General features: G+C 34.1%; 53 protein-coding genes and 1 pseudogene. 13 read left to right on the forward strand and 41 right to left on the reverse strand.

Going from position 1 to position 57671, the window contains the following annotated elements:
- The 18 genes and pseudogenes from AC8GF4_RS05160 to AC8GF4_RS05245 all read right to left on the reverse strand — a co-directional run.
- Nucleotides 1-611: pseudogene (locus AC8GF4_RS05160) on the reverse strand (hypothetical protein); the annotation flags it as partial.
- Between the two features lie 9 nt (nt 612-620).
- Nucleotides 621-1040, reverse strand: a complete 420-nt coding sequence (locus tag AC8GF4_RS05165) for a hypothetical protein (protein WP_506593154.1) — start codon at nt 1038-1040, stop codon at nt 621-623.
- A gap of 2 nt (nt 1041-1042) precedes the next feature.
- Nucleotides 1043-3598, reverse strand: a complete 2556-nt coding sequence (locus AC8GF4_RS05170) for a zincin-like metallopeptidase domain-containing protein (protein WP_506593156.1) — start codon at nt 3596-3598, stop codon at nt 1043-1045.
- A 1-nt stretch (nt 3599) separates the two neighbouring features.
- Nucleotides 3600-4082, reverse strand: a complete 483-nt coding sequence (locus AC8GF4_RS05175; protein WP_064714434.1) for a hypothetical protein — start codon at nt 4080-4082, stop codon at nt 3600-3602.
- A 19-nt stretch (nt 4083-4101) separates the two neighbouring features.
- Nucleotides 4102-4656, reverse strand: coding sequence for a hypothetical protein (locus tag AC8GF4_RS05180; RefSeq protein ID WP_506593158.1), 555 nt, complete (start codon nt 4654-4656; stop codon nt 4102-4104).
- A gap of 2 nt (nt 4657-4658) precedes the next feature.
- Nucleotides 4659-4997 carry a hypothetical protein gene (locus AC8GF4_RS05185; RefSeq protein WP_506593159.1) on the reverse strand — a complete coding sequence of 113 codons (339 nt, stop codon included), beginning with the start codon at nt 4995-4997 and terminating at the stop codon, nt 4659-4661.
- Nucleotides 4994-5623, reverse strand: coding sequence for a glycosyl hydrolase 108 family protein (locus AC8GF4_RS05190; protein ID WP_506593160.1), 630 nt, complete (start codon nt 5621-5623; stop codon nt 4994-4996). The genes AC8GF4_RS05185 and AC8GF4_RS05190 overlap by 4 nt, the downstream gene beginning before the upstream one ends.
- Nucleotides 5624-5725: 102 nt before the next feature.
- Nucleotides 5726-6352 carry a peptidoglycan-binding domain-containing protein gene (locus tag AC8GF4_RS05195; RefSeq protein WP_506593161.1) on the reverse strand — a complete coding sequence of 209 codons (627 nt, stop codon included), beginning with the start codon at nt 6350-6352 and terminating at the stop codon, nt 5726-5728.
- An 8-nt stretch (nt 6353-6360) separates the two neighbouring features.
- A complete protein-coding gene (locus AC8GF4_RS05200) occupies nt 6361-6783 on the reverse strand; it encodes a hypothetical protein (protein WP_506593163.1) in 423 nt (140 codons plus the stop codon).
- Nucleotides 6783-7178: a hypothetical protein gene (locus AC8GF4_RS05205; protein ID WP_506593150.1), complete on the reverse strand. Its 396-nt coding sequence runs from the start codon at nt 7176-7178 to the stop codon at nt 6783-6785. Before AC8GF4_RS05205 ends, AC8GF4_RS05200 begins: the two co-directional genes overlap by 1 nt.
- A 12-nt stretch (nt 7179-7190) precedes the next feature.
- Nucleotides 7191-7394 carry a hypothetical protein gene (locus AC8GF4_RS05210; protein WP_064714427.1) on the reverse strand — a complete coding sequence of 68 codons (204 nt, stop codon included), beginning with the start codon at nt 7392-7394 and terminating at the stop codon, nt 7191-7193.
- Complete coding sequence (locus AC8GF4_RS05215; protein WP_506593164.1) at nt 7382-8149, reverse strand: hypothetical protein; 768 nt, start codon at nt 8147-8149, stop codon at nt 7382-7384. The genes AC8GF4_RS05210 and AC8GF4_RS05215 overlap by 13 nt, the downstream gene beginning before the upstream one ends.
- A complete protein-coding gene (locus AC8GF4_RS05220; RefSeq protein ID WP_506593165.1) occupies nt 8137-8454 on the reverse strand; it encodes a hypothetical protein in 318 nt (105 codons plus the stop codon). The genes AC8GF4_RS05215 and AC8GF4_RS05220 overlap by 13 nt, the downstream gene beginning before the upstream one ends.
- A gap of 10 nt (nt 8455-8464) precedes the next feature.
- Nucleotides 8465-8827 (reverse strand): hypothetical protein, encoded by a 363-nt coding sequence (locus tag AC8GF4_RS05225; RefSeq protein WP_342691464.1) that lies wholly within the window; start codon nt 8825-8827, stop codon nt 8465-8467.
- Between the two features lie 67 nt (nt 8828-8894).
- Entirely contained in the window at nt 8895-9467 is a 573-nt protein-coding gene (locus tag AC8GF4_RS05230; RefSeq protein WP_269223623.1) for a hypothetical protein, read from the reverse strand.
- A gap of 93 nt (nt 9468-9560) precedes the next feature.
- Nucleotides 9561-10133: a hypothetical protein gene (locus tag AC8GF4_RS05235; RefSeq protein ID WP_506593167.1), complete on the reverse strand. Its 573-nt coding sequence runs from the start codon at nt 10131-10133 to the stop codon at nt 9561-9563.
- A 26-nt stretch (nt 10134-10159) separates the two neighbouring features.
- Complete coding sequence (locus AC8GF4_RS05240) at nt 10160-10705, reverse strand: hypothetical protein (protein ID WP_506593168.1); 546 nt, start codon at nt 10703-10705, stop codon at nt 10160-10162.
- A gap of 10 nt (nt 10706-10715) precedes the next feature.
- Nucleotides 10716-11423: a hypothetical protein gene (locus AC8GF4_RS05245; protein ID WP_506593169.1), complete on the reverse strand. Its 708-nt coding sequence runs from the start codon at nt 11421-11423 to the stop codon at nt 10716-10718.
- 466 nt (nt 11424-11889) lie between these two features.
- Here AC8GF4_RS05245 and AC8GF4_RS05250 point away from each other — a divergent pair, with 466 nt between their 5' ends.
- The 7 genes from AC8GF4_RS05250 (at nt 11890) to AC8GF4_RS05280 (ending at nt 22936) form a co-directional block, all read left to right on the forward strand.
- Complete coding sequence (locus AC8GF4_RS05250; RefSeq protein ID WP_506593170.1) at nt 11890-13548, forward strand: site-specific DNA-methyltransferase; 1659 nt, start codon at nt 11890-11892, stop codon at nt 13546-13548.
- A 17-nt stretch (nt 13549-13565) separates the two neighbouring features.
- Nucleotides 13566-14564, forward strand: coding sequence for a virulence RhuM family protein (locus tag AC8GF4_RS05255; RefSeq protein ID WP_506593171.1), 999 nt, complete (start codon nt 13566-13568; stop codon nt 14562-14564).
- Between the two features lie 47 nt (nt 14565-14611).
- Nucleotides 14612-15676: an AAA family ATPase gene (locus tag AC8GF4_RS05260; protein ID WP_506593172.1), complete on the forward strand. Its 1065-nt coding sequence runs from the start codon at nt 14612-14614 to the stop codon at nt 15674-15676.
- A gap of 1 nt (nt 15677) precedes the next feature.
- The gene (locus tag AC8GF4_RS05265) at nt 15678-16328 is read left to right on the forward strand and encodes a DUF4276 family protein (RefSeq protein ID WP_506593173.1); all 651 of its coding nucleotides are present in this window, start codon (nt 15678-15680) and stop codon (nt 16326-16328) included.
- Nucleotides 16329-16476: 148 nt separating this feature from the next.
- Nucleotides 16477-19170, forward strand: coding sequence for a DEAD/DEAH box helicase (locus AC8GF4_RS05270; protein ID WP_506593174.1), 2694 nt, complete (start codon nt 16477-16479; stop codon nt 19168-19170).
- Nucleotides 19171-19281: 111 nt separating this feature from the next.
- Nucleotides 19282-21120, forward strand: a complete 1839-nt coding sequence (locus AC8GF4_RS05275) for an ATP-dependent nuclease (RefSeq protein ID WP_506593175.1) — start codon at nt 19282-19284, stop codon at nt 21118-21120.
- Nucleotides 21113-22936, forward strand: coding sequence for an ATP-dependent helicase (locus tag AC8GF4_RS05280; RefSeq protein ID WP_506593176.1), 1824 nt, complete (start codon nt 21113-21115; stop codon nt 22934-22936). The genes AC8GF4_RS05275 and AC8GF4_RS05280 overlap by 8 nt, the downstream gene beginning before the upstream one ends.
- Nucleotides 22937-23295: 359 nt before the next feature.
- Here the strand turns inward: AC8GF4_RS05280 and AC8GF4_RS05285 are convergent, their stop codons facing one another.
- The 8 genes from AC8GF4_RS05285 to AC8GF4_RS05320 all read right to left on the reverse strand — a co-directional run bounded on the left by AC8GF4_RS05285 (nt 23296) and on the right by AC8GF4_RS05320 (nt 26845).
- Nucleotides 23296-23457: a hypothetical protein gene (locus AC8GF4_RS05285; protein WP_506593177.1), complete on the reverse strand. Its 162-nt coding sequence runs from the start codon at nt 23455-23457 to the stop codon at nt 23296-23298.
- The gene (locus AC8GF4_RS05290) at nt 23447-23755 is read right to left on the reverse strand and encodes a hypothetical protein (protein WP_506593178.1); all 309 of its coding nucleotides are present in this window, start codon (nt 23753-23755) and stop codon (nt 23447-23449) included. The genes AC8GF4_RS05285 and AC8GF4_RS05290 overlap by 11 nt, the downstream gene beginning before the upstream one ends.
- An 11-nt stretch (nt 23756-23766) precedes the next feature.
- Entirely contained in the window at nt 23767-24120 is a 354-nt protein-coding gene (locus AC8GF4_RS05295) for a hypothetical protein (protein ID WP_506593179.1), read from the reverse strand.
- Nucleotides 24117-24341 (reverse strand): hypothetical protein, encoded by a 225-nt coding sequence (locus AC8GF4_RS05300; RefSeq protein ID WP_506593180.1) that lies wholly within the window; start codon nt 24339-24341, stop codon nt 24117-24119. Before AC8GF4_RS05300 ends, AC8GF4_RS05295 begins: the two co-directional genes overlap by 4 nt.
- An 18-nt stretch (nt 24342-24359) precedes the next feature.
- Entirely contained in the window at nt 24360-26111 is a 1752-nt protein-coding gene (locus AC8GF4_RS05305; RefSeq protein ID WP_506593181.1) for a hypothetical protein, read from the reverse strand.
- An 82-nt stretch (nt 26112-26193) separates the two neighbouring features.
- Nucleotides 26194-26406: a hypothetical protein gene (locus AC8GF4_RS05310; protein WP_506593182.1), complete on the reverse strand. Its 213-nt coding sequence runs from the start codon at nt 26404-26406 to the stop codon at nt 26194-26196.
- A gap of 5 nt (nt 26407-26411) precedes the next feature.
- Nucleotides 26412-26669 carry a hypothetical protein gene (locus AC8GF4_RS05315; RefSeq protein WP_506593183.1) on the reverse strand — a complete coding sequence of 86 codons (258 nt, stop codon included), beginning with the start codon at nt 26667-26669 and terminating at the stop codon, nt 26412-26414.
- Nucleotides 26666-26845, reverse strand: coding sequence for a hypothetical protein (locus tag AC8GF4_RS05320; RefSeq protein WP_506593184.1), 180 nt, complete (start codon nt 26843-26845; stop codon nt 26666-26668). Before AC8GF4_RS05320 ends, AC8GF4_RS05315 begins: the two co-directional genes overlap by 4 nt.
- 225 nt (nt 26846-27070) lie before the next feature.
- Between AC8GF4_RS05320 and AC8GF4_RS05325 the strand changes: the two genes are divergently transcribed.
- The 5 genes from AC8GF4_RS05325 to AC8GF4_RS05345 all read left to right on the forward strand — a co-directional run bounded on the left by AC8GF4_RS05325 (nt 27071) and on the right by AC8GF4_RS05345 (nt 32975).
- A complete protein-coding gene (locus AC8GF4_RS05325; protein WP_189318523.1) occupies nt 27071-27418 on the forward strand; it encodes a helix-turn-helix domain-containing protein in 348 nt (115 codons plus the stop codon).
- A 262-nt stretch (nt 27419-27680) separates the two neighbouring features.
- Entirely contained in the window at nt 27681-28937 is a 1257-nt protein-coding gene (locus tag AC8GF4_RS05330) for a hypothetical protein (protein ID WP_506593186.1), read from the forward strand.
- 7 nt (nt 28938-28944) lie between these two features.
- On the forward strand, nt 28945-29958 hold the full coding sequence (locus tag AC8GF4_RS05335; RefSeq protein WP_506593188.1) for a hypothetical protein: 1014 nt from the start codon (nt 28945-28947) through the stop codon (nt 29956-29958).
- 117 nt (nt 29959-30075) lie between these two features.
- Complete coding sequence (locus AC8GF4_RS05340) at nt 30076-31170, forward strand: putative phage abortive infection protein (RefSeq protein ID WP_506593189.1); 1095 nt, start codon at nt 30076-30078, stop codon at nt 31168-31170.
- A gap of 11 nt (nt 31171-31181) precedes the next feature.
- Nucleotides 31182-32975, forward strand: a complete 1794-nt coding sequence (locus AC8GF4_RS05345) for a DUF6119 family protein (RefSeq protein WP_506593190.1) — start codon at nt 31182-31184, stop codon at nt 32973-32975.
- 761 nt (nt 32976-33736) lie between these two features.
- On the opposite strand, the gene AC8GF4_RS05350 is transcribed toward AC8GF4_RS05345, so the two are convergent.
- From AC8GF4_RS05350 to AC8GF4_RS05420, 15 genes are all read right to left on the reverse strand, one after another.
- The gene (locus AC8GF4_RS05350) at nt 33737-34147 is read right to left on the reverse strand and encodes a PDDEXK nuclease domain-containing protein (RefSeq protein WP_506593287.1); all 411 of its coding nucleotides are present in this window, start codon (nt 34145-34147) and stop codon (nt 33737-33739) included.
- A complete protein-coding gene (locus tag AC8GF4_RS05355) occupies nt 34144-34695 on the reverse strand; it encodes a DUF1016 N-terminal domain-containing protein (protein WP_506593191.1) in 552 nt (183 codons plus the stop codon). Before AC8GF4_RS05355 ends, AC8GF4_RS05350 begins: the two co-directional genes overlap by 4 nt.
- A gap of 41 nt (nt 34696-34736) precedes the next feature.
- The gene (locus AC8GF4_RS05360; RefSeq protein ID WP_506593192.1) at nt 34737-35252 is read right to left on the reverse strand and encodes a cupin domain-containing protein; all 516 of its coding nucleotides are present in this window, start codon (nt 35250-35252) and stop codon (nt 34737-34739) included.
- Between the two features lie 80 nt (nt 35253-35332).
- Nucleotides 35333-36007 (reverse strand): copper homeostasis protein CutC, encoded by a 675-nt coding sequence (locus AC8GF4_RS05365; RefSeq protein ID WP_506593193.1) that lies wholly within the window; start codon nt 36005-36007, stop codon nt 35333-35335.
- A gap of 12 nt (nt 36008-36019) precedes the next feature.
- Nucleotides 36020-37021, reverse strand: coding sequence for an isoaspartyl peptidase/L-asparaginase family protein (locus AC8GF4_RS05370; RefSeq protein WP_506593194.1), 1002 nt, complete (start codon nt 37019-37021; stop codon nt 36020-36022).
- 148 nt (nt 37022-37169) lie between these two features.
- Nucleotides 37170-38072 carry an ROK family protein gene (locus tag AC8GF4_RS05375; RefSeq protein ID WP_506593195.1) on the reverse strand — a complete coding sequence of 301 codons (903 nt, stop codon included), beginning with the start codon at nt 38070-38072 and terminating at the stop codon, nt 37170-37172.
- A 133-nt stretch (nt 38073-38205) separates the two neighbouring features.
- Nucleotides 38206-39297, reverse strand: a complete 1092-nt coding sequence (locus AC8GF4_RS05380) for a glycoside hydrolase family 18 protein (protein WP_506593196.1) — start codon at nt 39295-39297, stop codon at nt 38206-38208.
- A 29-nt stretch (nt 39298-39326) separates the two neighbouring features.
- Nucleotides 39327-40790 carry a glycoside hydrolase family 125 protein gene (locus tag AC8GF4_RS05385; RefSeq protein WP_506593197.1) on the reverse strand — a complete coding sequence of 488 codons (1464 nt, stop codon included), beginning with the start codon at nt 40788-40790 and terminating at the stop codon, nt 39327-39329.
- Nucleotides 40791-40796: 6 nt separating this feature from the next.
- Complete coding sequence (locus tag AC8GF4_RS05390) at nt 40797-43106, reverse strand: GH92 family glycosyl hydrolase (protein ID WP_506593289.1); 2310 nt, start codon at nt 43104-43106, stop codon at nt 40797-40799.
- A 32-nt stretch (nt 43107-43138) separates the two neighbouring features.
- A complete protein-coding gene (locus AC8GF4_RS05395; protein WP_506593199.1) occupies nt 43139-43996 on the reverse strand; it encodes an endonuclease/exonuclease/phosphatase family protein in 858 nt (285 codons plus the stop codon).
- A gap of 42 nt (nt 43997-44038) precedes the next feature.
- The gene (locus tag AC8GF4_RS05400; protein WP_506593200.1) at nt 44039-46306 is read right to left on the reverse strand and encodes a GH92 family glycosyl hydrolase; all 2268 of its coding nucleotides are present in this window, start codon (nt 46304-46306) and stop codon (nt 44039-44041) included.
- A 23-nt stretch (nt 46307-46329) separates the two neighbouring features.
- Nucleotides 46330-48336, reverse strand: a complete 2007-nt coding sequence (locus AC8GF4_RS05405) for a beta-mannosidase (protein WP_506593201.1) — start codon at nt 48334-48336, stop codon at nt 46330-46332.
- 402 nt (nt 48337-48738) lie between these two features.
- Nucleotides 48739-50253: a SusD/RagB family nutrient-binding outer membrane lipoprotein gene (locus AC8GF4_RS05410; protein ID WP_506593203.1), complete on the reverse strand. Its 1515-nt coding sequence runs from the start codon at nt 50251-50253 to the stop codon at nt 48739-48741.
- A 16-nt stretch (nt 50254-50269) separates the two neighbouring features.
- On the reverse strand, nt 50270-53359 hold the full coding sequence (locus AC8GF4_RS05415) for a SusC/RagA family TonB-linked outer membrane protein (protein WP_506593204.1): 3090 nt from the start codon (nt 53357-53359) through the stop codon (nt 50270-50272).
- 476 nt (nt 53360-53835) lie between these two features.
- The gene (locus AC8GF4_RS05420; RefSeq protein WP_506593206.1) at nt 53836-54846 is read right to left on the reverse strand and encodes a LacI family DNA-binding transcriptional regulator; all 1011 of its coding nucleotides are present in this window, start codon (nt 54844-54846) and stop codon (nt 53836-53838) included.
- Between the two features lie 356 nt (nt 54847-55202).
- Between AC8GF4_RS05420 and AC8GF4_RS05425 the strand changes: the two genes are divergently transcribed.
- A complete protein-coding gene (locus AC8GF4_RS05425; RefSeq protein ID WP_506593207.1) occupies nt 55203-57323 on the forward strand; it encodes a glycoside hydrolase family 97 protein in 2121 nt (706 codons plus the stop codon).
- Nucleotides 57324-57671 lie beyond the last annotated feature (348 nt).

Raw genomic sequence — 57671 nt, forward strand, 5'->3', positions numbered from 1 at the left:
ATATAATCCATTAATGAATACCCATCATAGTTTGGACTATACCCAGAATTGGGTTCGAATCGATTGGGAATTGGTCCCGAAGTTCCTGTTCCTGGTACTCCTTGTTCTCCCCTTTCTCCTTGAATACCCTGATCGCCTTTTTCGCCTTTAATACCCTGAAGTCCTTGTTCCCCTTTATCTCCTTTTGTGCCTTGAATGCCCTGTTCTCCTTGGACACCCTGAATTCCTTGTTCGCCTTTTTCTCCTTGGATTCCCTGAATACCTTGTTCCCCTTGGATTCCTTGCTCTCCCTGAATGCCCTGTTCTCCAGTTCCACCATCACAACAATTCTCGGTAAAAAAGAATTTCTCGGATAATTCAATTAAAAAAGCATTGAAGTTTTGAGCCATAATCATCGGTTCACACAATTCAGTAGCTACCTGCAAATAATCCATTACAAAAGGATTGTTTCCAAATGAAGCTTCGGATTGGATTTTAAACATAGAAGAAGACGAAGGAACACCAACCACATTTTGTGCCGGACTAAAAGAGGTAATTAGGAAATTGTCTTGTGTGCGAAACAACAAGACATTTCCGTTTTTATCTTTTACAAATTTTACAATTTTGCTCATACTTAGAAATTAAGCCGCTCTTCTAACTTTTCTTTTTCGAACTACTCTCCTTTTTGGTGTTTTTGCTTTAGCAACTCTTTTTACCACACGTTTTTTTACTGGCTTTTTTGGTTGTATCACTTTGACTACTTTACCGCCTTTGATGTATTTGTAGCCTTTTTTTAGTGTACCATCTACTTTCAAGCCAGTGGCCTTTACTACTCTAGTACACACGGTTTTTAAACCTCTCACACTTGGTTTTTTTAATCCTGCTTTCATAATTTCAATTTTAGTTTTAAGTTCTTTTTTACTTTGGTCAGCTAAATCAATTAAGGCTTGCCAAGCTTTCTGTTCCTTTATAGATTTAGCTTCGTTTCTTTTAAATCTAAAGGCATTGGATTGTTTGGTTTCAAATAACAATCTAGCTTCGAGTTGTTTGATCGTTTCCATACTTAATTTACGCTAAATGACAATCGTCTTTTACTAGTGGATACGGTTGGTGCTTCTGTTTCTGTTCCACTTCGCATCAATCGCTTATTGAAAATATTGAACTTCAAGCCGTCCAAAGGTTTGTCTTGATAACGGTTTTTGTCTGCATAGACATAATTCTCTCGGTAATCGGATTTCTTTTCGGTAAATAAAACAATATCCGCATCAAATTGACTTTTGCTACCGCCACGCATTTTTCCATCGGTAGTTTGCTGAAAAATCACTAGAAACAATTTACCATCGTGTTTTTTTCGCAAGTCTTTATCTACCTCAAAACCTTTGTGCATTTCTTGCATTTTAGTAAAGCTATCAATGACAATCACATCGTTTTTGGCAATGAGTTGTTCTAAATCCTGTAGCGATTTCACTTCGGGAGCTTCAATATGATTCAAAGCTTTGGCATTTAAATATTGCTCTGCTTTGTCAAAATATAAATTACTCTCAGGATGCTCTTCGATACTGGCATGACCCACTTTGTAATTTTGTGCCATAGCATTCATAAACTGAAAAGCCATTCTGGTCTTCATCGAGCCTTGTCCGCCTGTTAACGAAATCACTACACTTTCTTTTTTCTTGCGTTCAATTTGACCTAAAAACTGCACCATTTCTGTATTGTCAATCCTAAAATAATTGACGTTTTTAGATTTGTTTGCCATTTTATAAGCCAAAGTGTTTCGGTTAGATTTGTTTCCTTTAACCACTCCAAAAAGCGCATATTGCCCGCCTTCGATTTTTGGTTCCTCTACCGTTTCAATTTTATCAACTGTTGGTTTTGGTTTGGCAACTTTCTTAGTTGTTTTAGTCTTCACCGACATATCAATAATTTTCTTAGGCTTTCTGTTATTACCTTTAATGAGTTCTTTCAAAGCCATAACAAATTGCTTAGTTTCTAAATACACCCAAATTTGGTCTTCCTTTTTACCTGCTTGCATTTCTGCAACTACAAAAATTTTGGTTTTGGTGTTGTAGTTGATTATTAATCCATCTACATTGATTTTTCCAAAACTTCTCGGCTCAAAAACCACTTCGTTACTTTCTTTATATTCCGTGGCTTTAAGTTCAATTTTATGCATCATCAAAAATCCATTTCCAATATCTCTTAAAGAAGCAATTGCATTCGTATCGATTTTTGGTATTGGCTTTTTAACTGTCTTTTTTACTTTGGATTGGGTTGACTTTTTTGATGGTATTACTGATGCTTTTTTTGAGGTTGGCGCTTTTGAAGCGCGCTTGGTTACTGTTTTTCTTACTTCCCCTTTTTTATTCAAAAGTTCTTTTACAAACAAGAAATCACCATTAGCATCGGGTTGCAAAATAAAGTCTGCTGCTTTTTGAGCTTGGCTACTGGCTTTCATCAAGAAACGATTGTCGTTTTCTAAATTTGGTAACAACACATCGTTCCATCCTTTCAAATAGCCTGCATGGTTTTTATTGGTGTAAAACATAATCCCTGCTTGTGCCGATAAAAAAACGGCTCCAAACTCTGCAATCAACTCTTCAAAAGCATATTCAGCCGACCCAAATTCATTGGCTAAATCTCTTTTCAATCGACTAAAGTGTCCTGTACTGTGGCTTAACTCGTGGAAATAGGTTCTATAAAAATCCTCTGAAGTTTTGAATTTTGACAATTCAGGCATACTTAACAAATCCTTTGCTGGAACATAAAAAGCTCTGCTTCCTGTAAATCGAATTTCAGGTTGTGGCTTGGGATAGTTTCTCACTATCGCTTCGGCTACTTCAATTTTCTGATTGTTTCCAGTTTCTATTTCATTGTTCACTACTTTGCCTAACAACGGAAAATTTTCTAAATCAAAATCGATTCCTTCTATATCTTGTCCGTTGAAGACATTGTAGTATTTCAAGAAATAGACTGTCTTTTTATCGCCTTTCTCTAATTTGTTATCTTCAATTACCGAATTCAATCTTTCAATTTCAGCATCGGAATATTCTTTGTCGTAGGTTGAATAATAAATCACACGATACCCATGACTTCCTTTTTTGATTTTCCCGCCTTTCTCTTGAATTTGCTTGAACGTCAAAAAATAAGGATTATCCAACATCCCAAAAAGCGGAGACAACATCACCACATTTACACCTCGATAGGCTTTTTTGGAAATGAAATTATAAGGAACCAAATAGCCTTCTTCTTTCCAAGCTCTTTTGTAATCGCCTTTGTTAGCATCCTTGATTAAATCAATCATGCGCTTGGTCACCATATCATAGATTTCATCGGGAGAAACGGGTTTTCCCAATCCAATATCTTCGGATTCAGGAATAAAATCCAAACCATTCAACAAGCCTGTATGTCCTTGAACATCCACACCATTTAACCCAAAAGCGGATTCGGTATGTTGCAATTCAATTAAAAAAGTATCGGCTGTATAGGCTTGCAACACTTTTCTAATTCGGTTAGAAATAGTGGAATTTTGCTCTTTTTCGGATTTTACTAATAAGCTTTCAAGTGTTTCTCTAGTAATCACTTTCCCGTTTAAGTTGTTGAATTCTTCTGCTAAAGTCATATTATGAAAGTGTATAATCGATTCCTAAAATGCTTACTACGGCTTCTGTTCTAATCTCGTTTATTTTGAAACCATCATTTCGTAAAATGGTGATTGCGGTGGTAATAGCGGTTTGTAAATCTAGTTTTACAGGGATTTCTTTGAGTATGATATTGGAATTGGCTGGAATATTGATCGAGTTAATATTCACTTCGGAACTCCCAAAAAGCATATTTCTTTTGTCATAAAACAAAATGCGTTTTAAGGTCACGGCAACAATATTGGCATCAAAATTCACTTGGGTTGGATTAACCATTTTCAAATCCAAAAGAAACGTCACAAAGGGAACACCATCATTCCATTTGACATCAAACTTTTTGAAAGCCACTGGATACACTTTCACGAATTGAAACTGCTCAATGATTTTCTTGATTTTATTGCCCAATAAAAAATAGCCAACTACTGCCACTATACCCACACCGATGATAATTTTTCGTACACTCATTTTGTGATTATTAAAACAATTACACCCAAACTTTAGCTACTCGCCACACCAAAACACCAAGACTTATACCTCCCAAAATCGCCAAAATCTTAACCCAAATGGGAATGTATTTCACAGGCACTTGAACTTTTTCTTTTTCAATGGCTATGGCGTTTGTGGTTTTGTTACTCGCTGACTTTTCGCTTTGGGTTTGCACCATTTTCTGCCAACCCACGATCACTTTTTTTATGGTATCGTAATAAATACCCATTGCATTATCTCCTGATTTCTTTTTGCTATTGAGCTGCATCAAAAGTTGGTCAAGGGTCATTTGTGTGATGCTATCACATTCGGGTTTTAGGGTTTTCACTTTGAAAACCTGAATAAATAAACTATCTAAAACGGCTTGGTTGACAACCGTTACTTTCAAGCTATCCGCTTTGTAGGTTACCACTCGTTCGATGGTATGTGTTTTTTCTAGGGGTTTTGAAGCGCACCCATTCATTAAAAGGGTAAGCAAGAAAACTAAACCCAAAACCAATAGCGTTTGCAAAAAGGTTTTTAATGGATTCTCGGATTGATAATTTGGATTCATGGTTATCTAAATTTTGCTTTTATGACACTTTTTAGCACATCAAAAAAGCTACTAATTAAGTCTTCAACCTCACTATGAATTAAGGTGGAAAAGGAACCTCCCCAAGCACAAATGACATAGGTTAGAATTTTATTCAAATTCAAATACTGGTCGCAAACAGCATATACCGAGAAAGCCACAAAAAAACTCATAATGCCTTCAGCAAGAAACCAACTCAACGTAGGCCTTTTACCCTTGGAAATGGCATTATACACTTTGGTAAAAACGCCAGCCAAAACCACAATGAGAAAAAGGAAATAATCCTGATATTCTTTGATACTATTTAAGAAGGTACTTTTCATTTTTGGAATGCTTTTTTGTTAGTAAATACGAGCCAATCCCAAGCGTAGCTATAACTAGACTTGGCAGAAGCAGTTGGGTGATTATTCGGTTTGGGCTTTTTTTTTTCGAAAACAAAACGAGACAAACGATTGAGCCATCCTCTTAAATTTACACCGCCCAAGCTTCGGTAATACTTCTCTCGGGATTTTTTTAATTCGAAATGCAAAAACTTTGGATTCGATGCGTTTATGAGCGCAATGGTATCTCTTGAAATCTTGCTGTCTACTTTTATTTTGGCTCCAAATCGGTCTTTCAACACTTGCTTGACAAACATTCGTTTTCCCGAGTTGAAATAATGATCTACAATAAGATTCGCCACCGATTGATTTTCAATTTCATCGGCATTGCAAGCATCCCAGTAATATTTTTTAGCAATCAAAACCGCTGTAGATAAAGGCAGATTTTTCATATCGCTTACCGTTGGCGGGCGTTTGATATACGTTTCATAAACGGGTGCTGATATTCCGTACTTGGTCCCCACCATTTGCCCAAGGGAATTGGTATTGCCTTTACGGTCGGAAATTTTGTTTTGATACCCTCCTTCCGCTTTTAGTAATTCGGGTAGAAATAAATTGAAATTTGCCATTACAATACTACTTTTTGTGGTTCACTGTTTTTATTTCCCATGAGCAACAACAATCCAATGATGGCTACTGCTCCGAGTACAACTTTGGTTTCTGAGTTCATCTTAATATGGTTTTACGGCATTGCCATTCACAAAATAATACACCCCATTACGGTTGATTAAATATTGACCGCCCACTTTTGAAGCGACAAACACGCCGATATGTTCTCCATAATCAAAGCTTCCACCGATAAAAGGCTTGGTTCCTGTATTGAAATAAGTTCCTTCGGCTGTTTTTTGGGCATTGAAAACGCTCACATCATTTTGAATCGCCATTACTTTTTGTCCTTTTTTGGGCAAAACAAAAGCGGTTGGTTGTGCTTTACTGGCTACTTTCTTTTTAGCATATCCATTGAGACTGATTTTGGTCACTCCCTTTTTGGCCAATAGTGCTGCTTTGGTCATATTTCCAAAATCACCATCAATTTTAACGCCCAACAAACGTTGCAATTCTCGCACTTCAAGCCCTTTACTTCCTTTAAACAATAGTTTGTTTTTGTCTAAAACGGCTCCAACTACGGGTTGTTGAATGGTTACTTTTGGGGTTGATGGTGCTACGGGTTCTGGAGTATAAACCATCAAATCCTCTTCGGCTTCTTTTTTCTTTTTCTTCCAATACAGAAAACCTAAAATTCCCGCTCCAACTACTGCTGTTCCTAGTAGTACTTTATTTTCTTTGCTCACTTTCATATTCTACATTATAAATACATTGGAAATTTTTTTCGCAACAAATGATAATCAGCATCATTCAGTTCTTCTCTCAACCAAGTTTTCAAAGGCAATGGAGTTCCGCCAATGGTATTGTACCCCAAATAGCGGTTGTAATTCCTAAGTCCAAACGCTTTACTAATTAATCCGAATTGGGCTTGTGTAACACCTGTTAGTTCCTCAATGATGGTTTGTTCGTCTGTTCCTGTGTAAATGTTCATGGCATTGTACAAGGCTGTGGCTTTTTGACTGGCTGAAAAAACTGGAATCATATTCACATCGCCTTCATCAATATATTTAGTTCCTCCACCTAAAACCGATTGTCCGTTTTTGTTCTTCTTGGTTAGAAAAAAAATCCCTGTTCCAATAACCAAAACCGATACGCCTAGTAGTATTTTCGTTTTATTTGTCATTAGAAAAATCCTTTTATTAAAAATCGCAACTTGGCAATGTCGGTTTCATTGAACTGATCTTGCAACCATTCTACTAAATTCATCTTAACCAACGTGGCACTTCTTCGCTCTCCAAACTCATTGTACACCATAATAAACCCGTTGTGATTCAAACCTGTTAAGTTGTTCTCTACGGTTTTGTAATTGGCTCCAAAACCCAGCAATGCCGTGTAAATGGCTTCGGCTCTTGCTTTGGCTTGGGTTACATTGATATTGCTTGGTTTGTATCTTTTGTCGGCTAGTAACTGTTGGAATCCTTTGAAAATTTTATAGTAGGCAAAGGCAAAAATTCCGCCCAAGAGTGCCACTTTCAAAACGGTCATTCCTGTTGGGCTCAACCTCATTGTACTTTCCATCTTCCTTTTGTTTTATGCCGTTAAAAACCCTTTTATCATCTCAAAATTGGTTTTCAATTGGGTGATGGCTGATTTATTTTTGGATAGTTCCGCCAACTTGGTCAATACTTCTGCATCGAGTTTGGCGAGTTCTTTGATTGCCGATGTCTTTGGTTTTAACTCAAAAGGGGTTTTGGCAACCACTTCGATTTGAATGCTTTGTTTTACGCTTCCCATAAGTGATGTTTTTTTAATAATTCTGCTAATTCATTCGAGAATTCAGCATTAGAATTCAATCCGTTGTTGATGTTATCTAGGACGTTTACCACTGAATCGTCTATGTTTTGCAAAGCCGTTGCAAATTGTTTTTTAGCTGGCGAAGTGAAACTTTCCACTGCATTTCCCAAACCTACAGGCGGTGTACCTTTGACAAAACTCATTAAAGCGGGCAATTGCTGAATGGCTCCTAACAACATTTCTTGATTGCCTTTGCTTTTGTTGATGTCATATTTGGATGCCAAGCGTTCTTCTTTCAGCTCTTCATTTTGCTTTTTGAACTCTTTATTTTCGGCTTTCAAGACTTCATTTTCGGTCAACAATCGTTGGGCATCGCCTTTGGCTACAAATAAATTAATCATGTCCAGTGTTCCTAAACCATACGAATTCTGAAAAAAATCAGTTGGCTGTTGTGGCACATTGGGTGCTTGAGGTGCTGGTATTGGTTCCGAAGTATCTTTTGAAAAATTGACTTCAAAACTTTGACCATCAATTTTGAACGTACTTCCGTTTTTGCGCTTCAAACTCAAACTTAATCGCTTGTGACCGTTGGCAAAAAGGGTTTCAAAAAACTGTTCTGCCGTTCCTTCATCAGCTGTGATTTCAGCATGGGTTTTGTTGCGAAACACAAATGAATTGGTATCTAAATCGAAAACCGAAACTGCCGAATACTGGTCGGTGTTTAATTTTTCTATGAGATGATCTAATTCCTGCATCGTATTAATTTTTTATAGACAATATCTAGTTCTTTTTTGTTCCAACTGAATTTTGAAAATTCACTCGAACCATTGGTATCCGTTGGTGCAAATCGAATGGACAATTCCACTTTTGAAGTTGAACCATCCGAGACTACAATCGTTAATCGCTCCTTACTAGCCAATTCCAAATCATTTATAAATACAGGCACAAATCCATTATTGATTACTTGCAAAGTAGTTACATCATCAATGGTGATGTCCTGATCTTTTTTGAGTTTTAAAAAAACTACTCCTGTTGTAATTATTAGGATGTCTTGTTTCATTTGAGTGGTCTTAACAGCTAGATGGATTTATCTTGTACATCAAAATCAAATGAAAATAGGTGTCTTTATCTACTGATTTTGCCGTCTTTGCTTTGAAAGTGAAGGTTTTGGATTCGGTATCAAAAAGCAAGGGTTTGTAACTATCCTCAAATCCTGCGCCTTCTCTTCGTTTCCAATGATTCACGTGAGTAGGTTTTGAAAACGCTACGCCACTATCATCATAAATTCCAAACTCGGCAAAATTATCAGGGTCGTTGTGGTTGGTATGCAATTCGGCTCCCAGTATAAAACCCACATCTAAAGCCGTGGTAAGCATTGCTTCATTTCCTTCGGTTGGAATCAATAAATTGATTACTTTTTCTCTTACTGCCATAGTGAATAGTGTTGAAAAAAAGCCGTAAACATTACGGATACGGCTTTATAAATTGAACCTTTACGGATTAAACTTGCGCTTGGTGTGCTCTTACTTCAATTCGAATGTTGTACTCTTGGTCAGCCGGAACGGAAACACCTTTTGGGTATTCGATTTCCATTTCAAACTCCATATTCGAACGAATCAAAGGCGAAGTGGATAAACTTCTGAAAGAAGACACAAATCCATCTTGACATAAATCGGTGATTGGCATATCTACCAATTGATTTCTGTCTTGGTTAATTCGGAACTCAGCTCCTAAAAAGGCTTTAGGCAAACTGTTTTGTCCTGTAATGCTCCATGGACTTACCCAAGTTTCATTCTTCAAATCGTCGGAACCCGTGGCTCCCACCAAAACACGCATGCTATCCAAAATGTAGTCACGGCCTGCGTTTAATTTGTTTCCATCAATGTTGGTAATTCCAACTTCTCTTCTAGTGTTGACATCTACTAGATTTACAATACCTGCATTTCCTTTGATCTTCACATTTAAGTAAAGAGTTTTGTCGGTCAATTTTAATTGCCCTACTCTTGGAATTCCACCATTTCTTTTAGCCTTGATTGTCGCTACCGCTGACGCTAATTCTACTCTTCTAGTCATTTGATTGTTTTTTGATTGATGATTGATTGTTTTCCTCACCCCCGACCCCTCTCCAAAGGAAAGGGGAGTCAAGATTTAGTTTGTTTGTTTTTGCTATTGGTATAATTCCGAATACAAATCTTCTTCATCGGAACCGTTAAGACCGCTTTCGTCTTCCATTCCGTAAATATTGGCTTCTGGTCCTTGCAATCCGTGGTCGTACAATTCGTCTTCCAATGCGCCATTAAGACCGTTATTCATTTCAAAAACATTTCCTGCTTCGTCTATGAAAGTGCCGTTCAAGCCGTTTTCATCGTACTGGTAAATTTGACCATCGCCTCCCATGAAAGTACCTTGCAAACCTTCGTCACAAGGACAAGCCAAGCCTACAGCTCCTTTGATAAATCGGGTGGCTTTACTATCGCCTGTAAGTTTGCTACTCAAACTTTTATCGGCTATTTTTTTGATTCCTGTCAAGGCTTGCACCACAGCTGAACCCATCAAAGCACCTTTCAAAAGATTATCTTTTGTGGATGTTCCTCTGACTTTTGTGGCTCCAAAAGCCGAAGCTCCTGCCAAAACGATATTGATAATCGGACTTTCGGATTGGGGTAATAAAGTGCTAACGCCATTTGATACCGCACCTCCAACAACTCCACCACCAATGATTGCTACTTCTTTATTCATCTTACTTTTATTGATTTAATTACGTTTTACTTTTTTGTAGCCATGTAAATTCCTCCGCCCAAAACCAACGCGCCCACTACATAAAGCATGGTGTTGTCTTTTGGTTTTTGCTCAACGGGTTTAATGGGCATTAACTCGCCAACGGGTTCTTTCTCAGTCGTACTGCTTTCACTTACTTCACTTTGATACGAACTCGTATCGGCACTTTGCCTTTGTTCATTCCCCATTTCAGGGGTTGCAAATGAAGCAGGCGTGATCTCGTTTACCGTGGTCAATTGTGGTCTCGGACGGTTCTTAATCGTATCTACCACTTGTTTTCCAATAGGTGTTTTTGACAATTGCACCGCCTTAGTTACGGCCTTGGATTTGGCTACTTTTCGAACCAATCTACCCGTTTTAGAATCCATTAGTTTGGAAGCTACGCCACCGCCAACAGGAATAAAACTCGCTGCTATAGGTGCAGCAAACTTCGCTACCTTGATTGTGTTTTTTAAGCTCACGTCTCGAAGCCTAATTTTTCTCAGGAACTTGGATTTTCCTAATCCTACTCCGCCATCATTTATAATTATCATACTGCATAGTTTAATTTGATTTTCCAAATACAAACGCTCCTCCAATTACCGCCACAATAGCCGATACCACCACCACATTTGAAGAAGGCTTTGCAAAGAAATGCGGTTTCTTTGCAACGGTTTTGCGATTGCCTTTGGGGGCATTCAATCCAAAATGAGGTAAATTAACTTCGGTGTCGTGTGCCATGGTATGTATGGGTTCTCGGTTATTATTCGTCGTTCCGTCAATGATAAAATAGCCTTCGCTTATGTTGCCTGTTTCCTGATTCAAAGGCACAATGACATACACGTGGGTAAATAAATCAGGGCGAAAACTCGGTTGTTTTATTTGTCTTATGTAATGTCTAATCCCTAAATTCACTAGCAAACAACTGGCAAAAATCGAATAGGTTTTGCAATCAACTCCTTCGGTTCGTTGCTTGAATGCACAGGCTGGACTTCTTAAATTTTGCTCCATGCCATCCGCCTTGTACTGAATGTGATGGTACAAAAACCAATAGATTTTGTCGCAGGTTTCTTTTAAAGTCTCCTTTTGCAAAAGCGTTGCAACTTGTTTGGTTTGGTCGTTGTACTTAACTACCATTTCCTTTATCATCCGAACGGTATCAAAAGTATTGCCGTTGCCTAATTTTGTTTTATCACAAGCAACTTTAGGAAACAACGGCTCGTACTCTTGACCGCCTAATAGTTTTCGTTGTAACAAGCTATCAATGTCCATTTTCGTTTCGTTCTTGCATAGCGTATCAGGCTTTCTTTTGTTTCTTGAACTCAAAGATCAAAAGCTTTTATTTAGGAATTGGAGGGTTGGAGAGGATGCAACGGCTTTGCAAAGGATGGGGTAAAGTTGCAAAGGGTTTGCAAAGGGTTTATGAAATTTATTGTTCAAACAACCCTCTTTTACTTCAACTATACTATACTTCATTTAACAGAAATAAGTAATAAAAAAGCTATATTTTATATTTTATATAAATAATCTTATGCACTTTTTTTTGGGTTATACTGCCCACGATATTCAAGTAACTTCCTTTTACAATCAATTGCATTTTTGTATGTTTGTTGATTGGCACTAACATATTTTGCAATTAAGTTATAATTTATGTTAGTGTAAGAAAAAAAATGAATTGTGCCGACACTGTCGACACAATTCAAATGCAAAAAAATCATAACAAAACTAGCGACTCGCAATGCCTACATTAAACTGGATCGGAAAAGAAAAAGTAATCAACCATCACCAAGACGTACCCTACAAAATACTAGAGCCACAATATAGCTTTGCTGATGGTGTACAACAATCTGAACCTAACGAAAGTGGCAACAAAATCATTCATGGTGACAACCTCGAAGCCCTAAAAAGCCTATTGCCAGAATATGAAGGCAAAATAAAATGTATTTATATTGACCCTCCTTACAACACAGGAAACGAAAGTTGGGTGTATAACGATAACGTAAACCATCCTAAAATCAAGAAATGGTTAGGCGAAGTAGTAGGTAAAGACGGAGAAGATTTAACACGCCACGACAAATGGTTGTGTATGATGTACCCAAGATTAAAACTATTACACAAACTATTAGCAAAAGACGGAGCTATTTTTATTAGTATTGACGATAATGAACAAGCATATTTGAAGTTGCTTTGTGATGAGATTTTTGGCGGAAATAATTTTGTAGGGAATATTGCAGTTGTAAATAATTTCAAAGGGAGAAGCGATGATAAATTTGTTGCAACTGCACACGAGAGTTTATTAATTTTTCACAAAGGGAATTTTATTACGAATGGTGTTGTGGTTCCAAATGAATACATAGATGAATATAAACTAAATGATGAAAAAGGTTTTTTTAGATTACAAGGACTAAGAAAAAGAGGATCAGGTGCTTTAAGGGAAGACCGACCTAATATGTTCTACCCTTTTTATTATAATGAAAAAAATAAAACCCTTTCCTTGAATAAGATAACAAATGATGATATTGAGATATTACCAAAATTATCTGATGGAAAAGATGGAAGATGGCGATGGGGTAAAGACACAGCAAATGAAAGGATTGATGAACTTTTATCTCAAAAGGTCAAAACAAGAAATGAATATGATGTATTTCAAAAAGATTATTTAGAAAAAGAAGGAGTAAACAAAAGGATAAAACCAAAATCATTTTGGCACGGTTCAGAATTTTCGAGCGAAGCTGGAACACTGCAATTAAAAAAAATATTTCAAGAAAAAACTTTTGACACTCCTAAATCAGTTGATTTTATAGAATATTGTTTGCAACAAGCAACTGACAAAGACTCATTAATCCTTGACAGTTTTGCGGGTTCAGGAACAACAGCCCATGCAGTCTTGAATTTGAATAAACAAGATGGCGGAAATAGAAAATTCATTTTGATAGAAATGGAAGATTACGCCAATACTATTACTGCCGAAAGAGTGAAACGAGTAATTAATGGCTATGGTGAAGACAAGAAAAAAACAGAAGGCACAGGAGGAAGTTTTGATTATTATGAGTTGGGCGATCCCTTGTTTTTGGAGGAAGAGGTACTTAATGAAGCTGTAGGGTTAGAAAATATTTTAAAATACATTTGGTATTCCGAAACAAGAACATCTTACAACCCAACAGCGCATTCACTTGTAAAAGAAAACTATCGCATAGGTTCAAAAGACCAAACAGATTATTATTTTTATTACATTAAAGATGCGATTACAACGGTAGATTATGATTTTATGGCCAAAATAAAACACAAAGCCAGTCAATATATCATTTATGCAGATAACTGCTTACTCGAAAAAGATTTTATGCTAAAGCATCACATCATTTTCAAAAAAATTCCGAGAGATATAACGAGGTTTTAGACTATACTATTTGAATTATGGAAGAAGGATTAAGTAAATTTATATTATATACCGCACCAAGCGGAGAAATTCGGGTAGATGTTTTATTGAAAAACGAAACCGTTTGGTTGTCTCAAAAGGCAATGTCAATACTTTTCGATTGTTCTGCTGATAATATTTCCTTGCATTTAAAAAATATTTTCGAAATCAATGAGTTGGAAGAAAATTCAGTTACCGAGGTTTTCTCGGCAACTGCATCTGATGGGAAAAATTACAAAACTAAACACTACAATCTCGATGCCATAATTTCGGTGGGTTACCGAGTAAATTCGGTAAAAGCCGTTCAGTTCAGAAAATGGGCGACGCAAACCTTAAAAGAATTTATAATCAAAGGTTTTGTGCTTGATGATAATAGATTGAAACAAGGGCAAACTCTTTTTGGTAAAGATTATTTTAAAGAATTACTACAAAGAGTACGTTCTATCCGTGCGAGCGAAAGAAGAATATACCAACAAGTAACCGATATTTTTGCAGAGTGCTGTATCGATTATGATAAAAATTCAGAAATAACAAAGAACTTTTATGCAATGGTTCAGAATAAATTTCATTTTGCAATCACTGGTAAAACAGCAGCTGAAATAATATCTAAAACAGCAGATAGCAAAAAGGAAAATATGGGATTAACCTCTTGGAAAAACGCACCTGCTGGACGAATACTAAAGTCAGATGTTATTGTTGCTAAGAATTATTTGCAAGAAAAAGAAATCAAGCAATTAGAACGAACTGTTACAAGCTATTTCGATTATATTGAAGGCTTAATAGAAAGAGAGAATACTTTTACAATGCAAGGGTTAGCTAGTAGTGTTAACAAATTCCTTACTTTCAACGACTACAAAGTCTTAGAAGGAAAAGGAAAAATGAAAAAGATTACCGCTGACAAAAAAGCGATAAAAGAATACGATACGTTTAACAAAACTCAAAAAATCATTTCCGATTTCGACAAAGTGGTCAAGGGATTGGGGAAAGGAAAAAAATAGTTTTTGAATGCTTGCATTTTTAAAATAATAATTTCAAATCTAACAAAATGGATTATATAGAAATAAAAGGATACAAATCTATAAAGGATACAAAAATAGAACTCAAACCTATTAATATCCTTATTGGATCAAATGGTGCAGGAAAGAGTAACTTATTGTCTTTTTTTGAATTTCTAAACAACCTTTACGAAGGGAAATTAAAAGAATATGTAGCACTAAATGGAGGTGTTGAAAAAATGCTTCATAAAGGCGAAACAAATAGTATCGAATTATATTCTAAAATTGGTTTTAATAAAAATCATTATTCGTTTAATCTTAAAAAGGGCGACCCTCATTTTATCTTTACTTCCGAAATTTTATGGTATGACAGTCATTATTTTGGGTCTCCAATAGAAATATGTAATTATGATACCGAAGCGGAATTACGATACAATACAAAACCAAGAGCGCAATATATCAGAGAATATTTAGATAGTTTAAAAAAATACCATTTTCACGATACTGGCAAAAATTCTCCTTTCAATTTACCGTCTAATGTACATAAGGACTCTTTTATGCTGTATAACGATGGTAGAAATTTAGCAGCAATTTTGTTCCGAATCAGAGAGGAAAGACCAAAAACATACCGACGTATTAAAATGGTAATTCAAAGAATTGCTCCATACTTTAACGACTTTTTTTTAACTCCAGACAATGAAGGGACTATTCGCTTGTTTTGGCAAGACAAATACAGTTCTTTTATTTATGGTGTAAATGATTTGTCCGATGGTACTATACGTTTTATTGCTTTAGCAGTTTTGTTTATGCAACCCATTCTGCCTAAAACAATTATCATTGATGAACCTGAATTAGGTTTACATCCATGGGCAATTGGTATTTTGTCAGGAATGATACAAGGAGCTGCAAACGACGATTGTCAAATTATAATGGCGACTCAATCTACCGATTTAATTAATAATTTCAATCCCGAAGATGTTTTAACGGTTGACCAAATGCAAGGAAAAACAGAATTTACAAGACTCAGCAGAGAAAATTTATCTTTATGGTTAGAAGATTATGCATTAGGTGATTTATGGAAACGAAATATTATTAATTCAGGACAACCTCAATAGTATGAAGAAAATTTTTATTATTTGCGAGGGTTATTCTGAATTAGCATTTTGTAAAGACATTTTAGAACCTCATTTAAAAAAATTTCAGATAGCCTTATATTATGAATTAACGGCTCAATCCAAGGATGGAGGAATAACGAAATGGGTAAACATAAAAGATCAAATCAATAAAATAAATCAAGAATATCCCGAAGCCACGATTACAACCTTTTTGGATTATTATGGTATAGACAAAAGTCATAAATTTCCAAATTGGGCAGATTCAAAATTAATATCAGATAAGACAGCCCGAATGGAACTCTTAGAAAAAAGCATGGGTTTTGATATTGTAGCCGAGATAAAATTTATCCCTTACATTCAATTACATGAATTTGAGGCACTTGTTTTTTCTGACTACAATGCTTTCGAACTGCTTTATGACGAAGAGGAAGCAGATTTATATGCTCTCAAAAAAATATGTGATGATTATCTAAATCCAGAAGATATAAATGACAGCACTGTTACAGCTCCTTCTAAAAGATTAATTAGGCACATTCGTAGATTTAATAAAAAACAATCGGGTATTGATCTATTGTCTGTTATCGGATTAGAAAGAATCAGAAATAAATGCCTAAGATTTCAAAATTGGATTTCAAAATTAGAAACTATTTAAAGTGGTCGAATTCGACCACTTTAGAAAACAAAAAGTTATAAAAAGCAAAAAACGCAAAGCATCTAGGCTTGCGTTTCTCGATTTCCTTCATCCAAACGGTATGAAGAACTCAATGCAAAAACAGGAATAAAAAGCAAATAAAAAATAAATGGAGTTAAAATCCTATCAGCAACAAGTAATTACTGATCTAGAATTATTTTTAGAATACCTTCAAAAGTATGCTAACCCAGCAAAAGCCTTCAAACACTATTGGGAAGACAAAGTTGGACCATACGAATTAAAGCTTGATGGTACATATAGCGGAATGGTTCCCTACAAAGACAACATTCTTAATACACCACACATAGCAATAAAAGTTCCAACCGCTGGAGGAAAAACATTTATTGCCTGCAATGCCATACACTCTATTTTTAGTACTTATGACAGTAGCAGACCAAAAGCGGTGGTTTGGTTAGTGCCATGGAGTAACTTATTACAACAAACAGCCTCAAGTTTATCTGATTCATCTCATCCTTACCGCCAAAAATTAAACACTTTATTTAATCATAGTGTGGAAGTGTATGAAAAAGAAAGTTTGTTGCAAGGAGCTAATTTTAATCCAACATCCGTTTCCGAACAGTTGAATATTTTTGTATTCAATTTTAGTAGTTTACGAATTAATTCCAAGAAAAAAGACGACCGAAAAATATACCAACAAAACGGCTCCTTGGAAGCATTTAGAGATACTGTTGTTGAGCAAGATTTGGTTTTACCTGACACTGACGAAAGTGCTTTAATCAATATTATTCGAAGTCTAAATCCATTGGTTATTGTTGATGAAAGTCATAATGCCGAAAGTGATTTGAGTGTTGAAATGTTGCAAAATTTGAATCCATCATTTGTATTAGATTTAACCGCTACGCCAAAAAAGAACAGCAATATTGTTAGTTATGTCAATGCTATCGAATTGAAAAAAGAGCATATGGTAAAATTACCAGTTATTGTCTATAACCACAGCCGCAAAGAAGAAGTAATCAATAGTGCTTTACATTTACAAAGACAATTAGAACAGCTAGCAATTCAAGAATCTTTAGAAGGTGGCAAAAAGATAAGACCAATTATTCTTTTTCAGGCACAATCCAATATTAAAGGAAGTGACAATACAACCTATACTAAGATTAAAGAGAAACTAATTGAGTTAAAAATTCCTGAAGAGCAAATCAAAATAAAAGTAAGTGGTTTAGATGAGTTGAAAGGAATCGACCTAATGGATGAAAATTGCCCAGTTCGATACATTATTACAATCAATGCACTAAAAGAAGGATGGGATTGTCCATTTGCCTATATTTTGGCTTCATTAGCAGACAAATCATCAGCAGTAGAAGTAGAACAAATTTTAGGGAGAGTATTGCGTCAGCCTTATGTATTAAAGCATAAAGAACCCTTATTAAATTTGTCTTTTGTTTTAACAGCTTCTGCTAAATTCAATGAAACCTTGGATAATATTGTCAAAGGACTGCAAGATGCAGGATTTAGCAATAAAGACTATTATGCCGAAGAAATTATCCCTGAAAACAATGTTGCGCCAATATCAGACAAGGAAGCCTTAGATAGAGATTTGTTTGGAACTTCAAACGAAGACAAATCTAGTGAACAGTTTGATGATAACGATATTACAAATATCAATATAGGTGCAATTCAATTTGATCCTTTAGAAAAAGAGTTTACACCCACTGCGAATTCAACAATAAATCAAATTACTCAAAAAGCTATCGAACAAGGAAATGCATTTGATACAAGATTAAATGAAGACACAGGAGATAGTACCGAATACCTTTTAAGAGAAATGGGAAAAGAACCAAAACGTTACAAAATAGTTGAACATTTTCATCAAGTAGCCGAAAATATAGAGTTACCTCAGTTTTACAAAAAATTAGATACAGATGTTTTAAGTCGCGAATTAATTTTTGACGAATTAAGTCAAGGAGAAGTTTTTTTGAATAGAGACCAGTTATTAAGTACCTTCAAATTGTCTTCAAAAGATATTGAAATTGATTTTAACAGTGTTAGTGCCGACATTGTAAAGGTCGATTATGATGAAGTTCGTAAAGATGCTATAATTTCTAAATTTAGTATTCAAGCAAAAAAAATATTGATTGATACCATTGTAGCCAAACCAAAGGAAAAGCAGGTTAAAGATATTACAAGTATAATGGTGGGTAAAATTGGTAATATGACACCAATTCCAGAACAAGAAATCAAGAAATACATCGAGCGTATCTTCAGTGAATTTTCTACAGAAGAGATTATTGATGCGGTAAACAATGAATACAATTACGTCTACAAAATAAAAGCCAAGATTTTAGAATTATCAAACCAACATGCAAAAGAAGAATTTAGTAGATTGTTGGACACCAATAAAATAATTGTAAAGCCAAGTTTCAAGTTTAAAGAAACACTAATTCACACAAAAGAAGGGGCTAAAATTGACAAATCACTTTACGAACGTGAAGGCGATATGAATAATTTTGAACAACGTTTGATTATGGATATTGCTTCACAAGAAAATGTTTTGTTTTGGCATAGAAATTCAGTAACCAAAGATAAAGGATTTTATCTAAACGGTTTTAGCAACAATCACTACCCCGATTTTATTCTTTACACACAAAAACAAAACATCATTTTAGTGGAAACCAAAGGCGATTTCCTAGACAATGATGACAGTAAAGCAAAAAATGTTTTAGGCAAAAAATGGGCTGAAAAATCAGGAGAGAACTATAAATATTTTATGGTTTTCGAGAATAAAAACGTTGAGGGTTGTTATACTGCTAAAAACTTTTTAGAGATTGTTAGGGAGTTGTAAACTTTAGGCAGACGATTCTTATTTTTAAATTCATCTGTTTTTCCAAAACCGCCTCCCTTTCATAAGAAAAAGATAATCCGTAAAGACTAATTAAAGTAAAAGAAATTAAATATGGGAATTTTATTAAAGCAAGTAAGAATATACGGTTTTAGAGGACTTGAAAATATTGAGATTGATTTTGAACCTAATACAATTTTAGTAGGGAGTAATAATTCTGGAAAAACAACTCTTTTAAAAGCACTTCAGCTTGCTTTAAGTAATTCTTTATCAATTTCTATTGATGATTTTTTTTATTGTGAAGCAAGAATGTCAAATAAAATAATCATCGATGTACTTATGATTCCGGTTGATGGTGACTTTTTACAAATCGATGAGTTTGAAGATGATTGGCATTCTGTTATAACAACTGATAGAATTACCCTTACAGACGAAGGAAAACAAATTCTTAGTTTCCGAACAATAATTGAAGAAGATCTTTCAAAAAAAACATACAGAAAAAAACAATATATCATTGACGAGTGGGCAAAATTTGAAGATGGAGGTATTTCTTGGTACGAAAACGAATATGATAAAGATTTGAATTTCTATTTTGATGAAATTCCATTTTTCTACATTGATGCTAATAGAGATATATTGGATGATATTAAATCAAAAACCTCTTATTTTGGTAGATTATTATCTACAATAGAATACGATTCCAATGATAAAGAAGCTATTGAAGAATTAATTAAAGAGTTGAATAGACGTACCATAGAAAGTAGTGATGTGCTTTCAAATATAGAATCAACTCTTTTAGATCTTGATACGGCTATGGATAATCCAGAAAACACAGTAAGTCTTACGCCTTTTACAAAGAAATTAAAGGATCTTAACAAAGGTGTTAATATTACTTATTCCGAATTTTCAATGGATTATCACGGAATGGGAACAAGAAGTTGGTCTTCTTTATTGGTGCTAAAATCTTTTTTACAATATTACAAGAGAAAATTTGAAGCAAGTGAAAAGATGTATTTCCCGATTATTGCTATTGAAGAACCCGAATCACACTTGCACCCCAATGCACAAAAGAAGTTATATTCTCAATTAAAATCTATTCCTGGACAAAAAATCATCTCAACACATTCAAGTTATATTGCAGGCTCTGCAGAACTAAAGGAAATTCGCTCATTGACAAAAAATAGTTCAAATGTAGAAATAAAAAAAATTGAAGTTACTGAATTCTCCCCAGAGGATATAAGAAAAATTGAACGACATGTTGTTAATACAAGAGGGGAACTGTTTTTTTCAAAAGCAATAATATTATGTGAAGGTGAAACGGAAGAACAATCACTTCCTCTTTTAATTAAGAAACATTTTGGTAAGGATGTAATTGAGTTAGGTATTGATATAGTTGGTATTGGAGGTGGAGGGAATTATTTTCCTTTCATAAACTTTGCAGAAAAATTAGGAATAAATTGGTATGTTTTAAGTGACGGAGAAATCCCAATATTAAAAAAACTTAAAAAAGATTTAAAGAAACTCACTAATTCAAACGAAGATATTGACTTACTTAATTATAAAAATATTTGTTTTTTTGATGATGGAGATGATTTTGAAAACTATTTATTAAGATGTGGCTTTCAAGACGAAATAGAATTATGCTTGAATGAATTACTACAAGGCAGATTAGAAGATAAAATTATTGAGAAAGATGGAACTCTAAAGAATCGCAATAAAACCGCAAATATTTGTGAAACATGTAATCAAAATATTTTCGAAGATGTTTTGAGAGATTATAACGTTTATGGTGGTCGTTTGTTAGCCTTGAATGATTTACTTTCAGACAGCAAAACCAAATATCCTCCTATATTATCTGAATTAATATATAACAGTGTTAAAGAGATGCCTGCAAAGATTGTTGAACTATTTGAGGAGGTTAGTAAAAAATTAAATCCAACAGGAAATGAATAGCATTAAACTATCTAAAAATCAACAGGAAATTGTAAATCTTGATGGGGGAGCATACTTAATTAAAGCAAGTGCTGGAAGTGGAAAAACGAGAGTTCTAACGGAAAGGATAAAGCGAATAGTTAATATATCTAAGGGAAAAGTATTAGCCATTACTTTTACAAATAAAGCTGGCGAAGAATTAAAAGAAAGACTTGGAACATCTGAAAGGGTAAAAGAAAAAGTTTTTGTTGGTACTTTTCATAGCTTTTGTCAATCAATTTTGGAGTTACGCTTTAAATTATTGGGTTACTCTTCAATGCCACATATTTTTGAAGAAGATTCAGATAGAATTGAGTTGATAGAACAAGCTATTTTTCAAATTCCATATTTTCAAGAGATATATTCCGGTTTAGAGGGAAAACAATTGTTTGAATACAAATACAAAGCTTTGAATTTTATTTCTCAAGTCAAAAGAGAATTAATATCTCCAGAGGAACTTATATCTAATTCTGAAAACGAAGAATTTCGTAATTTATATGAAGAATACCAAGACATATTAGAGTCAAACAATGCTATAGATTTTGATGACCTAATTTTATTAATCTATCAATTATTAATAAATAATGAATCGGTTGCTAATCTTTACCGTAAAACATACGAATATGTGTGTTTAGACGAGGCTCAGGACTTAAATAAATCCCAATATTATCTACTAAAAGCTTTGGTTGGTAATGAGAATAAAAATATAATGATGGTTGGGGATCCAAATCAGGCAATATATCTTTTTAATGGTTCTACCTCCGATTATATGGAGAATGATTTTGTAGAAGATTTTGGAGCAACAGTTTATACACTAACTGAAAATTATAGATGTTCCAGAAGTGTTATTGAAGCATCAAATAAATTAATGGGCTTGCAAGCTGAAGCAGTTAATTACGTAATCGATGGAATTGTTGAAATAAATGGCTTGTTAAATGAAGAGGAAGAAGCAAATTTCGTTGTTGATAAAATCAAAAAGTTAATCGAATTAAAAAAGCATAAAGACATTGAGGGAGAAATTAATTACGATAATATATCAATTTTAGCCAGAAATAAATACGTTTTTAAAAATGTAGAGTCATTGCTAAAAGAAAATAAAATGCCTTATTTTTATAAAAGTGGAAATATAGGTTTGAAATTTAGTAGTACGCTTATGCAAATTTTCGATTACTATTTTCGCATAAAAATAAATCCTTCTGACAAACTCCATTTGAGTAGGCTTGAAAAGTTACTCAATATATCAGATGTATATAATGAAGAAATGATTAAATCATCTAAGTTTCCTGAGTCAATATATTCATTAAGTTTTGTAAATACTCTAACAATAGATAATCTTTCTTTAGAAATTAAAAAGTTTAGAAAATTGTTTGAAGAAAATAAAGTTGATGGTTTAACAGACGATGATAGAAAACTTATTATTGAGGATATAGATGAATTTTATAGTAATTGGAAAACTTATCAAATGAAGAATCAAAAAAGAACTTTGAGCGGTTTTAAAAACTCAATTTCACTAGGGATTACAAATCATCCTAAAAATGAAAATGGTATTACTTTAAGTACTGTCCATACCATGAAAGGTCAGGAAAGTGATATTGTGTTTATAATAGGAATGGATGAAGGTACATTTCCTGATTACAGGGCTGTAAATAAAGGAGGACTTGAATTGCAACAAGAAAAAAATAACGCTTACGTTGCCTTTACTCGCTCCAAAAGATTTTTGTTTGTATCTTATCCTACAAAACGTCTAATGCCTTGGGGTGATTATAAACCAAGGTCTATTTCAAGATTTATCAAATAAACTTTATCGTGCTCACTTTTTAAGCCGACTTTATTATTTACATCAAGAGACAATATCATTCATGGAAAAAATAGGAGGTTTTAAAATTATTGTAAAATTAAAGTAATCAGTAAAAGAAGATATTCTACTTTGATATATCTATTGAATATTTATCATTCAAATTAATTACAAAAACGAATCTTAACTTAATCTGTAGTTTTATTTGTATATTCAATTTGCTTTTGGATCTTATTTTGAAAAACTAAATAATATACTTGTCTTAAAAATTGCCCTAAGTAAAAAACTAAGGGCATGCTTTAACGGTCTCTGGAACCATAGCAAAACCTTTAATTATCCTTTTGAAATTCCTATCGCGTAATTTACTGTTCGTCTTTTATGAAGTTGGAAAGCTTATTAGCGGAGGTTAATTTGGTGTTTTTCGATGGATTCTCTTTTGGGTTTTCGAGAATTCGGATAATAAAATTCCGATTGATAAAAGCATTGGTTGGGTTGCTTGATGCAATGGCGTATTTACGAGACATGGTTGATTTTCTTTAAAAATTGTTTGTTTTTCAGTTCAGCTTCTCGGTATTCATTAAGCTTTATTTTCAACTCTTCTGACAACAAATAGCCGTCAGGAGTTCCGTTTCGGTCAATGAAAATTAAGGCTTCTTCGGTCTTGATGTTTTTGGCATTCAATCGCATACCAGGGGAAATATCTTTTCGGGTTTCGTTGATAATGGAATTGATTTCAATTCGGATACACTTCTCAGGCATTTGGCTCAAATACAACTCTTGCAACTCTTTTTTGTTTCGGATATAGTATAGTGTTTTTAGCATGTTCCTTGGTTTTAATTCAAATTGGTTAGTTGTTGATCGATACTATTTCGGGTTTTCAAAAGGACATTTTTTTGATAGGCATTTAAAAAAGCTATCTCCCAATGACATACAATTAATAGCGCGGTTGCTTCAAAAACTGTCATCCGAACAGAAATACAATTCTTGAAACTCAACTCGATTTTGTTGCGAAGCTTTAAGGATATTCGTCTCAAAATATCTATCAAAATACAACTGACATAAAAATCAAAATTGCCTTTGCCTTTGCAAATTTGCTTTTCGGTTCTTTGCTGAATAAAAGCATTGATTTGTTCTCTTATCACCTCGATTTCGTCTCGGGTACATTTTTTTAATTGAATACTGGTCATAGCTTTTTTTCGGCAATTAGGCTCCCGTTTTCATAGAACTGGATCACATTGGTAATTTTTGCAAGGGCGTGTTTCTCGAATCGTCTTAGCATGCTTTCTATAATGCGTTGTGAATTCCGTTTGTTTTGATTGATTGGCGACCACCAAACCGCATTGTCTTGTTTGCTTTTGGTAAGGATTACCATTTTGATTTTGGAAACTTCGGGTGCAAATACTGGCATAGTTATAATGGAATTAGGTTAAAAATCACTCAAATCATATTGCACAAAATCAGAAGCAGCAACTACTTTTTCATTGCTTTTCAAACACTTTTTTTCAATCATTTGGGGTAGCTTTTCCAAGTAGGTCGCTGGCAAATTCTTTTCGACATAATCAAATAACTGCGGTAGCGTGATTTTGTTTTTGAAAAAGCGGTTGACTTCATTCTCGCATTTTTTAGCGTGATTAATTGCTTCTTTTCTGCGTTGCGCATTACATTCCTGTTTCTTTTTTATGGCTTCGTATTTAGCTTTTCCTTGCAAATGCTCGTTCCACTTAACTTTGGTGTATTCAAAACCGACTTCTTTTGCCGTTTTTCGGGTCATATCAAAATAATCGAAGGGAAATAATGGAGGGAATTCATTTTTTACAAACCATTTTCTAGCCCATTCTGCACGCCAACGCATTTGCTGAATATCGTCCACAATGGAAGCTTTGTTGAAGGCTTCTCCTGTAAAAGCGATCCATTTGTATTCCATATAAAGTGAAATGGCTTTTTTCCATGAACCTGCAAACGGTGTGGAATTCTTGTAGATTTTAGAAATACTCTTGAAAAAATCTTGGATCACCAATTGCCTGAAATCCTCTTTGAGCATCGTTCCCGAATACGCTTCTTTAAACAAATAGCGAATATCAATCGGTTTGTAATTGTTATACTCTTTGTTAGCCAAGTTTACCGCCAATTCCTGAGGGTGCAAAATTAAATTTTGCAGTTTATCCGATAAAGTAGCTTCATTTTTAACAATTTCCGCCCGCGCCACCTCGGTTGGGTTTTGCATCTTGCTGGCTGGTGTTCCTGTAAAAAACAAATGAGAAGGCGTGACCGAAGGGAACTCCCTATTAAAAAGAGAAATGTTTTTCACATTCTCTTTCTTTTGAGATTCATTTAAAGATGTTCTAGTACTCTCATTGTTATCAGGTAAAACTTTCTCGCTTTCAGAGGTAATGTTTTGATTTTCAGTAGTTGTTAATTTTGAGGTCTTGAGGTCTAAAACGGTTAAAATTTCAGGATTGATATGCAATTCTACAGGTCTATTTTGCCCTTTGAATACATAATCGACAAACACGCCACATTCTTCCAAACGCTGTCTATGATTCCGAACGGTTTTAGTACAAAGAGCTAAACTATTCACTCCATTACGCTTCAACTCGGTTACTAAAAACGAATTGATTTTAAATTCCTCTATGGGTCGAATGGCTGTTACTCCCAGCTTCATGTACTGTTCGTTGCGCTTCATCAATTGAGAATTGTAGAGATGGAGCAAATTTTGAAATACCAATTCTGTGGCATACTTAACCGTTTGGATTTTCTTTTTGCAAATAATCATTCCGTATTCATTGCAAAAATCATCTACACTTTGATTAAACGCTCTTGGTTTTAAGGATTGATTTTTCTTTGCAAAAAGGACAGAAAATGATTTCTGAACCTCTGTGAGTTCATTGTTCCTCAGAAACAATCTAACATTGTCGTTGTGTTTATCTATCAATTCATTCTCGGCATTCGTTTTAAAATTATAGCCTACAATGTACTTTCGGTAGTTATCCATAGTGATTGAAAAGGCTTCCATGGTTATTGCAGGATAAACTGCCATGATTCTATTTTTGAGTTGCAAAGAAATTGCAACGGTCGTTGCAATGCTTTCAAGCGTTTTGTTTTTATGGTCTGTGTTTCCAAAACCAAAAAGATGAGAAGCTAATGAAAAAACATTGCTATCTAAAGAGTTATTTTTCATATTGTCAGCATTTATCCTTGCTGTATCGGGCAAATAGTACCCGATTACAACAAAGAATTTTCAGCATTTGCTGGAGGTATTTTTAGGATCTACGTTTGCTCTTGAATTGGGTAGCCAATAAATTTTCGGTTACACTTTCTAAAGTCCAATTCTGTAAGGGTTTTGATTTTCTAATTTTTCGGGTTTCAGGCCTTCCCACTTCTTTATCGATACACAAGGCGAGTTCTTTCAATTCCTCGGGGGAAAGAAAGATTTTTGCATTGTTAAGTATGGATAAAACTTTGGGATTGTTCATTGCCCTTACACTTTAAATAATCGTTGACGTTTGAGTTGTAGTGCTTTTTTGGCTTTTACGGTTTTGTTGACCAATTGCATAATAGCCAATTCTACTTGTTCATTTTCACGCATTCCATTGACAAAAGTGCGGATGCTTTGTCTCGTGTAGTCTTCGCCAATAGCGTTTTTGATTTTCTTTTTTTTCAAATGCAAGGAAATTGTGGCAGAGTACTGCTTTCCTAAAGTTTTAATAATACAGGTTCTTTCTTGGTTGTTAATCATATTTCAAATTGTATTTGGTAACTAAAATCATTTTGTAATTCTTTCAAGTCAGCATTCTCAATTTCAAAATTCCACGGTACATAAATGGTTCGAAGCGTTGCACTATAGCGTAATCCAGCTCTTCTTAATTTTTGATGCAATCGGTATCGTCTATTCCTTTTTGAAGTTCGTATCATATTACCAGTGTACTATTTATACTTTGTGACGAATAATAAATCAATTATCTGCAACATTTTATACCATATAGCAATAAACTGCAATATATATTTGTTACATTTGCGGCTACAATTACGCTACAAAGGCGTACAAATAGCAAATTCAACCATTGCAAATATATGCAACAATTGCAATATTTTGCAATTTTTATAAAAAAATACCACAAATTTCCAAAAACAAATTTCATGCAACTGATTATCAAAGAAGTAAGAGAGAGTAAAAAACTAACTCAAGACGAAATCGTTGAACTTTCAGGCATAAAAAAGCGAACTTATGTAGATTACGAGAACGGAAAATCAGACATTCCGCTCTCTAAATTGCAAAATATAGCAAATGCCTTAAAAGTTAACCTGTTTGAATTGTTTGAAGGCTATAATGAAACCTTAGCCGAAATGAGCCAAAATAGCTTATTAACAAAATTGCAATTTGAGAATGAAGCTTTAAGAAAAGAAAATGCTGAATTAAAAAAAGACAAAGCCTTTTTACAATCACTCTTAAAACCGAATGACCACGATAAAAGTCAACCCGCATAGTGATATGCGAGTGGTTTGGAAGAAAAATTAAAATATATAAATTAAAACAATTTGAAAAAGAAAAAACCATACTGGTTTCGATACACAAAATACACTTTGAATGTAATCTTCTATAAATGGATTTTTCCAGCTGATTATAGCGAAGAGAACAAAAATCATAATCATATTTTTAAGAACAACAAGAATTGAATGCATTAGTATTAAATATGAATACACTTACCAAATACCACATTAATTAAATATTATAAATTTAAAAATATTTATGGAAAAAAGAACGGAAGGAGCTTGGATTATAAATCATACAAAAAAAATTCAAGAAGTAACCAGTGCTATTGATTTTGGTGATATTGAAATTGCAGGAAAATGTGGTCTATTTTTATCCAGTTTAGCTGCTTCAGATTCCCAAAGCACATTAGCTAAAAACAAAGTTGATGCAATTGCAAAAGCATCAAATATTAAAAAAGTTGAAATAGAAACTATAAAAAACACTTTAAAAGAATTTCAATTAATTGACATTTCGAATACAGGAGATATTTCTGTAATAGGAATTACAACCTCGAATGTATTAGTTCATACAGCCGATATTTTTGAAAATTCAACAACTGATAATTTTCAAAAAGCTTCATTAGAATTAACAAACTATAGCTCAGACAAGCCACTTAAAGAAGGTATTTTAAAAGAATATATCGGAGATACTTTTAAACTTGATAAAAAAACAAATATCGATTTATTTAAACAAGCAGAACAAATAGGTCTAATTGATTACGAAATAGTTGAATCAGAAAAAACATATTATAACGGAAATCTTTTTAAAAGAGATTCAATAGAAAAAACAACTAAAGTATTATCCTCATTGAGTAATAGCGACTCATTAAAGGTAAACGAATTAGATGAACTTTTAACTAAAGAGGGATGTGTATCCCAAGATATAGCGTTATCAATTTTGGGCTCTACTTTACTATCAAAATTACAAGCTATAGCTATGTATGATTTTAATGAAGTTAGCAATGAAACACATTCAAAAGTATTCCTTACTAAACCATCATCTTTTGCGAAATATGGAAATCCTTTTGAAGAAGATGCGTTAGATATGGCAAAATCCTTCATTTCATCATTAATCTATGGTATGAAAATAAGCTCAAATTCAAGAGGAAGAATTGCAGGTTACAATATGCTAAGAAATACATTGAGCAAATTACTAAGAGGCGAAAAAGTTGGACCTTGTACAGCTATTGGTCAAGACTATAAAATTTTAGAGTTAAATCGAGTTATTGAACTAGAATATAGTCATAACGGAAGATACTTCATGAAATTATTAAAATATGATATTTGCCATTTAGCTCTAAATGTTCTTGTAAATGGTGATCTAGCAGAAGAATCTACTTTAGAGAGTCATTTTTCAAGTTCAAATGCTACTATTTACACTGGACCTGAAAAAAATAGAACAAAATTGAGGTTAAGAAAAGACACATCAACAAATGTAAATGTTGGAGAACTATTAAGAACAATGCGTACCTAAATAAATCATGGAAAAACAAGTAGAATTATTCAAAGGGGAAATGATGGAAGAAAAACTGAGACTCTATTTCCTTAATAGTGGATATTATGTTGCAAGAGGTGTGAAATACAACTTTGAAAGTAATGAAATAACCGATGTAGATTTATTTTTATATGGTCGAACTTCAAGTATAACAAGAGAAAGGACAAATGTAGATATAAAAAACAAAAAAAGCGCAAAGGCTTTTGAAAGAATTCTTTGGGCAAAAGGACTTCAAGAGTTATTAAACTATAGTAGCTGTGTTGTTGCAACAACAGACAGACGAGAAGTAATAAGAAATTATGGTCTTAAACATAATGTGATAATTTTAGATGGGAATTTTTTACAAAAACTTGTTTATGACACAACCACAAGATTAAGTGAAGAAGAGTTTCTATATGAGTTGAATCAGTTTAAAAGCTTAAAAACCTATGTAAATTATAGTTGGAAAAATATTTATGAGATTTCTAAATCTAGAGTTTTATCTGAATTAGACTTCAGTGGATTTAATTCAACATCAATGCAACTTAATTATTTCTTTTTAAAAGGCTTTGATGTTCAAAAGAAAAACACAGCATTGCGCGCTTCGTATGCTATTCTTTCTCATTGTCTAATAATTTTAGATTACATTTTAAAGGACATAGCATTCCTAGAACCTGATTTAAGAAAGGAAAAACTAAGTGATGGATTTAAATATGGAAACTTAGGTAAAGAAGGTGTAGACCAAACAATAAAAATGGCTATCCAAATTGTCGGTTCCAAAATATCTGCAAATGAAATAAAGAAATCATTAGATACTTCAGAAACTGATACATTAAAAGAGTATTTTTCTAAAGTAGAAATAATAAAAAATATATTTAAATGGGCAATAGCTTTCGAACAACTTGCATTTCAAAAAGAACTTACACCTCCTAAAGAATTAACTCCAGAACTTAAAGGAACTCTTGCCATAATGCTAGATTACTTTAAAATAAGTAGAAAAGATTTTTTTGATATTTATTAAAAAATTAAAAAACACATACGTTTTGTGCAGTTTTATCAAAATTGCCCTCGGGAAACTCAATTAAAATAAAACTACTTATTTGTTCCGAATTAATGATTAGAGTAATATATTTTTTTTATGATTAAAGAAATAAACAAAGAAAACGAAGCTATAAAATTTGGAACTAGATTAAGCGCATTATACATAATTCTTGGTGTAATTGGCTTTGTTTTAATTATGCTACCAATGCTCTTTTATTCAAATGATAAATTAGAAAATATTGGTATTGTAGGAGATACTGTTGGAGGTATTTTAAATCCAATCTTTGCTGTTCCAGCAACAATATTAACCTTTTTAGCATTTTGGGTACAGTTCAAAGCCAATCAAGAAGTACAAAATCAATTTAAAATACAGCAATTTGAGAGCCAATTTTATGAAATGTTAAGACTTCACAAAGAAAACATTAATGAAATGAAGATTTCTGGTTATGATTATAATATTTCTACAACTATCAATCAAAAAACTGAAGAAACTACAATCACAAGAAGTCAAGTAGAGAGATTTGTTGAAGGCAGAAAGGTTTTTGTTACTATGGTAAAGGAGCTAGTTGCTTGTTATGAATTTTGTAAGTTATATGATATTACAGATAAATATGGCTCTCAAGAATTATTAGAATTATCGTATAGGATTTTCTTTTTTGGCTCACAATCAAGCCTTATTTCCTCAAATACAATTAATCATGAGTATATTCAAATGATTAAAGACCAATTGAAAATAGTGAGAGATAAACATAAAGGAAGTGTTGGAGGAATGAATGAGTTTGAAACAAGAAATCCAAATAAGAACATAAAATTACATATAAAATATGCACCATTCACTGGACACGAAAACAGATTAGGCCATTATTATAGACATCTTTATAGTACTGTAAAATATGTCGTAAATAAAGAAAAAGAGGGTTTAATAACATATAATATGTCTCGTGAATACTTGAAAGTTTTAAGAGCTCAAATGTCAAATGACGAACAATTGATGCTATATTATAATTATATAATTGGGTTTGGTAAAGATTGGGAGAACGAGGGATATTTAACAAAATATAGAATGTTACACAATTTACCAATTAACAAAGTAAAATATGCTGAACCTCCAAGATTACATTTTAAAAATTTCATAAAATCAATTAAGCCAGATGAAGGAAAATTGTTTGAATGGGGTGATGTAGAGCATTAATTTTGAATTCTATGGAAGTAAAAAATAACTCTGAAAATGCTGAATATGAAATCAAGATATTTCAAATAGACAAATCATTTTATGAATTTAAAAAGCATAACCTTCTAAACAATGAACAAATCATTAATTATATCATCAATGAGCATCGAATAAAAGTAAAGGACATTGAGAATTATAATAAAAAGATTGTTCCAGTACTAATAGATGACGTTGATTATTTTACTTATGTCTATAATGAAGAGGAAAAGGATGCATTTTGGAAAAAATTCATACCGGAAAGTTTATCAAATAATTTAGTATTTAAAGTTCAGCAACTTTCATTTGCAATGTTTGCAAGTATAGAAGATAATATTTATGCAATAGTAGGTGGTGGAGGCAGTAGAGTTATCATTCGTTTTCAAAATCATAGATTTGGATTAGATTTCTTTGAATTTATAACAGATTTGAATGAAGATGTAATTTCAATTGAAACAAGAGGAATCTCGGGTAAACTTACGAAAAGGAAAGATATATTTAAAGATGGTTTAAAACTGGTTGATATTTTAAATTTCACAAATATTCCTTCAAAAATAAACATCATATTAAAACAAGAAATAAAAGATAGCGTTTTTGACTTTATAGAGTTTGAAAATAGAATTACTACTATCGAAATAGGTTCATACTTCAACATTAAGCATAGAATACCTTTTAAATCTTTACATCTACTTTTTAAAAAAATAAATGAAATTTCTAAATCGGAAACCACAAAATCTCTAACATCTTTTGTTGAAGTTAAGGATAAAGGAGTAATTTCAAACATTTACAGAGAAGAACTTTTATTGCAGTTGTATGAAAATATGATGGATTTCTTCTCTCCTGCGAGAGGTGAAGCACCTAAAAAATTAGATATAGAATTTGTACATCCTTCAAAAATACAAGAGTTTTACGAAGCTGAATTTTATGTTTTCAAATTTAAAGGAACACGTAAAGGTCATAATTTCCAAAACAGGAAAAGTTTATACCTTGATGGATTAAAATTAGTTTATGAAAGTTTAGAAAATTTTAATTTAATAGAATTTAAAAAAATAATCTCTGGCTTGCATTTATACGGAATGCGAAAAAAAGATTTTATAACTCACGCAATGTTTTTAGATCATATTGTTTGTGAAATTAATGTTGAACAAAGACCAATATTTCAAATTGATGCAAAATGGTTTAAAGTAGAGAATAATTTCACAAATACAATAAATGAAATATGTTCAAGAATGATTGACAATAATTATTTAAATTCTGGAATAATAACTGAAAAGTGGAATGATACCGAAGATGAAGATGCTTATAATAGAAAATATCATTTGCAAAATAACTATTGGGTTTTAGATAAAGCAATAGGTCAGAAAATTGAACTATGTGATATTATGTATGAAGATGATAATACAATATATTTTATTCACGTTAAAAATGGATTTGATGCAAAGATTAGGGATTTAAGTAATCAAATTCAAATATCAGCAAGTAGATTTATGAATGAAAGAAACTCTGGTAGTGAAGATTTTATTTTGTCAATAATTGATGCATACAACAGTAAAGATGTAAATTCAGCTAGGCTTATCGACAAAGATAGTTTTAAAGCTAAATTTAAAACAGGTGGTAAAAACATTCAATTTGTTATGGCATTTAAATCAGAATTAAAAAAAGTACCACAAATAAAAAATAATGTTGATAAAGTTCAGTCAAACATTGCAAAGTACTCATTAATTCAATGTGTTAGAGAAATGAATATGTTGACTTTTCCAATAAAAATTGTAGAAATTGAAAAACTATAATTCGAAAATTTTATAATCCATAATTTTAAAAGTTTTTTTTCAACTGTAAATGATAACTATTAAAATATATAAAAAACAGAAAATATAAACAATTCAAAGATTTAGCTTACCTTTGATTATATAAGGAAAATTCAATAACAAAATTGCATACGGAAACGCATACAATTTGTGCCATTTTTAACTAAAATAGTCCTCAGAAACCCCTATAAACAAAGGAATTAATTTTTCAATTCCGAATTCATAACCCTGAGGTCACGGGTTCAACTCCCGTCTTCGCTACAAATTAAAACCCTAAACAATTGAAATTCAATAGTTTAGGGTTTTTTATTCCCGAATAATTTCCGACTTTTTCAAGAATTAATGTTTTTGAATGTTTTCAAATACAACATTTATCACACTAGAAAACAAGCATTTAAAAGTTTTTAGCCAAATCAATTTACCTTCTTTAAATAAAAGCGCTTTGCGCTTTGAATTAAGTTTTCAAACTCTTTCTTTATATATCTATGACAAGTGAGTACTGCTGAATTATAAAAAAGACGCATTCATTATTGAAAAACTGAACTAAAACCCCTGTATTCAATCATAAAAAAACCGAGCGAAAGATTATTGGAATTGCTTTTCTAGAGCGTTACGCTAACTAAAAAGACTATATAGACACTGTAATACTATATATTTGAAACGGAAAAATGGATTAAAAAAAACAATTTCAACTCCAATTTCATCAAAACCCTTTTCCAGAACAATAAAAATTACTCTACAATTTATATTTCCATTTCCCCTTTACTCAACTTTTCATTCTCTATCTTCATTTCATCTATCAATTGTTGTTCGGTTGGCAAATACAATTGGTATTTACTGGCTATAATTTTCGAATTGTTCTCGGGCAATGTTATTTTAACTACTGCATCATTTTTGTCGGTACATAACAGGATTCCAATGGTCGTATTTTCAAATTCCTGTTTTTCGTATCGGTCATAATAATTTACATACATCTGCAATTGTCCAATATCCTGATGTGTGAGTTTGGTAGTTTTTATTTCTATTAGAACAAAGCATTGTAATAACCGATTAAAGAAAACAAGGTCTATAAAAAATTCGTCCCCTCTATATGAATTCGTTTTTGTCGTGCCACAAATGCAAAACCATTGCCTAGCTCTAAAATAAAATCCTATAAATGAGTAATAATAGCAGTTTCTAAGTCTTTTTCACAGTAGGCACTTTCTCTTCTAATCCCTAAAAATTCCAATACCATCGGGTCTTTGATGATTTCTTTGGCATCTGTAGGGTATTTTTCTTCACGTGCTCCAGCCAACACGTCTTTTATATTATTGCTCAACAAAAGACATTCAAAAAGCTGGCTATTTACCTGCCTTTCCAATTGCCTCGCTGTCCAATAGTTTTTTGTCGTTTCGGCTATGTAAAATTCCCTTTTATCTTGGTTGTCAATACTTATTAACTTTTTATAATGAGTCCAACTCAATTGCGCACGCAGTGCGTGCGCAATTGGAAAAGTACGGAAAAACTGCCTGCAAGTTTCCAATTGGTGAACTGAAAAGCCACTACCAAACTGAGGTTGCAAGCCCTCAGACAATGATTTTGTATGAAAATCGCCGTAGTCCGCCCTTTCTTTTCCATGTTGTTCTTCCTCGAAAATAACCTTGCCAATTTGCCAATACATCAAAACGAATGGCACTATCTCTTGCGGTGGAGATAATAGCATGCATTTAAAGTGCAGAGGTTTGTTTCACCCGAATGAAATAACTATCGTCCAAAATCATCCTGCAAACGAACGATATCCTCTTCATCCGAAGGATTTTCTGGATCTGTGTGTTCCCAAATTTCGGCAACGACTCCCCATGATTCTAATCCAATTAAGCGGTGACGTTCCCCTTTGTCCATTTGTATAAAAGTACCTGGAGTAAGTTTCTTAATTTCCCCTTCTTCGTCTGTCAAGCTTGTTTTTACACCGACCACACCAGCCAGTACTTCCCATACTTCTGCTCTGCGATGGTGATATTGCCATGATAATCGCTTATTTGGAGCAACCACTAAAATTTTTGGGCTTAACTTATTTGTAATTTTGATGGAATTTATTTCTAAATGCGGAAAAAATTTGGTTGCGAAAGCTTTAGCCTGACTTTCGTCAATTACAAAAAAACCTCCCCATGGTCTGCTTTGATCTTGATTTATTACTGTGAGATTTTCTTTTTGTAATGCTTTGGCTATTTGCTCAAAAACAGCCTTTTTTTCTAAATTATTAGGGATATTCAAATTCATTTTTTTTATTTTAAATTAAAATTATTTTATTTTATATAGTATCTCTTGTTTCAGGAATTAATAAAATAGTTGATTTCAAATTATCGCAAAAAAGATTTTATTTTTTTTATCTCTTCACCATTTGCAATTTCACACGAATCAGTAATAGCAGAAGAATGGTAATAAGTAGCTTTCACCTTTTGATCTAACTTTTCAATATTCTTAGATCGCAGACCACCACCTGGCATAACTACAATTCTTCTATTGGCCTTTTCGACCAAAGTTTTTAAAACTTCAATTCCTTCGGTTACATTTTCAGCCTGCCCCGAAGTCAATACTGTTTTGAATCCACAGTCAATTAGTAACTCCAAAGATTCATAAGCTATAGCAATAACATCAAAAGCACGATGAAAAGTACAGGAAACTGGACTGGCAAGTGTCACTAATTCCTTATTCCTTTCCTTATCAAAACTATTATCGGTATTCAAGATTCCGAATACGAATCCGTCCACATTGATTTTTTTGAAATGAATAATATCAACTTTCATTTGTTCAAATTCGGCTTCATTATAAACGAAATTACCACCTCGGGGACGAATCATCACGTTCATTTTTATATTCAATTCATCACGTACTTTTTGGGCAGTTTCAAAATCCGGAGTTGTGCCTCCCTCCAACATATTGGCGCAAAGTTCTACTCGATCAGCACCGTTTTTCTCAGCTATAACCGCTGATTCCAAATTGAAACAGGCAATTTCTAGGTTCTTATTGTTCATTTTTTATAGCATCTAACTTTTTAGAAAATATTCAGCATCTATTAATCGATTTCCAGTTGCATCACAAACCGCATAATTAAAACCGCCCTGAACGCAATAAGAACCGTATTCACCATCTTTATTCAACGCAATAAAACCCACTTGAATATCTTTCAGATTCTTCTTTCGGTTGTTCATCAATTTTACAATTCTTGCCACAGCTTCTTCACACGCTTTTTGAGGAGAATGCCCCTGTCTCATTAATTCCACAACCAAATGTGAGCCTGAAATCCGTATCACTTCCTCTCCATGACCTGTAGCAGTTGCAGCGCCAATCTCATTGTCTACATACAAACCCGCTCCAATAATGGGAGAATCTCCTAATCGCCCGTGCATTTTAAAAGCCATACCGCTTGTAGTGCATGCTCCCGAAAGATTTCCATTAGCGTCCAAAGCAATCATTCCTATCGTGTCATGATTTTCGATATTGGCAGTCGGTTTATATTGACTTGTTTTAAGCCATTCTTTCCATTCTTTTTGGGACTCTTTGGTCAACAAATTTTCTTTTTTAAAACCTTGTGATAAAGCAAAACTCAATGCTCCATCGCCCACCAACATCACATGTGGTGTTTTTTCCATTACAGCCCGGGCAACAGAAATAGGATGTTTTATAAATTCTAAACATCCCACAGAACCTATATTGGACAACTCATCCATAATACAGGCGTCAAGTGTCACACGTCCATCCCGATCTGGTCGTCCACCATAGCCTACACTTCTTTCTTCGGGATCCCCTTCTGGTATTTTAACTCCTGCTTCAACAGCGTCTAGGGCTCGTCCATTATTCTTCAACACATTCCATGCTGCTTCATTAGCGTGGATTCCAAAACGCCAAGTAGAAAGAACGATAGGTTTCCTAACACTTTTAATTGCAACAGGAAGTTTATCCTCTTCGGATTCTGATTGAAATGAACTCAAGGCTAATGCTACAGAGCCTATGGCAGTCGTTTTTATAAAATTTCTTCTGTTTGTCATATTTTCCCGTTATTAAAATACTATTTAAAATCAACAACATGAGATTTAAACCATATAAGACATCTAAGTATATTTAAGTTTTATTGCAGCAAAAATTATTTTATAATATGTCCTTACTGTTTCTTATATGGTTAAATAAATCTAAAAACTACACTTTAGAAAGCATACTCGCTGCTCCTAGCAATGCCGCATTTTCATTATCGCAGGAAACATGAATACTGATTTCGAAACCTGCCTTTCTAATTTTTTTATTGAAACTTGGTAAAAACAAAGAACTTGAATTGGCAATTTTTCCTCCAATTATAAAATGCTCAGCTGAAAAATTATTCAACCACGGAATCACAATTTCAGCCAAATCCTCCCCCATTACTTCAAATGCTTTTAAAGCCTTTTGGTCACCTTCTTTTGCTCGATTATAAAGTTCTAATCCACTTTCAAGTTGGATTCCACTCAAGGTAAAATACTTCGACAAAATCCCCCTCAAAGACACATAATCTTCTGCGATTCCATTTTTAAAAGGTAAATTCCATATTTCGCCATCTGTTGGCACCTCGGTTCCTGCACTGATTGACACTCCTTTGTCAATAAAACTGGATCCTAAACCTGTTCCCAATGTAACAGCCATTACTTTTTTGGAAAGGTTATTTTTATCTTTATAAACTTCTCCCTTACCAAAACAAACCGCATCATTCTCAAAAAAAACAGTATAATCATCCGAAAGACTAATTCTTTCTCTAATTAATTTACCAATATTTAAACCATAAAAATTTTCATATTTTGCCTGCCCCTTAACCATTGAAACTCCATTTTTATAATCAAATGGTCCAGGAAAACAAACCGTTATTCCATCTACATTTTCTATCCCAGAATTGTTTAGGGAAAGTCGAATTGATTTTTCCCAAAAATCCATAACTTGATTTACCGGCAAATTTGAATCAAAAGATTCTTTGTTTACAGAAGATTTCAAAACCTTCATTTCTGTAACATCAATAACTGCAGAAGTAATATGGGTTCCTCCTACATCCATTCCAATAGCATATACTTTTTTCATTTTGAATTGTCAATTAGTACCCTAACAGTCTTAGCAATTAGGTACTTTTAATTAGTATTTAAAAATTGTGTCAAGATTTCCATAAAATCCTAAGTACACTTCATTCTTTTAATTTGATATATGGCAATCAATACTATTTAGCCTTTTTAAGCTGATACATTGCATCTACCATACCGTTTCGGGTACTGTCTAAAACAAGCTCCCAAAACATAATGCCGCCTAATTTGTTTTTTATGGCATAGCTCGTTTTGGCTTTTACAGAAGCAATATCATCGCCTGTGGCAAATAATTTTTCCTTTTCATTATACCAATAAGGTGTCATTGCCTTTTTATCCCAAAAATATTTCCAACCTTTTATCGGTAAAAACGTTTTGGAAAAATCTTTGAAGCTTACCCCTTCAGTTGGTGTTCCAGATTGATATAAACCATGGTTTGTATTGGAAACTTCTTTCCAATTACGGGTATAAAAAGCGGCGCCAATAACTAACTTACCTGCCGGTATTCCTATCTTCAACAAGTTGGACACCGCTCTATCTGTAGATTCTTCTTCTTTTTTGGCACTATACAATGGAGTATGGTGACCGGTAACTTTTGAGTATCCATTTACCAAATCGTAACTCATAATATTCACTCGATTGACCAATGGCATTATTTTTTTCCACTCAACCGATTCCTCTAAATATTTTTGAAAACCGCCAGCTGCGAAGCTCAACTCATGCTTATCTCCCAGCGTTTTTCGAAGTACTTTTATCAGTTCAGTAAAATTCACTTTGTCTGCCGCTTGGAATAAATGCCCTGGATATCCTTCAATAGTGGGATATTCCCAATCTAAATCCAATCCATCACACTTGAAATAATCATTTACTTCCTTAACAGATTTTGCAAAAACGTCCCTTCCTTTTGCTGTTGAAAATGTCTCAGAACAAGGCGCACAACCTCCCCAGCCCCCCAAAGACAACATCACTTTCAATTGTGGATTTTTTGATTTCAATGACACTAAATATTTAATGGCAAGAGAATCTTTTTGAGTATCTACATTTAATTTACCCTCTTTCAAATGGCAAAAACTATAAATAATGTGAGTCAATTTATTTACCTCAAATTCATTTATCAATTTATCATCACCTGTGTAATAGGCAATGATGTCAAGTTGTTTAGCTTTTTGCGCATTTGCATAACAGACCGTTAAAAGCAATAACAAAATAAATTTTATATTTCTCGTCATTGGATTGGTTTTAAATTAAAGGAAGGAAATTAAATATTTTTATCTTTTAATAGTTGAGGATAATGAATACTCGTATGAACAATCATTTCCCCAAAGAGGGTATTCGCCCAGGCAAACCATTTACGGGTAAATTGTTTGGCATCATCTTTATGGAAAGATTCGTGCATAAATCCGGTATCGGCGTGGGTTTTCTTTAATATTCCAATGCAATATTTAATCTCATTTTCATCGACACTCGTAATCGCTCTAAGAATAATACTCATTGGCCAAATGGTATCGGCTCCTGTGTGAGGTCCTCCCACTCCTTCGGCTGCTTTTCCTTTATAAAAAAATGGATTGTTTTCTGAAAGAACTACTTTTCTTGTATTCAAATACAGTGGATTATCCGCTTTTATAGCTCCCAAATAAGGCAACGATAATAAAGATGGCACATTGGCATCATCCATAAAATGGAAGCTTCCGTAACCGTTTACTTCAAATGCAATTATTTCTCCAAATTTAGGATGTGTGATGATTCCGTTTTCTGTCAACCCTTTTTGTACTTGTTCCTGAAGTTCCCTTGCTGTAGTAACAATAGCATCATCTTTTAAAGCCGAAGTAGAGAACATTTCTATCAAATAACCCAAAACTTCGATTGCAAACATATTGCTCGGAATCAAATAGCCAAATAGTGTGCTGTCATCACTTGGGCGAAAAGTAGAAACAATCAACCCACAAGGTTTTACCGGATAACCATAACCTGATAAAGGCACGCCGTCTGTAGCCCAAGCCGTGTTTCTTTGAAAAGAATACGGTCCTTTGTCTGTCCAACGTTGTTGCTCTTTGAACGTTTGCAAAACCAATTTCATAGCCGCTTTCCAATCGTTGTCGAACATACTGATATCACCTGTTTCTTTCCAGTACCCATGTGCCAACCTGATGGGGTAACACAAACTGTCAATCTCCCACTTGCGTTCGTGAATACCTGGTTTCATTTTGGTCAAATCATTTTTCCATTCGCTTACCTGATTGAAATCTTTGTAGAAAGCATTTGCATAAGGGTCTAATAAAATACATTTCGTTTGGCGGTTGATTACTCCTTTTACGAGTTCTCCTAATTTTTTATCTTCTTTTACAAAAGGAATATAAGGCCAAATCTGTGCGGTACTGTCACGAAGCCACATAGCATCTATATCTCCCGTAATCACATACGTATCCGGTTTGCCATCAATGATTTCAAAATCTACAGTGGTGTCTAATGTATTGGGAAAACAGTTTTCGAACAACCATGCCAATTCCGGGTTCGCAATTTGTTTTTTGATTCTGACGATAGCCTCTTCAATAGCTTTACTCGTGAATTTTCTTTGTGCCAATGGCGGACGTTGGCTCACAAAGTCTTTTAACTGAAAATCAAAAACGGAATCCGAATTTAAAGCAAAAGCATCTGTTTGCAAGGCAAGAACTCCGGCCGAAAAAATCCCAGTATTTTTTATAAATTTTCTACGTGTTTGCATAGTTTTTTATTTTTTCTGTGTTGAATATGAATACGGAAAACTCTCCGAAGAGGTTCCTCTCTTTTTGTTTGGAGTTGCTGTCATATCAAAATCCAACTCAGCTCCTTTCAATAATTCAAAATGATTGATATAATTTTTACCATAAGGCGACTGATTCCACTTCAATTCCTGAACGTATTTATTTTCGGCAGAATTATTATCAGCTTTGATGATAATCTGTTTTCCGTTTTCTAAATCAACTGTTACTTTTTTGAATAATGGCGCTCCCAAAACGTATTCATCCGTTCCCGGGCAAACAGGATAGAATCCCAAAGCAGAGAAAACGTACCAAGCCGAAGTTTGTCCATTATCTTCATCTCCGCAATACCCATCGGGTGTAGGTTTGTACAAGCGATTCATCACTTCTCTCGACCAGTATTGAGTTTTCCAAGGTTCTCCTGCATAATTATACAAATAAATCATGTGCTGAATTGGTTGATTTCCATGGGCATATTGTCCCATGTTCATGATTTGCATTTCCCTGATTTCGTGAATAACCGAACCATAATAACTGTCATCAAAAACAGGCGGTAAAGTAAAAACTTCATCCAGTTTAAAAACGAATTGTTTTTCACCTCCCATCAAATCAACTAATCCCTGAATGTCATGAAACACACTCCAGCTGTAATGCCAACTGTTGCCCTCTGTAAAATCACCTCCCCATTTGAATGGATTGAAAGAAGGAAAAAAATTCCCGTCTTTGCCTTTTCCGCTCATCAGATTTACAGACGGATTGAAAAGCAACTTATAATTCATCATCCGTTTCTCGAACAAATCAATTTCTTTTTTTGGTCTTTTCAAGGCTTTCGCCAATTGCCAAATAGTAAAATCATCATAGGCATATTCTAAGGTTCTTGCCGCACTTTCATTAATTCCAACGTCATTTGGAACATACCCCAATTTATTATAAAAGGCAACTCCTTTTCTACCTGTAGCATTTGGTCCTTCGTTGTTCGCCCCTTTCAAAACCGCAGTATATAAAGTTTGAATATCCTGAACTTGAACTCCCTTGAGATAAGCATCGGCAACTACAGAAGCCGAATTATTTCCCACCATGCAGTCTCTAAATCCAGGACTTGACCATTCAGGGAGAAAGCCACCTTCTTTATATACATTTATCAAACCTTCCTGCATTTCTTTATTTATCGAAGGAAAAAACAAATTCAGCATCGGGTACAAGGCTCGAAAAGTATCCCAAAAACCCGTTCCGGCAAACATATATCCTGGCAATACTTGTCCGTTATGCGGACTGTAGTGAATGATTTTTCCATTCGAATCTACTTCATACAATTTTTGGGGAAAACAGGCAGTGCGGTAAAGACAGGAATAAAATGTACGCAACTGTTCGTCAGTTCCGCCTTCAACAGTAACTTTTCCTAAAACTTTATTCCACTCCTTTTTTGATTCTGCAACGGTTTGCTCAAATGAGCTTGCTACTAATTCATGCTGCAAATTCAATTCTGCCTGTTCAAAACTTATAAACGAAGACGCTACCTTCACATTCACCTTTTCGCCTTTTTTGGTTTTAAACCCAACAACGGCTCCGGCATGATCCGCCAACATTTCCAGTTTGTCTTTCTCCAAAGATTTATTCTGCCAAGTATTGCTCAAGGCAAAAGGTTTGTCAAAAACAATTACAAAATAGTTCTTGAAATTTTGTGGTACGCTACCACTATTGCGTGTCGTGTAACCAATAATTTTATTTTCCGAAGGGATAATTTTTACATAAGAACCTTTGTCAAATGCATCAATCACGATGGAAGACTGCTCATTTTCCGGAAAAGTAAATTGAAAATGAGCAGCTCGTTCTGTAGCAGTCATCTCGGTGGTTACATCATAATCTGCCAAATAAACGCTGTAATAATAAGGCTTTACAATCTCGGATTTATGACTAAACCAACTCGCTCTATCGTCTTCCGTAAAAGCCAATTTACCGGTTACCGGCATAATCGAAAACTGTCCGTAGTCGTTAATCCAAGGTGAAGGCTGATGTGTTTGTCTAAAACCACGAATTTTCTCAGCCGTGTAGGTGTACATCCATCCATCTCCCATTTTTCCGGTTTGGGGTGTCCAAAAACTCATTCCCCAAGGGCGTGAAATTGCCGGATAGGTATTCCCGTTTGAAAGATTAGGTGCAGACTGTGTTCCCATCAAAGGGTTGACATAATCAACGGGATCAATCGTTTTATTTTGTGCATTTGCAAAAAAAGATAATAGAAGAATTACACCAAAAAATATTTTTTTATTTTGCATTATAAATTTATTTTTAGAGGGCATCAAACCCGATTCATTTTTATGTTTGCCTGTACCTACAAGGAAATTTTAATAAACACCGGTGCATGATCTGACAAGAAAATATCGTTTAAGGTTTCTGCCAAAACTCCATATTTTTTAACCGTAACAGCTTTGTTTACCAAAATATAATCTATAAGAGGTCTTTCTGAATAAGGGATCCTACCAAAATCATGAAATGTCCAATTTGGTCCATAAACTACGGAAGCTTTATTTTTAGAATCAAAAAAAGTTAAAGAATCATCGGCTGCCAGTAATGATTTGACAACAGAAGATTTTGGATCAGCATTCAAATCACCCATGAAAATTTGTGGTAAACCCTCACTTAATTGAGTAGTTTTGGCTTTAATCAAATTCACACTTTCCTGTCTGGCTAATTGTCCAATATGATCAAAATGGGTATTCATTACAAATACTTTTTTCCCTGTTACCTTATCCTTTAATTGAACCCAAGTCGCAATACGTTCACATGCAGCATCCCAACCTTTTGAAGGTTTATCTGGAGTTTCGCTCAACCAAAAATAACCTGATTTAATTAATGTAAGTTTATTTTTATTGTAAAGAATTGGACTGAATTCCCCTTTTTCTTTCCCGTCTTCTCGTCCCACTCCAACAGCATTGTACTCTGTCAGCTGACCCGTAATATCTTTTAATTGATTCACAAGTACCTCTTGCATTCCAAGTACATCAATTTCTTGAAAACGAATCAACTTCATGGCATTTTCTTTGCGATACTGCCAACTGTTTGCGCCATCTCCAGGATTGTCATAACGAATATTAAAAGTCATAATGTTCAAATCCAATTGTGTTTTGGTTTGTGAAATTGCATTTGCAATGACAAAAAACACTCCAAAAACAAAAATTATTCTTCTCATATTTTCTTTTTATTTATCATGTATAAATTCTTTTCTTGAAATCTACAAAGGCCTATCTTCTTTTTTGATCCCAAATGTTTTCGATGGCTGACTTCCCATATATAATTTCAACTCACCGTCTTTTACAATCATGTCATGGGTAATGTATGATTTTGTATAAGGCTGGCCGTTGTATTCTGCTTTTTGAATGTATTTATTTTCTTTATTGTTGTCCACTGCCGTCATTTTGAAAGATATAGCCGGCTTATAATGAATAGTGGCTTCGTCAACAGCAGGACTTCCCATAACATAAATACCATTGGCAGGATTTACAGCGTAGAATCCCATCGAAGACAGCACATACCAAGCAGACATTTGTCCGACATCTTCATTCCCACAAATTCCATCGGGTTTGGTGGTGTAAAATTTATCAAAAACTTCACGCACAATTTCGGCAGTTTTCCATGGTTGCCCCACATAAGCATAAAGATACGGAATATGGTGACCCGGTTCATTGCCTTGCGCATATTGACCTATCAAACCGCTGATGTCTGGTGAAGCTTCCTCTCCTTCGACTTTTTCGTTAATTTTAAATAATTGATCAAACTTTTCGATGAACTTATCATCTCCTCCAAATAATTCTATCAAACCGTAAGGATCTTGCGGAACCAACCAAGTGTATTGCCAAGCATTTCCTTCTACATAATCGTCTTTTCTGTGAGCAGAAGAAAGCGGATTGAAAGGCTCACGCCATTGTCCGTTTTTCAATTTTCCGCGCATAAATCCGGTATTTTTATCAAAATACTGTTTGTATAACTCCGCTCTTTTTGTGAAATAAGCATAGTCATCCATTTTTTTCAAGTCTTTTGCCATTTGGGCAATACACCAATCGTCAATTGCATATTCCAAAGCATTGGCAACAGTTTCCAATTGACTGTCTGCCGGTATGTACTGCAATTGTTGTACATAATCTAATCCGGCTCTTTTTTGCATGGCTGTAGTTTTAATTGCTTTGTAAGCCAAATTCATGTCGTAATTTCTATATCCTTTAAAATAAGCATCAACAATAACAGCAATGGAATGGTTTCCGTTCATACAATCGGTTTCATTCCCCATTAAATGCCAAACCGGCAATCTTCCCTGTTGTTGGTAAATGGCTAAAAAAGTCTTGACAATATCATTGATTTTATCTTCCTGTGTGATGGTGTAAAGCGGATGCAAAGCGCGATACGTATCCCATAATGAAAAAGTGGTATAGTTTACAAATCCTGCATTCTTGTACACTTTTTTATCCGTTCCTCTATAATCTCCGTTCGCATCATTAAAAATAGAAGGTGCAAACATAGTGTGATAGAAAGACGTATAGAAAATTGTTTTGGTATCGGTATCTGCTTTGATATCGATTTTGGCTAAAGCTTTATTCCATTTGGCATCTGCATTTTGAACCGCTTTCGCAAAATCCCAATGAGGAATTTCAGTTTTAATGTTAGCCAAAGCATTTTCGAAGCTCACAGGAGAAAGTCCCACTTTTACCATAACAGCATTCTTGGTTTTGTTTTTGAAATCAAGAATTGCTTTCATTTTCAACCCTTTTCCTTCCGTTCCATTTACAACTTTGGTACTATCATACATCACCAGGTTTGAAATATCTTCCGAAAATTCCATGGCAAAAAACAAACGCTGATCCGTAGCCCATCCTTTAGAATGGCGGTAACCTACTATAGTTCTTTTTCCTGTTTTTTTGATGAAAGTCTCTTTTGGGCTATCCCATCCTACTCCATCTGCCAAGTCAAGTAATATGTGTGCTTCTTCTTTCGAATTGAAAGTGTATTTGTGAAAACCAACTCGCTCGCTCGTTGTCAGTTCTGCTTTGACATTGTATTTGTCCAAAAGAACGCTATAATAACCTGGTTTTACCACTTCATTAGCATGCGAAAATGTAGAACCATATCCGCTTGCATCCTCTTTGGTTGCTTTTTTTAGAGTCACTTTTCCGGAAACGGGCAACAATAGAATATCATTCAAATCGCCAATTCCTGTTCCGCTCAAATGAGTGTGGGTAAATCCCAAAATGGTGTTACTCGAATAGTTGTAAGCACTGCACCAATCCCAACCTTCAAAAATGGTGGAAGGTCCCAACTGAACGGCGCTAAAGGGAACATTGGCTCCAACAAAAATATGTCCGTGTCCTCCCGATCCTATATATGGATTTACATACTGAGTATAATTTGAACCTGCTTTTTTATTCGACTTTCCTTGAGAATAGGTCGGCAAAGCAGATACTATTATGCTGATCCAGGTAACTACAAAAACTATTTTTTTTAATTTCATCTTCTATTTATTAAGATTACATTCTATTTATTCCTGTTTAAAACGTCATACAAAGAGGTAATCGTGATTTTTGGTTTTGAAATCGGACTTTCGATAACAATGGTCTTTTGTTGTCCTGCTTTCAAATCAAAATAGTTGTCACTCAATCTTCCGGTATATCCTTTAATGTCGACCCAAACGTATTTAGCGTCTTTATTGGCCTTAAGAACTATTTTTTTTCCAATCACTTTAAACGTGATATCAGGATTTTCCAGCTTCAAATTTATAGGGCGTGTCAAATCGACTACGGGTTTCGCATCGTCTCTGTAGGCTTCTTTCACGGCATACCAAGCCGCTTTTGGCTGACGGTTGTAATAATCCGTAATACTCCAACTTGCCACAGGCCAACAATCATTGAGTTGCCACAAAATGGTTCCCATATTGTAGGGTGCTTTTGAACGGTGGATTCCTATTATGTTTTTAAAAGAATAATATTGCAGGCACTGTGTGAGATAGGTATAATCTTTTACAGACCACGTTTTGACATTTGTTGTGTCTTTGAAATAGCGTTGCAAATACGAATTCAGTTTATTAAAACCTTTACCCGCTTTTTGATGCGCTTTCAAAACATCCGAATACAAATGTCTGTCTTCTTCAATTGTAATTTTCTCGGTGGTAGAATAATTCGGCATTGCCTGCATTCCGTATTCACTTACAAAACGACCTGTTTTCTTTTGGGTAACTTCAATATCTTCAAGTCCCCACCAAGTTCCCCAATAATGGCTGTCACCTTCGGTAATGCTTTGTGGTTTTCCCCAACCAAATAGAGGTGAACTGCTTACATAAGGACGATGTGTGTCTACTTCTTTTACCCATTTTGGGATACTGTCCTGAAACAATCTCTTGTAATCATTCCATAATCGAATAGAATCCTTTTGATTCATTTTAAATGTTTTTTGCCATCCCCAATTTTTGAAAGCTTCATCAATTTCATTGTTACCGCACCAAACCACAATCGATGGATGGTGACGCAAACGCTTCACTTGGTATTTTACTTCTTCTCTTACATTATCAAAGAAATGTTTATCGCCTGGAACCATTGTACCGGCAAACATAAAATCCTGCCATACATAAATTTCATTTTTATCGCACAAATCATAGAAATAATCACTCTCATAAATTCCGCCTCCCCAAACTCTAAGCATGTTCATATTAGCCTCTTTGGCAGTGGCAATTACTTTGTCATATTCTGCATGGGTCACTCTAGAAAGAAATGCATCCGATGGAATATAATTTGCTCCTTTCATGTAAACGGCCTTATCATCTATTTTGAAATAAAATGATTTTCCAACGCTATCGGCATCTTGTACCAATTCGTATTTATGTGGTCCTTTATATTCCTTCTCCCCTTTTTTCTCATTGAAAGCTTCCAATCTAACCGCTTTCCAAATTCCGCAAGTAGTGAATTTTGGCCCCCAATCCCAACCAAAATGATACTGGGCTTTACGTGCATACGCTCTAGGGTTGTCTGGAATGACATAAGGAAAATCTTTTTGGGCAAGAGAATCGACTACATTTTGAGCGGATTTAAAAACTACTCTCAATTCATTTTTTCCCTCTTTTAAATAGGGTTTCACATCAGCACTCCACTGACGGAACATATTGTCGGTTTTCAAAACTTGCATATCGTTCAAATAAACCGTTGCATAGGTATCTAAACCATCAAAAACCAAAAGATTATTTTTCTTGTCCAATACTTTTTGTTCAACTTCAAAAGTGGTTTTGTATTCCCAATCCTTTTTTTCTATCCAAACCAATTTTTTCTCGTTGTCACGATAAAAAGGATCCGGTATTAATTTGTTTTTCAACAAATCGGTATGAACTTCACCGGGAACTTTTGCAGGATTCCAATCGTTTTTACCAATTTGATGGAATTGCCAGTCTTTATTAATTTCAATCGAAATATTATGATTATTGGAACATCCGCTTAAGAAAACGATAACCAACAATAAAGATCCCAAAAGAATGGAGTTTGATTTTCTTAGATTCATTTTTTATTTCTTAATTTATAAACTAAACCAATGCTTTTTATTTCGCTCTAATTTAATGTTTTATAGAATTTGATTTCCATGTGTACTCTTTTTATTAAAAAAAAATAGTAGTAATAGTTTCAATAATTCAGTTTGAAACAATTTAATAATTTCAATAAATAATTGATAGATAATCGTTTTGATTTTAAAACCCAGCCTCTAAAAACACCAAGCTAGTTTATTAACTGCATTTATTACTTGTTTCAGCAATGTAACCATTGCGAAAAAACCAATAAAAGACTTTAATTCTGCTGTTCTAATTAGATTCTTTTCTTTTAGTGAAATTCAAAACTTTTATAAAAACAAGCCGGGAAAACAAACACTTCCCGACTTGCTTAAAACCATCATACCATGAAGGACGATTTATTTATCCCACCAAATTCTAGTTGTCATTAAATCTAAACCCTGACGTTGAACTGCTTCTTTATAATTAGCTGCATTTGTTATCAGTTCCGATTGATCGTAAATTAATCTTCTTGGAATAGTACCGCCAGTTTCTCCTGCAGGATCATTGACAGGAACCAAAACAGGATATCCTGTTCTTCTCCACTCAGAATAAGCTTCAAAACCGTTAAACAACAAAACAATCCACTTTTGCGTTATAATTTGTTCCAGTTTAGCAGCATTTGTACCAGTAGCGTTAAAAGGATGAGCAGCAATATAAGTGTTGTATTCTAATGTTGTAACCGCTGGCACTTTGTCACCGAAAATAGTAAGGATTTGCATTGCTGCTTTTACCCCATCTTCATAGTGTTGTTGTGCTGTTCCCGAAACATTCCACCCTTTTAGCGTAGCTTCTGCCAACAAAAATTCTACTTCGGCATACGACATAATTAATGTAGGAGCATCCAATCGCAATACGGTAGAAGTGTTTGGGTCTGAGAAAAGTTTTTTATTTCCACCTGGAAATTCTTTTGCATCATTGGCAAGCCCTTGTTGGTTTGCAGGATTGTTGTCTCCTGTGTCTTCCAATTTGGCATAAATTCTCAAACGAGGGTCATTGTTGTTTTTCAATAAATCGATGAAAGTTTTGCTGAATTTTGTATTTCCATCACCTCCACTCAAATCATTCCTTACCCACGAAGAAGTAATTGGATTTGTTTTAACTCCTTGAGGATTCGCTTCGTGTTTCAACACAAGGCTATCATCATTGGAACTAAAAACACCTTTGGCGAAAGCTTTTTCTACAAACTGTTTCGATTTTGCAGAATCAACTTTGGACAAACGCATAGCTACTCTTAACATTAATGAGTTGGCTAATTTTTTCCATTTTACCACATCGCTTTGGTAAAACAAATCGGCATTACCCGCAAAACCTTTATTGGCATCTAAAGCATCTCCGGCTTCATCCAACTCTTTTAAAAGGTCGTTGTAAATTGCCTGTTGCGTATCGTATTTTGGACCAAAAACATTTCCATTATATCCTTTACCTGCTTCAAAATAAGGAATTTCCCCATAAGTATCAGTCAATTTTTGAAACATAAAAACTTTCATGATTCTACAAGCCTGAATCATATTCGAATTTTCTGGCGTATCAGGCAAAACCGACATCAACTGAAAAATTTGGTTCAGTCCCTTGCCATACGATTCTCCAAACAAAGAACCTGAATACTCAGAGGAATAGGTATATTTTGAACCTGGCCCACCCAATGAGGAAAAATGCTGAACCATTTGAGCTGCATAAGCATTGTTGGCTCTCGTATTGGAATAATCCTGTCCGTCCACATAAATTTCGGCTAACGTAAACATAGATTTCACCGCTGGTTTCGATAAAGCATTTGGATTCGTATTCAAGTCTTCGAATCCGCTATCACATGAAGTCAATGTCATTGCACTAACAATTGCGATACAAAATAGTTTTATATATTTATTTTTCATCTTTCAATTTTTATGATTAGAATTTGACATTAAGCGTTAAACCATAGTTTCTAGTCAAAGGCATCGAGGCTCTCTCAAGACCTTGAGCATTACTATTGGAATAATTTGACTCCGGGTCGATATTTGATGTTGCACTATAAATTGTCCATAAATTATGGGCAGACAATGCTAAGCTAATTGATTGAAATGGCGAATTTGTCATGTATGATTTTGGAAAATTATAGTTTAAAGAAATAGCTCTAAGCTTAACAAAATCAGCATCATATACAAAATTTGATGTCACGTCACTATAACTTCTCCAATAATCGTAAGCCGAAACTTGTTTATTTACAGGATTTCCAGTAGGATCGGTACCTGTTACAGCAATTCCTCCTTCACGACCGGGAAGTGTACTATCTGATAATCCCCAACGTGTTCCCAACTGGTTTGTGGCAGAATAAATTTCTCCTCCAAATTTAGCATCCACAAAAACGGAAAGTGTGAAATTTTTATAGGTAAAATCATTTGTAAGACCCATTGATGTTGGAGCTACACCTTGTCCGGCTATAATTAAATTACCTCTCATGAATTTACCATTAGAACCAATCACGACATTTCCTTTGGCATCTCTTAAATAATCATACGCTTTGATTACTCCAAAAGGCTGTCCTTTCTCTAAAACTACTGAAGCTCTTGAATCTCTATTTCCTTCTAAAGATTTTGTTTTTATTTGATCTGACAGGTTGATTACTTCACTATCATTGTAAGCGAAATTATAACCAACATTCCAAGTAAAATTATCTGTTCTAACTGCTTTTGCATTAATGGCAAACTCAACCCCTTGGTTTAAGATTTCACCCACATTAATTTTGGTTGTTCTATAACCGGAAGCTTGAGAAATATCCGCATCGGTAATATCATTGGTAGTTCTCTTTCTATAAAAAGTTAAGTCTGTACTAATTCTGTTATTTAAGAATGTATTTTCAAAACCAAATTCGATTGTGCTCACATTATATGGTTTTAAATTCTTGTTAGGAACAGTTTCTCCATTCACTCCCAAAATTGGTTGACCCAATGAATCTGTTTGTCCATCTGGTGCAGAATATGTAAGTGATAAAGCATAAGCGTCTGGCAATGCTCCTCCTACGTTACCCCAACCTGCTCTAAACTTACCATAAGACATCCATTCCGGTAAATCGATAACTTCAGAGTAAACAAAACTCGAGCTAACAGAAGGATAAAAAGTACTGTTGTTTGAAGGGTCCAAAGTAGAGAACCAATCTTCACGACCTGTTAAATTAAGAAATAAATAATTTTTGTATCCTAAATCAGCTGAATAGAAAAGAGAGTTTACTTCACTTTCAGAATACAATACCTCTGATTTGTCTGGCATCGTGTTTCCATAAAAATATTCAAATGGAACGATAAAGTTGTTTCCTTTTATTTTAAGCCCACTGAATCTGTTGTGTTGACGGTTTGCCCCAACATAAGCATCCAATGAAAGATCTTTAGCTAAATTTCCTTTATACCCTAAAAAAGCAGATCCGTTTACCTCTGAGCGATTCTCATTCCTAGTTTCAATAGATCCTCCAGGGTTATAGTTGATTCCTGTTGGTTCAACTTCGGTGTACTCATAGCCGATATTATCTACTCCAATTACCGCTTTAGCATATACATTCGTTGTAATATTATAATTTAGCTTTGCAGAACCAATAAAACGTTTTCTATTATCATTGTTTAAATCTTCGGCAGTAGCAAAATAAGGATTCGTTTGATACACGTTGGCACCCAAATAATCCGACTCACCTCCATCTGCATCGTATGGATTACTCAACCATCTGATGTCTGTTCCGGGACTCATGAATGTAACAGGAAAAGAAGCATTTCTTGGAGAGTCATTCAAATAAGGTCTATTATGACTTTTTTCAGTAATATATTGTGCATTCGCTTCCACACTTATTTTTTCATTTGGAGTTGAATTCAAACTCAAAGCAAAGTTATTTCTACCGAAATCTGTTCCCGGCAAGATTGATTCGTCTTTGGTGTTTCCGAATGATAATCTGAAATTAGTTGTATCACTTCCTCCAGATACCGCTAAAGTATTGGTAAAGGAATATCCAGTTCTATAAAAATTATCAACATTATCTTTGCCATAAGCAGTATATGGTCGTTTCTGTCCATCAATAGATAAAGAATTTGTTCCGTCATACTTATCGCCCCAGGCAAAATAATAACTATCTCTAAGCTCTTGTAAATCAGCAAATCTTGTAGGGACACCATTCACAGGCGCTCCCGCTCCATATTGATCTTGCCATTTCAAAAGATTTATAGGAGTATTAAAGGTAGAGTTCGTGCTGAAATCTACTCCAATTCCCTTACCCGCTTTTCCTTTTTTGGTTGTAATCAAGATAACACCATTTGAACCTCTATACCCATAAAGTGCAGAGGCCGCACTACCTTTCAATACTGATATTGTGGCAATATCATCTGGGTTGAACGAAGACATACCATCTCCTTTATCTGCTCCACCCCACATTCCTGCATTTCCTTGTTGACTGTTATCAATAGGAATACCATCTACAACGTATAAAGGTTGATTAAGTCCCGAAGCCGAAGTAGCGCCACGTATTACAACACGACTGGAACCAGATGGACCTGTAACGGGAGCCGAAACATTTACACCTGCAATTTTTCCCTGAAGTGCATTACCCAAGTTAATCTCTTTGGTTTTTGTTAAGTCATCACCTTTAATTTCACCAACGGCATATCCTAAACTTTTTCTTTGTTTTTTTACCCCAAATGAGGTAACTACTACATCTTTCAAACTCTCAATAGATTGAACTAAAATAACTGATATTTTAGAATCATCCATAGTAACCTTTAAAGCTTGTGGGACATAACCAATAGAAGAAATTGACAGCGTTACATCTTGTTGTGGAACTTTAATTTCAAATTTCCCTTCTGCATCTGTAATGACGCTAATTGATTTTCCCTTAACCGTAATAGTAGCAGCACTTATTACTTTGTTTTCTGCATCCATAACCACTCCTGATACTGGTCGGTTTTGTGCTACCGCACTAAAGCTCCCCAACAATACCAGTCCTATAACCAATAATATGTGTTTCATAAGTTTTTGTTTTTCATAAGTTTTATTTTTCAAGTTTTTTTTACTGTTTTTCATAAGGTTTCTAATTCATAATGGTTAGTTTTTGGTTAATATTTATATAAAGAATAGCTTGTGTTTTCAATCAACCTATTCCTAATTTTTAGCTGAATTTTAATTTGATTAACAGAATCTCTGTGTTTTTTTTAATGAATTTTAATTATCATTATTTTTTTGCTAAATCGATTTAGTAAAAATTGTAAAAAAATAGGTTTTGACAGCTATTCTTTGTGCTAAATTATCTTTGAACATTTCATTTTTTCCTTGTTTTGTTTATAACAATTTACATAAAACATAAACTTGTATTTTTAACAGTCCATTTCACAATATTCATGATAATTTTAACATCATTAACACAATAAGCCCACCTTATTCAATATATTTTCAATAACCTTAAACAATTGCTAAATCGATTTAGTAAAAACTTTAAAAAAATAGCATTATATAGATTCCCGTTCTACAAAATTTCCTTTGAGTATTACGTTTTCAACTTTTACTTGATTTCCAGTTGTCATTTGACTTACAAGCATATCGATTGCTTTTTTAGCCATAGCCTCTATGGGCTGGGCAACAATCGAAATGGAAGGCGTATGCAATCTGAAACTATCATGATCATCAAAACTAATTACTGAAATATCTCTAGGTATCACAATTCCCAATTGACGAAAAGCCTGCAAACCGCAAAGACCTAAATAATTGGACAAAAACAACAATCCGTCAATCTCAGGATGCAGTTTTAAAAATTCTGCAATCAATCTTATTTTATCGTTCTCACTATTGTGAAAATCCATTCTTAGTACAAGAGATTTGTCATAAACATTATTCTCTTTTAATGCATCTGCATATCCTGACTCTCTTAATTCCATTTGAATCATTCCAGAGTTAACATTGACAACGCCAATATTACGACGACCTGCGTTAATCATTTTTTTTGTTGCAGAATACGCCCCTTCATAATTATCCATTACAACACTGCTTACCAATTGACCTGGAAAATACCTATCAATCATTACAACGGGTACTCGCATTTTCAGAAGATTGTCAATGCTCTTTTCTAGATTTTTAGTTGGCGCAATAATAAAGCCATCGACATTAGCCTGCAATAAACTATCTACCAGTTCCTCTGCACGTTGATCATCTCCACTTGTACTACAATAAAAAACCCTGTAATTCAAATTTCGTGCTTCATCTTCCACCACCTTTGCTAAATCAGCAAAAAACTGATTCGAAATATCTTCAATTATTAAACCTATTGATCTTGTTTCACCTGTTCTAAGACTACTCGCAATCATATTGGGTTTGTAACTCAACCCTTTGGCAACAAGCAAAACCTTATCTATAACTGCTGTGCTGATTCCCATTTTTGGACCAATATTATTTAACACAAATGAAACCGTAGAAACCGAAACCTCAGCTTTCTGCGCAATATCTTTCATCGTGATTTTTTTCATAATTGGCTTAGTTTTATCTTATTTAACTTTTCCTTAGCGTAGCAAATATAAAAAAATTATTTTACTAAATCGATTTAGCAATTATTTTTTTTTAAATAATTTAACTTTTAATTTACAAAGAACTCTTCAACTTATCGAATACCGCATAAACATTGATGTTAATTAAATAATGGATTAAATTTTCTAAAAATATTTTTATTTATGCTAAAGCATTTTTTTTAATACATTTGCTAAATCGATTTAGTAAAATAGCTTTTTAGACCAAAAAAGAGTCCTTTAGTAATTAATTCTAATGCATGAAATCTAAAAAACAAGCCCCAAAAAAAATTTAAATATCATTCTAATACTATCAACACATGAAAAATAATTTCTTAGTCTGCTTCTGTTTTATTGTCTTTATTTCAATAGCAAATGCACAAGATTTAAAATCACCCAGTGGCAACTTAAATTTGACTTTCAAATTGAATGCTAATGGAGCTCCCATCTACTCGCTACGCTATAAAAAAAAGACTGTAATTAAAGAAAGTAAAATGGGGTTTGTTGTAAAGCCCAATATTCCATTTAATGAAAATTTTGAAATAACAGAGACCACATTCCAAACACAAAACAATACTTGGGAGCCTGTTTTGGGAGAGCAAAAGACAATAAAAAATCATAACAACGAAATGAAAATCGCACTTACCCAAAACAATAGCAATAGAAAAATGATACTATATTTCCGCTTATTTGATGATGGATTAGGCTTTCGCTACGAATTTCCAATACAAGATAATCTCCGCCATTTTATTATACAGGAAGAAACAAGCGAATTTAATTTGGAAGGAGACCATAAAGCATTTTGGTTACCTGGTGATTATGACACCAATGAATACAAATACACTACTTCTAAAATTTCTGAAATTCCCAAACTTATAAAAGTGGCTTTAAATGAATCCTTGGCAGCACAGTCACCCATAAAAAATTTGGCCGTTCAAACCCCTCTGATGATGAAAACCAGAGAAGGACTTTATATTAACATTCACGAAGCTTCGTTGAGTAATTATCCTGCTATGTCCCTCAATATTGATGACAAATCATTTGGAGCCAGCTCACATCTCACTCCTGATGCGGTTGGAAACAAAGGATATATCCAAACAGGAACTTATACCCCCTGGCGAACCATTGTTGTGAGTGATGATGCCCGCGACATACTAGCCTCAAAACTCATATTGAACTTGAATGAACCGTGTTCTTTTGATGATACTTCGTGGATAAAACCAATTAAATATATTGGAGTTTGGTGGGAGTATTTCATAGGAAGAGGTGCTACATGGGCATACTCAAATGATCAGGATATTGTCATTGGAAAAACCGATTTTTATAAGTTAAAACCAAATGGGACCCATGGTGCAAACACAAAACATATAAAGGAATATATTGATTTCGCAGCTGCAAATGGGTTTGATGCTGTACTAGTCGAAGGTTGGAATGAAGGCTGGGAAGATAATACTGCCTTCAAAAAAGAACGTATCTACAGTTTCACAAAACCCTATCCCGATTTTGACGTAAAGGAATTAAACAAATACGCAGTACAAAATGGTGTCAAAATAATCATGCATCACGAAACCACTTCGTCAACATCTGAATACGAAAGACAGTTAGACGATGCATTCCGTTTTATGGATGACAATAACTATAATGCCGTAAAAACAGGGTATGTAGGCCCTATTATCCCCAGAGGCGAACATCATGACGGACAAATGATGGTCAACCACTATACTTATGTGGCTCAAGAAGCTGCAAAACATCATATCATGGTTAATTCACACGAAGCGGTTAGACCCACAGGATTAAACCGAACTTACCCTAATTGGTTTGCACAGGAATCAGCACGTGGAACAGAATTTGAATCTTTTGGAGGGAATAACCCAGATCATACTACAATTTTGCCTTTCACTCGATTGATGGGAGGACCAATGGATTATACGCCCGGAATTTTCCAAGGAGATTTGTCAGTTTACGGAACAATGAAAAACAAATTAAGTTCAACTCTTACCAAACAATTAGCACTCTATGTAACGATGTACAGCCCCTTGCAAATGGCAGCAGACTTACCTGAAAATTACAAACGGTTTGATGATGCCTTTCAATTTATAAAAGATGTAGCTTTGGATTGGGACAACACCTACATACTTGAAGCAGAACCGGGAGATTATATTACTATTGCCCGAAAAGCAAAAAACAAAAACGAATGGTTTATAGGCGGAATTACAGACGAAAATTCAAGAACTGCAATAATTGATTTTAGTTTTTTACCTGTCGGAAAACCGTATGAAGCCACCATCTATGAGGACGGAAAAGGAGCCCATTATCTTGACAACCCACAATCCTACAACATTCGAAAAGTAATTATCAACAGCAAAACTATATTGGAACAACACTTAGCAGCTAGTGGAGGTGTGGCTATTTCGATAAAAGAGAAATTAAAAACAAAGTAAAACACAAACCATCTTATAAGATATCAAAGCCTACATTCCTATCTAAAAAAAAGCATCTTAATTTTTACAATTAAGATGCTTTTTTTACAATAATTTCTAGTACTGAAAAGCGATGTACAAAAAAAACATCCTATAGAATCATTTAAGCACCTATAAATTTAAAAACTAAAAAAGTGAGCTTTTAAGGAATGACTATTTAGTGACCCACCTTAATTTCACTGGAAAGTGCAGGGCAAATTACTTCTTCTAGAGATGGTCAATTACCAAATATAAAAGAAATTGAATTATGCCAAATAATATTTACTCCAGAAGAGAAGTACCGATTCAAATCATGACCTAGTTGTATAA

Origin of the sequence: Flavobacterium rarum (SeqCode), from assembly GCF_965234445.1 — a bacterium.
Lineage (GTDB): Bacteria > Bacteroidota > Bacteroidia > Flavobacteriales > Flavobacteriaceae > Flavobacterium > Flavobacterium rarum.

Bases quoted from the DNA above. Each gene is read 5' to 3' on its own strand.
- AC8GF4_RS05165 (WP_506593154.1), bottom strand. From the start codon at position 1,040: ATGGAAACGATCAAACAACTCGAAGCTAGATTGTTATTTGAAACCAAA.
- AC8GF4_RS05170 (WP_506593156.1), bottom strand. From the start codon at position 3,598: ATGACTTTAGCAGAAGAATTCAACAACTTAAACGGGAAAGTGATTACT.
- AC8GF4_RS05175 (WP_064714434.1), bottom strand. From the start codon at position 4,082: ATGAGTGTACGAAAAATTATCATCGGTGTGGGTATAGTGGCAGTAGTT.
- AC8GF4_RS05180 (WP_506593158.1), bottom strand. From the start codon at position 4,656: ATGAATCCAAATTATCAATCCGAGAATCCATTAAAAACCTTTTTGCAA.
- AC8GF4_RS05185 (WP_506593159.1), bottom strand. From the start codon at position 4,997: ATGAAAAGTACCTTCTTAAATAGTATCAAAGAATATCAGGATTATTTC.
- AC8GF4_RS05190 (WP_506593160.1), bottom strand. From the start codon at position 5,623: ATGGCAAATTTCAATTTATTTCTACCCGAATTACTAAAAGCGGAAGGA.
- AC8GF4_RS05195 (WP_506593161.1), bottom strand. From the start codon at position 6,352: ATGAAAGTGAGCAAAGAAAATAAAGTACTACTAGGAACAGCAGTAGTT.
- AC8GF4_RS05200 (WP_506593163.1), bottom strand. From the start codon at position 6,783: ATGACAAATAAAACGAAAATACTACTAGGCGTATCGGTTTTGGTTATT.
- AC8GF4_RS05205 (WP_506593150.1), bottom strand. From the start codon at position 7,178: ATGGAAAGTACAATGAGGTTGAGCCCAACAGGAATGACCGTTTTGAAA.
- AC8GF4_RS05210 (WP_064714427.1), bottom strand. From the start codon at position 7,394: ATGGGAAGCGTAAAACAAAGCATTCAAATCGAAGTGGTTGCCAAAACC.
- AC8GF4_RS05215 (WP_506593164.1), bottom strand. From the start codon at position 8,149: ATGCAGGAATTAGATCATCTCATAGAAAAATTAAACACCGACCAGTAT.
- AC8GF4_RS05220 (WP_506593165.1), bottom strand. From the start codon at position 8,454: ATGAAACAAGACATCCTAATAATTACAACAGGAGTAGTTTTTTTAAAA.
- AC8GF4_RS05225 (WP_342691464.1), bottom strand. From the start codon at position 8,827: ATGGCAGTAAGAGAAAAAGTAATCAATTTATTGATTCCAACCGAAGGA.
- AC8GF4_RS05230 (WP_269223623.1), bottom strand. From the start codon at position 9,467: ATGACTAGAAGAGTAGAATTAGCGTCAGCGGTAGCGACAATCAAGGCT.
- AC8GF4_RS05235 (WP_506593167.1), bottom strand. From the start codon at position 10,133: ATGAATAAAGAAGTAGCAATCATTGGTGGTGGAGTTGTTGGAGGTGCG.
- AC8GF4_RS05240 (WP_506593168.1), bottom strand. From the start codon at position 10,705: ATGATAATTATAAATGATGGCGGAGTAGGATTAGGAAAATCCAAGTTC.
- AC8GF4_RS05245 (WP_506593169.1), bottom strand. From the start codon at position 11,423: ATGGACATTGATAGCTTGTTACAACGAAAACTATTAGGCGGTCAAGAG.
- AC8GF4_RS05250 (WP_506593170.1), top strand. From the start codon at position 11,890: ATGCCTACATTAAACTGGATCGGAAAAGAAAAAGTAATCAACCATCAC.
- AC8GF4_RS05255 (WP_506593171.1), top strand. From the start codon at position 13,566: ATGGAAGAAGGATTAAGTAAATTTATATTATATACCGCACCAAGCGGA.
- AC8GF4_RS05260 (WP_506593172.1), top strand. From the start codon at position 14,612: ATGGATTATATAGAAATAAAAGGATACAAATCTATAAAGGATACAAAA.
- AC8GF4_RS05265 (WP_506593173.1), top strand. From the start codon at position 15,678: ATGAAGAAAATTTTTATTATTTGCGAGGGTTATTCTGAATTAGCATTT.
- AC8GF4_RS05270 (WP_506593174.1), top strand. From the start codon at position 16,477: ATGGAGTTAAAATCCTATCAGCAACAAGTAATTACTGATCTAGAATTA.
- AC8GF4_RS05275 (WP_506593175.1), top strand. From the start codon at position 19,282: ATGGGAATTTTATTAAAGCAAGTAAGAATATACGGTTTTAGAGGACTT.
- AC8GF4_RS05280 (WP_506593176.1), top strand. From the start codon at position 21,113: ATGAATAGCATTAAACTATCTAAAAATCAACAGGAAATTGTAAATCTT.
- AC8GF4_RS05285 (WP_506593177.1), bottom strand. From the start codon at position 23,457: ATGTCTCGTAAATACGCCATTGCATCAAGCAACCCAACCAATGCTTTT.
- AC8GF4_RS05290 (WP_506593178.1), bottom strand. From the start codon at position 23,755: ATGCTAAAAACACTATACTATATCCGAAACAAAAAAGAGTTGCAAGAG.
- AC8GF4_RS05295 (WP_506593179.1), bottom strand. From the start codon at position 24,120: ATGACCAGTATTCAATTAAAAAAATGTACCCGAGACGAAATCGAGGTG.
- AC8GF4_RS05300 (WP_506593180.1), bottom strand. From the start codon at position 24,341: ATGCCAGTATTTGCACCCGAAGTTTCCAAAATCAAAATGGTAATCCTT.
- AC8GF4_RS05305 (WP_506593181.1), bottom strand. From the start codon at position 26,111: ATGAAAAATAACTCTTTAGATAGCAATGTTTTTTCATTAGCTTCTCAT.
- AC8GF4_RS05310 (WP_506593182.1), bottom strand. From the start codon at position 26,406: ATGAACAATCCCAAAGTTTTATCCATACTTAACAATGCAAAAATCTTT.
- AC8GF4_RS05315 (WP_506593183.1), bottom strand. From the start codon at position 26,669: ATGATTAACAACCAAGAAAGAACCTGTATTATTAAAACTTTAGGAAAG.
- AC8GF4_RS05320 (WP_506593184.1), bottom strand. From the start codon at position 26,845: ATGATACGAACTTCAAAAAGGAATAGACGATACCGATTGCATCAAAAA.
- AC8GF4_RS05325 (WP_189318523.1), top strand. From the start codon at position 27,071: ATGCAACTGATTATCAAAGAAGTAAGAGAGAGTAAAAAACTAACTCAA.
- AC8GF4_RS05330 (WP_506593186.1), top strand. From the start codon at position 27,681: ATGGAAAAAAGAACGGAAGGAGCTTGGATTATAAATCATACAAAAAAA.
- AC8GF4_RS05335 (WP_506593188.1), top strand. From the start codon at position 28,945: ATGGAAAAACAAGTAGAATTATTCAAAGGGGAAATGATGGAAGAAAAA.
- AC8GF4_RS05340 (WP_506593189.1), top strand. From the start codon at position 30,076: ATGATTAAAGAAATAAACAAAGAAAACGAAGCTATAAAATTTGGAACT.
- AC8GF4_RS05345 (WP_506593190.1), top strand. From the start codon at position 31,182: ATGGAAGTAAAAAATAACTCTGAAAATGCTGAATATGAAATCAAGATA.
- AC8GF4_RS05355 (WP_506593191.1), bottom strand. From the start codon at position 34,695: ATGCTATTATCTCCACCGCAAGAGATAGTGCCATTCGTTTTGATGTAT.
- AC8GF4_RS05360 (WP_506593192.1), bottom strand. From the start codon at position 35,252: ATGAATTTGAATATCCCTAATAATTTAGAAAAAAAGGCTGTTTTTGAG.
- AC8GF4_RS05365 (WP_506593193.1), bottom strand. From the start codon at position 36,007: ATGAACAATAAGAACCTAGAAATTGCCTGTTTCAATTTGGAATCAGCG.
- AC8GF4_RS05370 (WP_506593194.1), bottom strand. From the start codon at position 37,021: ATGACAAACAGAAGAAATTTTATAAAAACGACTGCCATAGGCTCTGTA.
- AC8GF4_RS05375 (WP_506593195.1), bottom strand. From the start codon at position 38,072: ATGAAAAAAGTATATGCTATTGGAATGGATGTAGGAGGAACCCATATT.
- AC8GF4_RS05380 (WP_506593196.1), bottom strand. From the start codon at position 39,297: ATGACGAGAAATATAAAATTTATTTTGTTATTGCTTTTAACGGTCTGT.
- AC8GF4_RS05385 (WP_506593197.1), bottom strand. From the start codon at position 40,790: ATGCAAACACGTAGAAAATTTATAAAAAATACTGGGATTTTTTCGGCC.
- AC8GF4_RS05390 (WP_506593289.1), bottom strand. From the start codon at position 43,106: ATGCCCTCTAAAAATAAATTTATAATGCAAAATAAAAAAATATTTTTT.
- AC8GF4_RS05395 (WP_506593199.1), bottom strand. From the start codon at position 43,996: ATGAGAAGAATAATTTTTGTTTTTGGAGTGTTTTTTGTCATTGCAAAT.
- AC8GF4_RS05400 (WP_506593200.1), bottom strand. From the start codon at position 46,306: ATGAAATTAAAAAAAATAGTTTTTGTAGTTACCTGGATCAGCATAATA.
- AC8GF4_RS05405 (WP_506593201.1), bottom strand. From the start codon at position 48,336: ATGAATCTAAGAAAATCAAACTCCATTCTTTTGGGATCTTTATTGTTG.
- AC8GF4_RS05410 (WP_506593203.1), bottom strand. From the start codon at position 50,253: ATGAAAAATAAATATATAAAACTATTTTGTATCGCAATTGTTAGTGCA.
- AC8GF4_RS05415 (WP_506593204.1), bottom strand. From the start codon at position 53,359: ATGAAACACATATTATTGGTTATAGGACTGGTATTGTTGGGGAGCTTT.
- AC8GF4_RS05420 (WP_506593206.1), bottom strand. From the start codon at position 54,846: ATGAAAAAAATCACGATGAAAGATATTGCGCAGAAAGCTGAGGTTTCG.
- AC8GF4_RS05425 (WP_506593207.1), top strand. From the start codon at position 55,203: ATGAAAAATAATTTCTTAGTCTGCTTCTGTTTTATTGTCTTTATTTCA.